The following is a 57,671-nucleotide window of genomic DNA, read 5'->3' on the forward strand; positions in this document are numbered from 1 at the left end:
AACCCACTACGACGAACATAAAGCCTGGGCACACCGTCAAAACACCCCCGACACCCAAGCCGCTTGACAACTTACGAACCTGGGATGTCTAGCTGGATTCGCCGTAGATGCTGCTGAGCCAGATGTGGGTGAGGGTGTCGACGACCCGCTCCGCTTGGACAGCGGGTGTCTCGGCGGATAGTGCCGCCATCATTGTGCGTTCGTTCATCTGGTTGAGCGAGGTCGCCAGGTCGGCGGCCGGAATGGTGTTCGGCGCGGCGCCGCGCTCTCGCTCTGCGGTGATCATGGCGGCGGTCTGATCGATCCATTTCTGCATGAATCCCGACCACAACGCCCGCAGCTCGGCGCTGGTCGCCATTGCCTCCGTCGCGGTGCGCGCCACGGCACGGTGGGTGCTGAATTCGGTGAAGAAGGCCTTGATGCCGTTGCGCCACACCCGGCGCGGGTCCTTCGGCAGCCGCATCACGGCACCGTCGAACTCGGAGTCGGCCCGTGCGATCACCGGCTCGAGCAGCGAGAGCAGCACGGCCTCTTTCGACTTGAAATAGAAGTAGAACGTCGGGCGCGAGATTCCGGCACCTTTTGCCAGATCGTCGACCGAGATGTCGGCGAGTGAACGCTCCTCGAGCAGCCGCTCGGCGGTCGCGAGGATGGCCTGCTCGCGGTCGTCGCCGGAGGGGCGCATCGAGCGGCGGCCGCGCAGGGCGCGGGTCTGGCCGGCGGTTGTCACGCCCGCTACTTTACACATGGTTGATGATTTCGACAGTGTGTTGACTAGCTCGACACTGCGTTGATAACGTGGCCCTCATGACTGAGCACCTGGACGTCGTCATCGTGGGCGCCGGCATCTCCGGCGTGAGCGCGGCCTGGCACCTACAGGACCGCTGCCCGACCAAGAGCTACGCGATCCTGGAACGCCGCGACGACCTGGGCGGCACCTGGGACTTGTTCAAATATCCGGGCATCCGGTCCGACTCCGACATGTTCACGCTCGGGTTCCGGTTCAAGCCGTGGCGTTCGGCGAAGTCGATCGCCGACGGTGCCGACATCAAGGCCTACATCAAGGAAGCCGCGGTCGAGAACGGCATCGAACGACACATCCGCTACCGCCACCGCGTGGTGGCCGCCGATTGGTCCGACGCCGACAACCAATGGACCCTCACCGTCGAGAACGACGGCCAGCGGCGCGACATCACCTGTTCCTTCGTGTTCGCGTGTACCGGCTACTACAACTACGACGAGGGATATTCGCCGACGTTCCCGGGCGCCGAAGACTTCGGCGGCACGATCGTCCACCCACAGCACTGGCCCGAGGACCTCGACTACGCGGGCAAGAAGATCGTCGTGATCGGCTCGGGTGCTACCGCGATCACTTTGATTCCCGCCCTGGTGAATTCGGGCTCCGGCTTTGTGACGATGCTGCAGCGCTCACCGACCTACATCGGCTCGCTGCCCGGGACCGACCCGTTCGCGGTGCGGTTCAACCGATGGCTTCCGGCTCGGCTGGCGCACCTCGCGAATCGCTGGAAAGCCATCGCGTTCAGCACCTTCCAGTATCAGCTGGCCCGCAAGCGGCCAGCCTACATGCGAAAGACGCTGATGACGATGGCCCAGCGGCGGTTGCCGAAAGACTACGACGTCGAGAAGCACTTCGGTCCCAGCTACAACGTGTGGGACCAACGGCTGTGCCTGGCGCCCGACGGTGATTTCTTCCGGGCCATCCGGCACGGCAAGGCCGACGTCGTCACCGACACCATCGACCGGTTCACCAAGACCGGAATCAAGCTCACCTCGGGTGTGGAGCTGCAGGCCGACATCATCGTCACCGCAACGGGATTGAACATGCAATTGCTCGGTGGGCTGCAGCCGACCCGCAATGGCGAACCGTTCGACCTCACCTCGCTGATGACCTATAAGGGCTGCATGTTCTCCGGAGTTCCGAACTTCGTCATCACCTTCGGCTACACCAATGCATCCTGGACGCTGAAGGCCGATCTGGTGTCGGAGTTCTTCTGCCGTGTCCTGAACTACATGGACGACAACGGGTTTGACAACGTAGAGCCGGAGCATCCCGGCACCGACGTCGACGAACTGCCTTTCATGGACTTCAGTCCCGGCTACTTCCAGCGGTCCATGCATTTGCTGCCCAAGTCGGGATCGCGGGCACCGTGGCGTCTCAAGCAGAACTACCTGTTCGACATGCGCACGATCCGGCGCGGCAAGGTCAACGACGAGAGCCTGCGGTTCACCAAAAAGCGTGCACCGGTAGCGGTTTAGCCGCTAACGACGACGATGCCGTCGTCGTCGCTGTAGGCGATCTCGCCGGGCACGAACGTCACACCGCCGAGGCTGACCTCGACGTCGCGCTCACCGACACCACTCTTGCTGCTCTTGCGGGGATTGGTGCCCAGCGCCTTGATGCCGATGTCGATGCCGCGCAACGCGGCGGCGTCGCGCACCGCGCCGTTGATGACCAGTCCCGCCCAGCCGTTGGAACGGGCCAGTTCGGCGATCAGGTCTCCGACCAGCGCGCTGTGCAGCGAGCCGGCGCCGTCGATCACCAGCACCCCGCCCGCACCCGGTTGTGAAAGTACGGATTTCAGCATTGCGTTGTCCTCGAAGCAGCGCACAGTGCTGATCGGTCCGGCGAATTCGGTGCGGCCGCCGAACTGGCGGAACTGAAGATCGCAGCTGCGCACGTCGGGCCCGATTCGGTCGACGAGGTCGGCTGTGGCCTCGAATGAGACGCTCATCAGCGCCGCCGCAGTTGCCGGATCAGCAGGATCGCGAGCAGACTCAGAGCTACGGCGACCACGAGTGGCAACGTCGACGAGCCCGGTACCGACGGTGCAACGTTGACCGATACTGGGTTGTTGGCGCCCTCCACCGTGGATTTCGCCTGTGCGGCAGCATCTTTGGCGGCAGCGACGATTTCACCATCGGGCGGGGGTGGATCCTGCTGTGCCGCGGGCGGTTTCGGTGGCGTGGGAGCTGGGCTCTGGGCCGGCGCTTTCTTCGGGGGCGCCTTCTTGGCCGGAGCCTTCTTTGCGACGGCCTTCTTCGCGGGCGCCTTCTTGGCCGGCGCTTTCTTCGCGGGTGCCTTCTTCGCGGCCTTGGCGGGAGGCGTCTGCTCCGGCGGCGGCGCTGCGCCGTTGGCCTCGCTGTTGGGTTGATCTTGAGGGTCTGCCATGCGGCCGCTCCTTCGCAGCTTTCTCTCGGCCATTCCTAGCCCCGCCAAAAGTTACTCGGACCCCATCATGCCAGCACGGGCGATCGCGCCCCGCCGACCAGGTCGATCAGGGCTTGCGGCGCAGGGTCAACAACAGGCCCGCACCGACGATCGCCACGGCCACCGCGACGAACGGCCAGACGGGGATGCCGTGGCCGGCGTCACTGCTCGTGGCGGCGGGTCCCGGCGTGCCGGTACCGGGCACCGTCAGCCGGAACGACCACGACCCCGACACCACATGACCATCGGCGGACGTTACCCGGTAATTCACCGTGTAGGAGCCCGTCGGTCCCAGTGGGCGCAGCGCGATGCCGACGATCGCGCCCTGCACGGTGGTGTCCCCGGTGGACCAGACATTGCCGTCCGGTCCGACGACGGTCATGGCCGCGAACGTGGTCTGCAATCGCTCGTTGAAGGTGGCACTGACCCGGCTCGGACCGGTGGCGAGAACCGCATCATCGGCGGGGTCGGCGGACACCCGGGTGGCGTGTGCCGACGCGACCTGTGCGGTCAGCGTCGCGGTAGACAGCAAGGCGGCCAGCAGCAGGCTCACCCATGCGACGGCGGCCGCCCGCCTCATGTCCTAGGGCGGCGGACCAGCACCAGGGCGATGCCCACTGCGGCCACGACCAGGGCCGCTCCGCCCAGCACCCGCGCGATGTTGTCCCCCGACGTCGACTCGTCGCCGTGGTCGGCGGGCATGCCCGAATGGTGGTGCTCATGCGGGGCGCCCGACCCGGCGCCGAGGGTCAGCGTGGGCACCGGGTGCTCGGGCTCACCACCACCGGCCGTCGGCTGCTGATCCCACTTGACGACCGTCCCGTCGGCGTAGGTCTGGGTGGCCGGGAAGTTGACGGTATCGGTGTCGGGCAGTTTCACCGAGATCCGAAACAGCGCGAACTGGTCAACTCCGATGCCGCCGCCCGGTGCCGCCGTCCAGGTCACCGAGTGCACGACGCCGGATGCCGTGTCGCGGTCGAGCTTGGCCGTCCACCCGGGCATCGCTTCGGTGCGTGCGGATGCGACGTCGGGAAGCACGACGCTCAGCGCAGTGGTCGCGGCGCCCTTGTCGGATTCGTTGGGGACCGCAAAGGTCACGATCGCCATGGCGCCCCGGACAGCGGTGTCGGCACTGGCGTGGACGTGCGCCCACGCGGTGGCGCTCCCGGAGCCGACGAAGAGCGCGGCGGCGGCCGAGACGACAACAAAGACGCGCAACATCCACCTGTCGCGAAATGCCATGTCAGAACACTACTTTCAGGTCAGTCCGAGCCGAGCCATCAGATCTGCTTCGATGCCGTCGAGTTGCGAGGAGATCGCCGAGTGCGCGGCGCGCCGGCGCGCGGCCGGCATGTTCTCCGCGGCGGTGACGGCCGCCGACAAATCGGTGAGCCGCTCGGAGATGGCGGCCACGAACTGCTTGGTCTCGGCGTCCTTGGGCTTTTTCTCCTGCACCATTGCCAGTGACTTTTCCGAGCCGGCGATCCGCGCCGACAGCTGGGCGCCGTGCCCGGAGAACTGGCCGATCTGCGCCAGCGGGATCCCGAGTTGGTCAGCGCGACGCTGGTCGATCATCGCCCGGGCGGCCATCGCCGCCCGGTAGATCACCGGCGTCAGGATCGGTGCCAGCAGCCGCGAGACCGTCAGCACCCGACGGATCCGCGTCGGCGACAACACCTTGCCCTCCCGTGCCGCCTTGAGCTCGGTCTCGGCGACTTTCAATGCCGCGCGGTCGCTGTCGCGTTGCGACTTGATCTGCGCGTTCAGCGCCCTCTCGGCCGCCCGTCGATCGGCCTTCAATCGGCGCGCCTGGTTCTTGGCGTCGAGCTTGGCTTCCAGCTTGGCGCGGGCCTTGATCGCACGGGCTTCGGCACGACGCGTGGCGCGAGTCTTTCGCTTGCGAAACAGGCCCATTCCCGGCCGCCTCCCGGTGTCTCGTGGACTATCGCTGTCGTGTGTACGCGATCCGAGAGCAACCCTAATCGGAACAGGTCGACGGCAGCCGTTCAGGTCGGCTGCCCAAGCAACCGGCTAGGCGTCGAGGTGTTCGGCGCGGCGCAATTCGTCGACGCGCTCGACGATGTCCTGCTGCGCCTGGGGAGACAACCCGGCGGCGCGCAGCGCGATGCGACGCACACCGTCGTCGCGCATGGTGGACATCCAGACCAGCTCCTTGTCGAGCTTTTCGTAGTACTCGTCGTCGGTGAAGTAGGCCGACTTGATCCGGAAGAAGTTGGCCAGGGCGGCCATCGTCGCCGACGACGGGTTCGTGCGATTGCCGGAGCGTAGCTGCGACAGGTAGGGAGCCGACATCGTGATGCCCTCCGCCTTGAGTGCCGCGATCACCTCCGCTGAGGTGTGCGGTCCGCGCCCGGGTGGATACACCGTGTCGAACAAGCGGTTCAGGCGGGCGGAAAACGTCGTGCTCATCGATATGACCTCCACTGGGCTGTAGAAGTGAAACTGTTACCTAAGTGTATTTGCTGACCATGGTAGCGAGAGTTTGTGTCCGCAACCAGGTGCAAAGGGCGCCGGGTTCGCTGGTGACGGCCCGAGGGTTCGCTGCATCCACACGTGACGAGCGTCCAACTAAATGACGGCAGTGTCCATAAAGCGAACAAAACTCACAGGTTATCCGCAGAAAGCAAGTCTGGTAGCCGGACGCTTCGGCGCGCGGCCGAGAGGTAGCGCGGCGGCCGGCGCAACGGTGTCGGCCGGATATCTCGCAACGGACTGGTAGCTAAAACCTATTGAAAGCATACTTTGCTGTCCGGTCTGATTTTTGTCGCCCCAAGAGGGGACGGGTGCAGCAAACAGTCCTCAGAGATACCTCTGGAGGCAACTGCCGGGCTCGGTCGGCTTGCGCGTGCGAGCGGCGTTGCGCCTTAGCCGGTCTCCGGTGACCTCCCCGCATACCACGCCTCGGTGCGACGGCGTCGCAATGTTTGCGCCGTTGCCGATGAAACGGGGGTCAGCGCCGCCGCCACGGTCGTCGGGATGGCCTCCGACCGCCAGCTCAGCGCGCCGTCGAACACTATCCACGGGCCGAACTCGAGGAACAAGACGGCGGCCCACATGTGCAGCGCGTCGGCGAGGGCGAACGACGACACTATGGTCGGCAATACGAAGCGGGTACGGGCCCATGGGACCGTCGTCGGCGCCGCCCTCGCGCCAGGGGCATCACCGAACGCGGTCGCGGACCCAACGGCCATCGGGCGTGCCGGCAGCGTGGCGCCGGGGAATTGGCCGATCGTCACCGAGACCGTGGGGGCAAGCATTCGGGGAGCTTTCGACGCGTCGTTGACGACCGCTGCGGTCATCGAACACCGCTGGAAGGTCTCGTCCACCGATCCGTTGGGACCGGTTCGCCGGCCGGGCTATTCGCCAGTATGTCGACGCGACGATTCGGGGCTACCCCCTTCGCTATCGGTCTCAGGCCAGCGGGCAAACCGTGGGTGCGCCAGGACGGCGTCGAAGTTCGGATACCCGTATCCGTCGGATTCGGGCTATGAACTAAAGCGTTTGAATTCCCTTATGCCGCAAGCAGCATGGCCAGGATCGCGGTGTCGGGATGGCTGATGGGGTCGACACCGACACGGCTGACCATCGACGTGATGGTGCCGTCGGCTTCCGCTTCGACCCACGCCGCCCGGTGCTCCAGTCCCAAATAGGGCAACCCCGGCAACAACACGCATCCCGACGCCGCTCCGGTGCATTCCGGCAACGACGGCGTGGTTTCCGACGGGGGGTGCAACATCAGCAGCGCCGGCGGCTGATGATCCGCGAAATACCCTGGCTGAATTGCGGATTCACCAAATACCGTGCCCTCGGCGAGCACCAGGCCGACGGTGTCGGGCTCGGGCTCGTCGGGCAGTTCCTCACGGGCGCCGAATACCGTTGTGGTGGAAAGCAATCCGGGCAACGATGCGACCCGCACCGCAACCATCAACAACTGCGCCCACTCCTTGGTCGAGTCGGGCCAACGGCCGGAGATGACAAACCCTTTCAAGGCACCACGAGCATGAAAGGGGGCTACCCCTATCGGTTGGCCTGAACCAGTTTCCATCTCGACCTCCGCACGACATCGTCGTCCGAAATAACCACGCTGGTAGCTCGAATAGTTAAGAATGCCTGCGGTTTAGGCGCGTTGCAACTCGACACGGCCACGCGCCGTTACCTTTCCTGAAGCGAGCCGTCCCGGCGGGATAAAGCAGAGGGCGCCACGCGATATCGCGTGACGCCCTGTGCTCTACGAGATAAAAATCAGCCGAAAATAAGGCCCTGGGTCTTCGAAGTTGCGGCCGCGTAACGCGACTGCACATCTGCCCAATTGACCACGTTCCAGAACGCCTTGACGTAGTCGGCCTTGACGTTCTTGTACTGCAGGTAGAAGGCGTGTTCCCACATGTCGACCTGCAGCAGCGGGATGATGCCCAGCGGCACGTTGGCCTGCTGGTCGTAAAGCTGGAAGGTCAGCAACCGGTCGCCGAGGGTGTCGTAGCCGAGCACCGCCCAGCCCGAACCCTGCAGGCCGTTGGCCGCCGCACTGAACTGAGCGCGGAATTTGTCGAACGATCCGAACTGCTCGTCGATCGCGGCCGCCAGGTCGCCGGTCGGCTTGTCGCCACCGTTCGGAGACAGGTTCTTCCACCAGATCGAGTGATTGACGTGGCCACCCAGGTGGAACGCCAAGTTCTTCTCGTTCAGGAAGATCGCGGCGTGGTCGTCATTGGCGCGGGCCTCTTCGAGTTTGGCAATGGCGTCGTTCAAACCCTTGACGTAGGTCGCATGGTGCTTGCTGTGGTGGATCTCGTTGATCTGACCTGAGATGTGTGGTTCCAGCGCTGCGTAGTCCCAGTCCAAATCGGGCAGGGTGTATTCAGCCACGGCATTCCTTTCCTCGATGATCGTCTTAACGCGCATTCGCACGGAGTCCGCCACGCGACAGGCTCAGCGTAATCAACCCTGCTCCATGACAGCACGCGCCGCAAGGACTGCCCCAATGGGCCGGTGGGCCGAGTACCCCCTCGGCGTGGTTTCAAGAGGAAGTAATCAAGACAAAACGATGAGCGCGAGAACCGCGAGCAATGCCAGCGCGATCAGGCCGGCACGCAAGGCGGCGATGCTGTAACTGTGGTTCCAGGCAGGCGATCCGGAATACGAGTTCGACGCGGCCGGGCTACCCGAACCCCACGAATGCAGCGCCATCGATCGCCTTTCACCGTTCGCCCACCTCAGTGGAGTGAGGTGAGTCACAACATTTTTCGTGATGGCGATCATAACTCTTTGCGATGGGCTTGGAAAATGTCCCTAACCACAACACGCTGAGCTGCGGATTCGTGTTGTCCGATGGCGACCGTCCGAGTCTGGGTTGCAGGTCAGCGTGGATTTCGCGGGGGCAACTGCGATCGCTGTGCAAAGGGGGCGGTCCATTCGCTCGGCTGCTCGTCGGGCCTGTCGATGGCGTGCCAAAAGTAGCCAGCGTTATCCACAGTTGGGGCCAGGGTTAACCGCTCGTTGCTGATTGATTGCGTCTATACCCCACACCCCATGTGGATAAACCTGTGGAAACTGTGGATAGCCACGAAGTAGCTGTGACCGGCGTAACAGGCGCGCGCTGGTGACGCCGGAGGCGAATGCCGCAGCGTACCGACGCCCCCTGGTGAGGTGGGCCGTGCTTTCCGCTACCGCCGGGAGGATCGGTGCATTTCAGCGGGTCGCGCTCGGCGGTGGGGACGGTCGCGTTGCAGCAGCCCGCATCGTCGCCAGGGCTACGCTGGTCCGGTGATCCAGGTGTGCTCTCAGTGCAGCACTCGGTGGAACGTGCGTGACCGCCGCCGCGAGTGGTGCCCGCGCTGCCGCGGTGCGCTGCTCGCACCATTGCCGGACACCGCTGCGGCCGACCCTCGCTGGGGCACGCACGCTAGCCCGCCGGCGCCGGCTCGGCCGGTCGCGCCGCAACGCACCCCGCCGCGGTTGCCGCCGGGCTTCCGCTGGATCGCGGTGCGTCCGGGCGCCGCACCGCCCGCGCGGCGAGGACGACGCGTGCTCGGGCCGACGCCCCGCTACGCGGTGATCCCGCGCTGGGGCTTGACCGACCGCGTCGAGCAGGCCGCGGCGGGCCCCGAAGGTTCGACGCCCTCCGCGCCGCCGTCCGCGGTGGTGCGTCTCGTGCTGTTCATCAGCGTGCTCACGCTCGGCGCTGCCGCGCTGGTGTACGTCGCCCGGTATGTGTTGTTGGTCTACAACCGAAAGACCTTGCTGAACTCGATCGTGGCGACCGCGGCGGACTGGCTGGGGGATCTGGCCAGCGTGGCGGCGCTCATCGCGTTGATCACCTCCGGCGTGTTTCTGGTCCTGTGGCTGATCGCACGGCGGGCAGCGGTGTTCGCGCATTACGGCCTGGCCGATCATCGTTCGGTCGCGGCGCTGTGGGCCGGCTGTGCCGTGCCGCTGATCAACCTGCTGTGGGCGCCGGTCTACGTCATCGAGCTGGCCGCTCTCGAAGATCATCTCGCTCGGGTGCGCCGGCCCATCGTGGAGTGGTGGATCGCGTGGGTCTTCAGTTACGCGGTGTCGATCTGGGCCATCGTCACCAGCTTCGCCACCGATCCTCAGGGCATCGCGAACAACACCGTTCTGATGGTGTTCGGGTACCTGTTCGCGGCCGCGACGCTGGCCGCCGCGGCCCGCATTTACGAGGGGTTCGAACGCAAACCCGTCGCTCGGCCTACGCATCGCTGGGTTGTGGTAACCCCGGATCTCCCGGCTCCGCCCGGCGCGTCCGACGCCGCTCCGGTTGAGTTGAAGGGGGAGGAACCGGCAGCATAGGGGTATGACGTGGGCCCACGAGGTGGTCGCCGGGCACCCCTTTGTCGTTGCTCACCGCGGCGCATCGGCGGCTCGCCCCGAACACACGCTGGCCGCCTACGACCTCGCGCTCAAAGAGGGTGCCGACGGTGTGGAATGCGACGTGCGGCTGACCCGGGACGGTCACCTGGTCTGCGTGCACGACCGCCGGCTGGACCGGACCTCGACCGGTGCCGGTCTGGTCAGCACCATGACGCTTGCCCAGTTGCGTGAGCTGGAATTCGGTGCCTGGCACGACAGTTGGCGTCCCGATGGCACCCACGGGGATACCAGCCTGCTGACGCTGGATGCCCTGGTATCGCTGGTGCTCGACTGGAACCGGCCGGTGAAGCTTTTCATCGAGACCAAGCACCCGGTTCGGTACGGCTCGCTGGTCGAGAGCAAGCTGCTGGCGCTGCTGCACCGCTACGGCATCGCCTCGCCGGCGTCGGCCGACCGGTCGCGCGCGGTGGTGATGTCCTTCTCGGCTGCGGCCGTATGGCGAATCCGGCGAGCAGCACCGCTGCTGCCCACGGTGTTGCTCGGCCGCAATGCCCGTTACCTGACCAGCAGCGCGGCCACGGCCGTCGGTGCCACCGCCGTCGGGCCTTCGGTCGTCGCACTGAAGGACTATCCGCAACTGGTGGATCGCGCCGCCGCCCAGGGTCGGGCGGTGTACTGCTGGACCGTGGACGGGCACGACGACATCGACTTCTGCCGGGACGTCGGGGTGGCCTGGATCGCTACCAATTACCCCGGCCGCACGAAAACCTGGCTGGAACAGGCGCGGACCCTCGACGGCAGGGGCTAGACCGGCGAGACCAGATGGCCGCCCGCGGCCGGCGGGGCGCTCGCGCTGATGCCCTGCGTCGCCACCTCGCGGGCGACGAAGTACTCCAGGTCGAACAGGTTGGCTCCGGCGCGCTCGGACACCGTCACCAGCGTTTTCATCACCGCGACCTCTTCTACCTGCTCTTGCAGGAACCACTGCATGAACTGCTCGCCGAGGTAATCACCCTCGTCGCGGGCCACTCGGGCCAGCTGGGTGATCTGTTCGGTGACGATCTTTTCCTGCTCGAGAGCCAGGACCAGCGCGTCGCGCGGCTGGTCGAATTGATTGCGCACCGCGTCGACGCCCGCGATCTCGACCTGGACGTCCCGGTCGAGCAGATGCTGCACCAACATCATCGCGTGATTGCGTTCCTCAAGCGCGCGGCCGTAAAAATGCTTCGCCAATTGTGGCAGTTCGCCGGCGCTGAAATAAACGGCAATCGCAACGTATTGTTGAGAGCTCGTGAATTCGTGGGAAATCTGTTCCTGGAGTAATGAGTGGAACTTGGACTTGGGGGCGTCGGCTTCGGCCATGTCAGCAGCTTATCGCAGGTAGAAGGGTGCCGCAACGAGTGCAGGACCGATTCGGAAAGTTCTCAGAACGCTATAAGTGCATTTGTCTAGGTCATATTTACTAACCATAGGAAATTCACATTACTCAATCTGGAATTGCGACTCGTACTAACGTCACGAAATCACTGTGACTGCCCTTCGAGTGCGGCGTCGGGCACGACGGAGTCGGCGGCCAGCGCTTCGAACAGCTTGGCCGCGACCTCGTGATTCCATACCACTACCGAGCCGGCGCTGTTACTGGTGAACTCCCCGATCGGGACGGTCAGCGTGGTGGTAGGCCCGTGCAGCGCCCAGCCCAGCCGGGCCAGGTCCCAGACGTGATCGCCGTCGTCGACCGTGAGCGCGTCGGCCGCGGCGTGCGGCACCGCATACCAGCGCCACGGGTTGAGCCATACCGTCGGGCTGGCCGCGCGGTGCAGCAGCGCCGAGACGAACTGCCGCTGGTTGACCATCCGGTCTAGATCCGCGCGGGGGGTGTCGCGGGTGCGCACGTATCCGAGCGCGTTGCGGCCGTCCAGCTTCTGGCAGCCGGCGGGCAGGTCGATACCGGCCAGCGGGTCGTTGATCGGCGCGGTGGGGCAGACGGTGATGCCGCCGAGGGCGTCCACCACGGCCGCGAACCCGCTGAACCCGATCTCGGCGTAGTGGTCGAGCCGCAGTCCGGTGGCCTGCTCGACCGTCTGGACCAGCAGCGGGGCCCCGCCGATCGCAAAGGCGGAGTTGATCTTGTCCTTGTCGTGTCCGGGAATCGGCACGAACGAGTCGCGCGGCAGCGACACCATCGTCGCCGGATTGCTCGACCCCAGCGCGGGGATGTGGATCAGCAGAATCGTGTCGGTGCGACTGCTACCGACGTCGCCGCCGGTGGCCAGATTCTCCTGCTGTTCCGCCGAGAGGCCTTGGCGACTGTCCGACCCGACGAGCAACCAGTTGGTGCCGCGGCTGGATGCCGGCCGATCGGGGTAATTGGTCAGCACGGCCTTGCGATGCAGCGTTGTGTCCAACCACAAGCCGCCGCCCAGGACAACCGCGGCCGCCAGCAGCAACCCGATCAGCAGCGTCGACGCGATCACCCGACCCCAGCGGCGCTTTCTGGGCTTGCGGTGCGCGCCCGGCAGATCCGACGTCGGCGCGGACCGATCGCGTGGCCGTACGCGCGATCGCGGCTTGTCCCCTGGCGCCCCCGGGCCGGGGGCTGCCGTGCCGGTGGAGACCGACGGTGAGATGCGGGGAAGCGGCACCGTCGGGTCGGTGGCAGACGGCGGCGGATGGTCGTGGCGACGCAGCATCGGCGGTGGCTCGGGACGCGACGGCGGCGGGACCGGTCGGCCACGGCGTGCGCCGTGCGCTGATCGATCGCCGTTCACCCGGCTAACTTACGTGCCCCGCCCGATCTGGCCGGCGGGTGGCGCGCCCGGTCAGGGACGGGCGCGCAAGCCGTTGATGAACGGGCAACCCATCAGCACGCGAATGGCCTGGCCCAGCCCGGTCATGTCATCCACCGGCTTGTGAAACGGCAGCCGGATGTCGTGGTCGTCGCCGTCGCCGCCTTCGACGCGGAAACGCACTCCGTACCGGTCCAGCCCCAGCGGGCGGACGTGTCCGCGCCGCAACGGCGCCGGCAGCCGGGATACCAGGCGGGCGACGACGTCGCCGTGAGCTTTGTCCAGGTGCCACAGCAGGCTCGACTCGATCTCGCAGAATGGGTCGGGCCTCGCCGCGAGCAGATCCCCGATGTCGACGGGTTCGGCGCCGGTAGCGTCGGTAACCACGACGGACGCAACCTCGAGCCGCAGCAAGGTGTAGCGATCTTCGCCCGGGCAGGCCGGCATGCACTTCGGCGTATCGACCTGCAGCAGCGCGGGATGCGGGCACTCGCTGGCGATCACATCGAGGGTTGGGTTGATCTCGCTGGGCGGGACCTGGTGCAGGTGGCCCCGAACCCACACCAGCGAACGCACCGGCTCCCGCAGCGGAAGCGGCGCGTAGTCGGTCAGCTCGAGCAGCGCTTGGGAGCCGCCGATCCGGCCATCGGCCGTGCTGTCACTGGGAAGTGCGACCGCGAAGGATCCGTCGTGCAGAAGGTGGTGCACCGGCGTGGGCACCGGGTCCTCACGCTCGACCGCGAGCAGGGCGCCACCGGCCCGGGCACAGGCGCTGCGGATGCGTTCGGCAGTCGTCGGCGCGGCGCTGGTCACCGGTAACATCGCTCTCCTCGATCGTTAGGTAAGCCTAAGTTAACTTAGATCGCAGACCGAAGCAAGGCCGCTTTTTGATTGAGGCCACTAGGGTTGTCACCGTGGTCGGCATCACTTACCTCGGTCCCGAAGGGACCTTCACCGAGGCGGCGCTTTTGCAGATGATGTCGGCCGGCCTGGTCCCTGACCAACAGCTGGGCCCGGTCCGGCGGACACCGATCGAAAGCACGCCAGCGGCGCTGGAGGCAGTCCGTAACGGGGAGACCGACTACGCGTGCGTGCCGATCGAGAACTCGATCGACGGCACGGTGGTGCCGACGTTGGACAGCCTCGCAAACGGCTCGCCGATGCAGATCTTCGCCGAGACGACGCTGGACGTGGCGTTCAGCATCGTCGTCCAACCGGGTCGCAACGCCGGCGACGTCAAGACGCTGGCGGCCTTTCCGGTGGCTGCCGCCCAGGTGCGCCGCTGGCTCGCCGCCAATCTACCCGCCGCCGAACTGCGCCCGGCGTACTCGAACGCCGACGCCGCGCGGCAGGTGGCCAAGGGCGACGCCGACGCCGCGGTGACCTCACCGCTGGCCGCTACGCACTGGAAGCTCGAGTCCCTTGCCGAAGGCGTGGTCGACGAACCCAACGCCCGGACTCGCTTCGTGTTGGTGGGCCGGCCCGGGCCGCCGCCGGTGCGCACCGGCGCCGATCGCACCTCGGTGGTGTTGCGCATCGAGAACGCGCCGGGCGCGCTGCTCGCCGCGCTGGGCGAGTTCGGCATTCGCGACATCGACCTGACCCGCATCGAATCCCGGCCGACCCGGACCGAACTCGGTACCTATCAGTTCTTCGCCGACTGCGCGGGCCACATCGACGACGACGCCGTCGCCGAGGCACTCAAGGCGCTGCACCGTCGTTGTGTGGATGTGCGGTATTTGGGTTCCTGGCCGACGGGTTCGGCGACGGGCATCGGGCCGCCACCACCGGATGAGGCGTCGCGCTGGCTGGCGCGGCTGCGGGAGGGCAAACCTGAGCAGGCCGATGCTTCCGGCGGGGGGATGTAAACGATGAGTGGTCGGTTGGTGCTGCTTCGGCACGGCCAATCCTTCGGCAATGTCGAGCGGCGGCTGGACACCCGGCCGCCCGGGACGGATCTGACCCCGACCGGGCGCGACCAGGCCCGGGCGTTCGCGCTCGAGGCCGGGCGGCCGGCGCTGCTCGCGCACTCGGTGGCCAACCGGGCGTCGCAGACGGCCGCGGTGATCGGAACCCAGGTCGACGTCGCTCCGCGCGAATTCGCCGGGATCCACGAGGTACAGGTCGGCGAACTGGAGAACCGCAACGACGACGAGGCAGTCGCGGAGTTCAACGCCATCTACGAGCGCTGGCAGCACGGCGAACTCGACGTGCCGCTACCCGGCGGCGAAACCGCCAACGAGGTGCTGGACCGCTACGTCCCGGTGCTGACCGACCTGCGGATGCGCTACCTCGACGACCACGCGTGGACGGGTGACATCGTCGTCGTCAGCCATGGCGCGGCGATCCGGCTGGTATCGGCCGTGCTCGCCGGAGTAGACGCCGGCTTCGCGCTGGACAATCATCTGGGCAATGCCGAGTCGGTGGTGCTGGCCCCGATCACCGATGGGCGGTGGAGCTGTGTGCGGTGGGGAACCCTGACGCCGCCGTTCTATCCCGAACCCGAGGCGACGCCCGTCGCCGACGCGGTGCACTCGGGCACCGATCCAATGGGCTGATCAGACCGCCAGCGCCACCAATTCGGTGCAGGTGCAGCCGACGGCGTCGCAGTCGATGACGAACGTGTGCGCCAGCAGCTCGGGGCTGACGCAGTCCGGCTCGGTGCACTCCGAACGGCGCAGCGAGTGGCGAATAATGGTGCCGTGGCAGTGTTCCAGGCCTGCCCGGCAGTCGCGGCATTCTGCGCTCATAAGCCGTTCCTAGCACCAGGGGACGACAAATCCGCGCTGCCGCGCGGAGAAGATCGGCGGATTTGCGGGAATCGTCAACCCCACCCCAGTTCTTCCAGCCGGTCGTCGTCGATGCCGAAATGGTGGGCGATTTCGTGGATCACGGTGATTGCCACTTCCTCGACGACGTGGTCTTCGGAGTCGCAGATGTCCAGCAGTGCCTCGCGGTAGATCGTGATGGCGTCCGGTAGCGATCCGCCGTAGTCGGAGTCGCGCTCGGTCAACGCCACTCCTTCGTAGAGCCCCAGCAGTTCGGGCTCCTCGGGGTGGCGATCCTCGACGAGGATGACGACGTTGTCCATCGCGGCGGCCAGCTGGGCGGGAATCAGATCGAGCGCGTCGGAGACCAGTTCGTCGAACCGTTGCGGATCCATCCGCACGGTCATCCGGCTAACCCGCCGGCGCTGGCTCGGCTGGCGCGGGCGGTGCGCCCGGTGGGGGTGCGTCCGGCATGGGCGGTGGCGCTTGGTTACCGGCCGGCGGTGCACCGTTGTCGGCCGGAGGTGCCGGAACATCTTGCGGCGCTTGGCTGGCCGGGGCCTGGGTGGTCGCCCGGGGCGGCGTCACGACCGGCTGCTGCTGCGGCAGGTGCTGATTGCCCGGCGGCATCTCCGGCGCAGAGTTGGACTGCTGCGGCGGGCTCGCCGGCGTCTGGACCGGAATCTGCGGCATCTGCGGCATCGTGAGGCGCTCTTCGGGAATGTCGGGCGGCGGCACCGGGGCCATACCGTTGATCAGCAGTTGACCCTTGGCGCTGTTGACCAGGGTGGCCCAGCCCCCGTTACCCAGGGTGGCGCCGATGCTGCAGGCGACCTCACGACTACCCGCCGACCAGCTCGGCAGCGCCACGGTGGGGTAGATCAGCGTCAGCGTGGTGGTGCGCAATTTGATCGGCGTGAGATAGGCGTCGGTCATCTTGGTGCAGGCGTCCTTGATGTAGCCGTCCTGCTCGGGCTCGGCCGGCAGCGGCCCGGTGAACTTCTCGGCCAGGTTCACCGTGCCGGTGACCTCCATCGCGTGCGGCGCCTTGCAGTCGACCGGGACGTCGATGGGCTGGTTGGCGGTCGAGTCGATGCCCAGGCAGGTGCCGGCGGGCCACACCTTGGACTGGTCGACGTCGGCGACCTTGCCCTTGAAAGAGGCCTGTTCGTTGTTCGCACCGGGCATCTGCAGGCCGCACAGCATGCGGCGTTCCCCGGACTGACGCCACGCCCGGTCACCGGCCCACAACAGGCTGACGCTGAATTTGCTGTTGGGATCGTACTTGGGCCCGAGGTAGCGGCGCACCGCGGCCTCGCACTGCTCCTGGCTGATCTGCTGGATGCGAGCCGGCGACGGCGGCGCGGCGTTGGGGCCGTATTCCGAACCGGGGAAGGTGCGCATGTCGATGGATTCGGCGACCTCGAACTTGTGGTCGTCGGTGCACTTGACGATGCTCGCGGACTCCGGCGTGACGTCCGGCCACATCAGGCAGTCGCCGGTCTTGGCGCGGTTGAAGGCGGCGTCGGTCTTAGCTCCGGTGCTGGGTACCGGGTTGCTGTCGAGGTAGCCGGCAAGCCTGCCCTGCCCCGCCCCGCCGACCGGCAGCGCGGTTACCAGGCCGGCGATCAACAGCCCGCCGAGCGCGAACAGGAGCAGCGCCCGTCGGGTCGCGGTCGCCTGCAGGGTTCGCGGCAACTGGAAGCCGGCCGGCGGCTGCTCCGCCTCAGCGGTGGGCGGGCCGGGTGCGGCGACTTCCGTCTCGAGGGTGTCCGACATCGCCTCCCATTCTGACAGGACGCTCGGGCGAACGTGACAAACGTTACACATGTGAGTCCTGGGGTTAGCTCTGTCGGGTGCTCCCGCGCGACGGGTGCCGAGCCGAAAGTAATCTTGCGGCCGTGATCGACCTCAAGCTGCTCCGGGAAGACCCCGACGCCGTGCGCCGCTCCCAACTCAGCCGCGGTGAGGATCCGGCGCTGGTCGATGCGCTGCTGACGGCCGACGCGGCCCGCCGGGCCGCGATCTCGACGGCCGACACGCTGCGCGCCGACCAGAAGGCCGCCAGCAAGAGCGTGGGCAAGGCGTCGCCCGAGGAGCGACCGGCGCTGTTGGCGCGCGCCAAGGAGCTCGCCGATGAGGTGAAGGCCGCCGAGACCGCCCAGGCCGACGCGGAGGCCGCGTTCACCGCCGCGCACATGGCGATCTCGAACGTCGTCATCGACGGGGTGCCCGCGGGCGGGGAGGCCGATTTCGCGGTTCTCGACGTCGTCGGTGAGCCGCCGGCGATCGAGAACCCGAAGGATCACCTGGAGCTGGGTGAGTCGCTGGGCCTGATCGACATGGCGCGCGGCGCCAAGGTGTCCGGCTCGAGGTTCTACTTCCTGACCGGCAAGGGTGCGCTGTTGCAGCTCGGCCTGCTGCAGCTGGCGCTGCGGCTGGCCGTGGAGAACGGATTCGTCCCGATGATCCCGCCGGTGCTGGTGCGGCCCGAGGTGATGGCGGGCACCGGATTCCTGGGCGCCCACGCCGATGAGATCTACCGGGTCGAGGCCGACGACCTCTACCTGGTCGGTACCTCGGAGGTGCCGTTGGCGGGCTATCACTCCGACGAGATCCTGGACCTGTCCGGCGGTCCGCTGCGGTACGCGGGCTGGTCGTCGTGTTTCCGCCGGGAAGCGGGCAGCTACGGCAAGGACACCCGCGGCATCATCCGGGTGCATCAGTTCGACAAGGTCGAAGGTTTCGTCTACTGCACGCCCGGCGAGGCCGAGGCCGAACACCAGCGGCTGCTGGGCTGGCAGCGTGAGATGCTGGCGCGCATCGAGGTGCCGTACCGGGTAATCGACGTGGCCGCGGGCGATCTCGGGTCGTCGGCCGCTCGCAAGTTCGACTGTGAGGCGTGGGTGCCCACCCAGCAGACCTACCGCGAGCTGACGTCGACGTCGAACTGCACCACGTTCCAGGCGCGCCGGCTGGCCACCCGCTACCGCGACGCGGGAGGCAAGCCGCAGATCGCCGCGACGCTCAACGGGACACTCGGCACCACCCGCTGGCTGGTGTCCATCCTGGAGAACCACCAGCGGCCCGACGGCAGCGTGCGGGTGCCCGCCGCCCTGGTGCCGTTCGTCGGGACCGAGGTGTTGGAGCCCTAGGCGTTGACCGTCGCGCGCTCTTGTTCGTGGCGGCGCTGCCGTTCCATCGTCGCGAAGTAGAACGCGAACGCGAACGCGAAGCTGGTGAACAGGCTGGACACGAAGTACAGCCAGGGACGCTTATACCCGCGGCGATAGCCGTCCACAATGGTAAAGATCGGCAGCAGAACGACATTGGCGATCGTGTAGTCCTGGCTGGCCGAGCTGGCCGCGGGGTTGGTGAACATCAGCTTGATGTATTCGGCCCAGCTCCCGTGTTCGCCCCACAGCGGGTTGGTGGATCCGTGCGAGTACTCCGCCACGTAGGTGATGTTGAAGTACCAGCCGAGCGCGACCGACGCGATCCCGACGACGTAGTAGACGATTTCCATCGGAGAGAAGAATCCGCCGGTGGCGGGCCGGGCGAAGACCGTCGAGTTCGACCGGACGATCCAGATGATGACCGCGAGTCCGAGTACCGCGTGGGTGATGAGGGAGACCATGGGCGCAGTCTCGCCCCCGCCGCGAAGTTTTGTCAATAATGACACAACATTTCTTGGTACCTTACTGAAATGGTTCGGCCCGCCCAGACGGCACGCAGCGAGCGCACCCGCGATGCGTTGCGGCAGGCTGCGGTGGTGCGATTCCTGGCCCAGGGCGTGGAAGACACGTCGGCCGAACAAATTGCCGCCGACGCCGGGGTATCGCTGCGCACGTTCTATCGGCACTTCACGTCCAAGCACGACTTGCTCTTCGCGGACTACACCGGGCTGCACTGGTTTCGCGCGGCCCTGGATGCCCGGCCGGCGGGCGAGGCGATCATCGATTCGGTGCAGTCGGCCGTTTTCGCGTTCCCCTATGACGTCGACGCGGTGACCAAAATCGCCGCCCTGCGCCACGACGAACTCGACCCCGGCCGCATCGTTCGCCACATCCGTGAGGTCCAGGCCGACTTCGCCGATGCCATTGGCGCGCAACTAAACCGGCGCAGCGGCGGGACCAACGGCACCGCGCATCTGACGGTGGACGAACAGGTACGCACCGCGGTGACCGCGCGGTGCATCGCGGCCGCGGTGTTCGGCGCGATGGAAGTCTGGATGGACAGCGACGACCGGTCATTGGGTGAACTCGCGCGGCTGTGTCATGGCGCGCTCGAGTCGCTGCGTGCGGGAATCACCGACTCGTGGAGCTCGGCCGCTGCGCGGCGAGTTTCGTCATAATTGACAAAACTTTGCGCCCGTGCGAGCCTCCTTTCCGGAGGGCAGGCATATGACTGACTATGACGCGATCGTTATCGGTGCAGGGCACAACGGGCTCACCGCGGCCGTGCTGCTGCAAAAGGCGGGACTGCGCACGCTGTGCCTGGACCCCAAGCTCTACGCGGGCGGCATGGCGTCCACCGTAGAGCTGTTCGACGGGTACCAGTTCGAGATCGCCGGCTCGGTGCTGTTCCCGACGTCGTCCGAGGTGGTCCGCGAGCTGGGCCTGGACGCCATGCCGACGATCGACCTGGACGTCATGTCGGTGGCCGTGCGTGGTGTCGGCGACGATCCGCTGATCCAGTACAGCGATCCGATCAAGCTGTTCACCCACCTCAACGAGGTGCACGGGGCGGAGGCCGTCAACGGGATGGCGGGGCTGATGGGATGGGCTCAAGCGCCGTGCCGCGCGTTGGGCCGATTCGAAGCCGGGACGCCGCCCAAGAGCATCGACGAGATGTATGCCTGTGCCACAAACGAATTCGAGCGCTCAGCGATCGACGACATACTGTTCGGATCGGTCACCGACGTGTTGGACCGGTACCTGCCCGACCGCGAGAAGTTCGGTGCGATCCGCGGCTCGATGACCGTGCTGGCCGTCAACACGCTCTACCGCGGGCCGTCCACGCCGGGAAGTGCTGCCGCGCTTGCCTTCGGACTCGGCGTTCCCGAAGGCGACACCATGCAGATGAAGAAGCTGTGCGGGGGCATCGGCGCACTGACCGCTCATCTGCGCGAGGTGTTCGAGAGCCACGGCGGCGAAGTTCGGTTGCGCACCAAGGTGACCGACATTCTGGTCGCCGACGGACAAGTCACCGGAGTCCGCACCGAGGCGGGCGAGACATTCAACGCCCCGATCGTGGTGTCGGGCGTCGCGCCGGACGTCACACTCAACGAGATGGTCGATCCCGCCGAGTTGCCCGCCGATATCCGGGAACGCTATGCGCGCATCGATCACCGCGGCAGCTACTTGCAGATGCACTTCGCACTGGACGATGCGCCCGAATTCGCGGCACCCTACGAGATGCTCAACGACCGGGCCATGCAGGCCTCCATCGGGCTGTTCTGCACGCCGGAAGAAGTCCAGCAGCAGTGGGAGGACGCCCGCCGCGGCATCGTTCCGGCCGACCCGACGGTGGTGCTGCAGATCCCGTCGCAGAACGACCCGGACCTGGCGCCGGACGGCAAGCACGCCGCTTCGGCATTCGCGCTGTTCTTCCCGATCGAGGGCGATGTTGATTACGGGCAGGCGAAAATCGAGATGGGTCAGCGGGTCATCGACAAGATCACCCGGCTCGCACCGAATTTCGAACGCAGCATCATCCGGCACACCACCTTCACGCCCAAGCACATGGGGGTGATGTTCGGTGCCCCCGGCGGCGACTACTGCCACGGCCTGTTGAACGCGAACCAGATCGGTCCCAATCGGCCGGGTCCGAGAGGCTTTCTCGGCCAACCGATCCCGATCAAGGGACTGTACCTGGGCAGTGCGGGTTGTCACGGCGGACCCGGGATCACCTTCACCCCTGGCTACAACGCCGCGCATGCGGCGCTGGAAGACCGCTAGCCGAGCCGGGCCAGCAACTCGTCGAGCAGGGCGATGAATTCGGCCGGGCGCGCCGGGGTGAACGCCGGGTTCGGCCGGGCGCGGATGTCCAGGGTGATCAGCGTCGACCGCAGTGGTCGTTGCACGTCCAGCGGCAGCCAATAGCGCGGGTCGGTACCGCCCCACAGGGTGAACCGGGCCGTGAACCAGCCCAGCGGCTGGGATTTGTATGCGCGGATCGAGCCCAGTGCGATGATCTTCGACGTGCCGTCAGGAAAGTGGTAGCGCCGCAACGTGATCGCCGCCCGGTCCAGCTGTACCAGGCCGTCGTCGTAGGTATCGGTCATACCCGGCGGCTCCGCAGCTCGTGACCGCGGGTGGTCAGGCAGCGGCCGTTGTCGAGCCGCCACTGCCAGCCATGCAGATTACAGGTGAGGGTGTCACCCTCGATCACACCGAATTTCGACAGATCGGCCTTGAGGTGGGGGCAGCGGCGCGCAATCTCCCAGCCGTCCATGGTGATCGACGCGGAGTCGTCATGCGTTTCGGCGAACCAGCCGTCGGCGTAGGCGATGCGTTCGTCGGTCAGGCACTTGAAGAAGGTGTACAGGTATTCGTTGTAGCCGCCGACCCGCCACGCCCGGAAACGCGTGGACAAGAAGATGGTGTTGACCCAGTCCGGTTCCCGATCGCGCAGCACGGTGCGCACCAACTCGGGGGCGATCGCAAAGCCGTAGCGGAACTTCTCATGCGCAATGCGTTCGCGGACAATCCTTTTCGGGAAGTCGAGGACCACCGTCTCAGAGCCGATCACCAGCTCGACCGGGTAGCCGATGCCGTCGCAGATCTCGTCGCTCTGCAGCATGATCGGCTCGAACAATGCGCGCAGCGGTTCCAGCAGCGGCTCGCCGGCCGCGGGTGCCCAGCCGGCCCGTTCGGCGGCCAACACCGGGGCCATCCGTTCGGCATAGTCGGCGATATAGGCCGCCTTGCCCGTGGTGAAGATGGCCTCCACGTCTTCGTCGGGTAATGGATGCCGTAGCGAATTCAGCGACCTGCCAGTGAAATCCGCGACGGATCCCGGAATCATCAGCAGGCCGCGTTCGTGCCCGTGGCGGCGCATTTGGTCCAAGAACACCAGTTGGTCCGGGAAGATGTTGGCCGGATCACCGTGGTCGTCGTTGAGGTGGCGCAACTCTGGGTCCAAAAAGCATGGCGGTCCCGCCGACGGCACCACCCAAGTCGCACCCACCTGCGCGATGTACTGGCGGGCGCGATCCATTTGGCGCTGCCGCTTCTGGGTACCGAACGCCGCCTTGGCCCGGGCCGGCATGTCGTAGACCATCGGATACCAGATCGCCCCGGAATACTGCAGCAGGTGGACGTCGATATGCCCGAACTCGGTCGCCAGCATGTCCAGATCGACTGGGCGGGCGTCGTTCATGTTGAAAAGCGTTGTCTCGCCGTCGGACACGACGAGGGCCGAGTCGCCGATCGGGCCGTCGGCGGGTGCCCGCAGTGCGACGACCATGACGTCCAGGTCACCCTTGGGTCCGCTGACGTGGTGCGTGACCGAGTCGCTGGTCTCGAAGAACCGGTGAAAACCTATTTCCTGCAGTTCATTTCGAAGGTCCGGCACGGGGAAGTCGGGCAGTAGCACCACCGCGTCCTTGTTGACGTGATCGCGCAGCAGGTTCGCGTCGAAGTGGTCCTTGTGCAGATGTGAGACATACAGGTATTCGCAGTTGCCGAGGCTGTCCCAGTCCAGCGCGGTGTTGTCGGGGAACGGGAACCATGACGCGAAGTAGGCCGGATTGACCCAGGGATCGCACAGAATGCTGCCCGCCCGGGTTTGGATCAGAAATCCGGCGTGGCCGACGCTCGTGACCTGCACAAATGCCTTTCGAAGGGTTCTGTCGAATCCCTTTGAGCTTAGCGTGAGGTGCTGTCCGAGGTGATATCTCGGGTTGGTTCTAGGCCTGCCACAGTCGCCGGTAGTAGTCGATGCGCACGGGGTCTGGCTCGACGCCATAGGCGGTGAAGAACTCCGACTCCCAATTCCGGCCGGGATAGTTCCAGCCCAGCGAGAGCGTCGCGACTGCCAGATCGGCCCATCGATCCGCCACCCCGAGGTCGCCGACGTCGACGTGACCGCAACAACGGCCGCCGTCATCGATCAGGGTGTTGGGTGCACACGCGTCACCGTGGCAGACCACCAGCCGATCGACCGGCGGCGGTTCGCCGACGCGGCTGCGGACGGCGCGGGGCAGGGCGGCCAGCCGGCCGGCCGGCGACCATTCGAAAGGGTATGTGGCCGTCGGCAATCCGTCGTGCAGGTCACGCAGCCCGGCACCGATCGCACGCACCGCCATCTCCGGGGCCGCCAGCCACCGTGGGTGCACCGCGGACAGTCCCGCCAGCCCGCGGGTGTGCAGCCAGGCGCGGTCGTCGTCGACCCCGAATCCGAGCACCTGCGGCACCGCCACATGCCGGGCCGCCCAGCGCAGCCGCCGCGCTTCGGCGGCGAAGTCGGTGCCGCGTGCGTTAGCTGTCTTGACGAATTCCGGGCCGGAACCGGCCTGGCCGAGCCGGAAGGTCACCCCGCTTTCCTCGTTGACCCAGACCGCGCGAACGGGCCGGCCGGCGGCGAGGTTCTCGACGATCGCGGGTACCGCCGGCGGCGACGAAGGAAAGCTCACGGGTCACCTCTTTTCACCACTTCAGGCGGCTCACAGTCGGGCGCACTAGGCTGACAACCTGTGGAACCGGTATACGGGACGGTCATTGCGCTTGCTCGCCTGGTCTGGCGTCTCCAGGGCCTGAAGATCACTGTCTCCGGCGTCGAGAATCTACCGACCAGTGGCGGCGCGGTGATCGCGATCAACCACACCGGCTACCTCGACTTCACGTTCGCTGGGCTGCCGGCGTATGAGCAGGGCCTCGGCCGCAAAGTGCGGTTCATGGCCAAGCAAGAGGTGTTCGACGACAAGATCACCGGTCCCATCATGCGCAGCCTGCGCCACATTCCGGTGGATCGGCAGGACGGGGCCGCGTCCTACGAGGCGGCCGTGCGCAACCTCAAGGACGGCGAGCTGGTCGGCGTCTACCCCGAAGCGACGATCAGCCGCAGTTTCGAGATCAAGGAATGCAAGAGCGGTGCCGCGCGGATGGCCGTGGAGGCCGGGGTGCCGATCGTTCCGCACATCGTCTGGGGTGCGCAGCGGATCTGGACCAAGGGCCACCCGAAGAAGCTCCTTCGCCCGAAGGTACCGATCACGGTGCTGGTCGGCGAGCCGATCGAACCCACGCTGGGTGTGCCGGAGCTGCGGGGGCTGCTGCACTCGCGGATGCAGCATTTGCTGGAACGAGCGCAGGAGCAGTACGGACCGCACCCGGCCGGCGAATTCTGGGTGCCGCGCCGGTTGGGCGGTGGCGCCCCATCCCTGGCTGAAGCCGCTCGGATGGACGCCGAGGAGGCGGCCGCGCGGGCAGCGCGGCGGGCCCAAGCCGCGGGGGCGCCGGAGTAGCCGCCGATGGTGGAGCCGACCTATCGCACGTTGGAGATCCTGTCCCGGCTGGGAGTCTTCGCCTCGGGCACCAGGATCAGCTACGGCGGGGTCGAGAACATCCCCGATCGCGGGGGTGCGGTGGTCGCGATCAACCACACCAGCTACGTCGACTGGCTGCCGGCCGGGCTGGCCATGCGCCGGCGCCGGCGTCGGCTGCGGTTCATGATCAAGGCCGAGATGCAGCAGGTGAAGGTGGTCAACTTTCTGATCAAGCGCACCCACACCATTCCGGTGGACCGCAACGCCGGCTCGGGCGCCTACGCGGTGGCCGTGCAGCGGCTTCGCGAGGGGGAGCTGGTCGGGGTATATCCCGAGGCCACCATCAGCCGCAGTTTCGAACTCAAGGAGTTCAAGACGGGTGCGGCCCGGATGGCCCGCGAAGCCAACGTCCCGATCGTCCCCGTCATCGTCTGGGGTGCGCACCGGATCTGGACCAAGGACCATCCCCGCAGCATCGGCCGGAATAAGGTGCCGATCACCGTACGGGTGGGACCGCCGCTGCACGCCGACGACGACATCGCCCAGACCGACGACGCGCTGCGCGAGGCGATGACCAAGCTGCTCTACGAGGCGCAGCAGCAGTATCCGCACCCGGTCGGGGAATTCTGGGTCCCGCACCGGCTGGGCGGTGGGGCGCCGACGATGGCCGAGGCGGCGCAGATCGAGGCGGACGAGGCCGCGGCGCGTGCGGCGAACCGCACGCCGCGCCAGTAGCCTTACTGCGGAGGAGAAGACATGGCAGAGGGGTTTTACCGGTTCGGCGAATTGATCGTTCCCCCGCTCGTCGCGATGAACGGGACCAAGTTCACGTTCCACGGGCTGGAGAACATTCCGCAGCGCGGCCCGGCGCTGAGCGCGCAGAACCACACCAGCTACCTGGACTGGCTCCCGTCGTTGTTCGCCGCGCGGGAACGGGGCCGGCGGATGTACTTCATGATCAAGGCCGAAATGGCCGACGTGAAGGCCGTCGACTACGTGATCAAGCACGCCAGGCTCATTCCGGTGGACCGGCGCAACGGGCATGACGCCTTCGCGACGGCGGTACAGCGACTGCGGGCTGGCGAACTGATCGGGATGCACCCCGAGGCCACCATCAGCCGCAGTTTCGAACTGCGGGAATTCAAGTCCGGTGCCGCGCGCATGGCGTTGGACGCGCAGGTGCCGATCGTCCCGCTGATTGTCTGGGGCGCACACCGGATTTGGCCGAAGGATCATCCAAAGAAGGTGTTCCGCAATAAGATTCCGATCACGGTGTCCGCCGGGCGCCCGATTGCTCCGCACGGTTCCGTCGAGCAACTCAACGCGACGCTGCGCGGGGCGTTGAACGAGTTGCTCTACCGGGTGCAGGAGGAGTATCCGCATCCGCCGGGCGAGTTCTGGGTGCCGCAGCGCCTGGGCGGTGGCGCACCGAACCGCGATGACTCCCAGCAGATCCGGCTGGTCGAACTGCAGCAGCGGGCCCTGAAGTACGGGACCGACGGAGTCACCCGGCCGGGCGAGAAGCAAAGCGGACGGCATTGACGAGGGCGACCGGCCCGGCGGGCGGATCGCCTGAGTGACGGCTCAATGACGGCGCCGACTTCGCGGCCGGCGCTTATCGCCTGCGACGTCGACGGCACCCTATTCGACGACGACGAAACCATCACCCCGCGTACTCGGGCGGCGGTGCGCGCCGCCGTGGCCGCCGGCGCCAAATTCATTGTGGCGACTGGTCGCCCGCCACGCTGGATTCGTCCCATCGTCGACGAGCTGGGCTTCGCGCCGATGGCCGTGTGCGCCAACGGCGCCGTCATCTACGACCCCGCCACCGACCACGTGGTGTCGACGCGCACGCTGCCCGTCGACACCCTGGCCGAATTGGCCGAGCTGGCGACCCGCGTGATACCGGGGGCCGGTCTGGCGGTGGAGCGGATCGGCCACAGTGCCCACGACACGGCGACCCCGCAGTTCGTCAGCTCGCCGGGCTATGAGCACGCATGGCTGAATCCCGACAACACCGAGGTGTCGATCGAAGACCTGCTCAGCGCGCCGGCCATCAAACTGTTGATCCGCAAGGCCGGTGCCCGCAGTGCGGACATGGCCGCCGAGCTGGCCAAGCACGTCGGCGTGGAGGGCGACATCACCTACTCCACCAATAACGGCCTGGTGGAGGTGGTGCCGCTGGGAATCAGCAAGGCCACCGGCATCGAGGAGATCGCCCGGCCGCTGGAGATCGTCAGCGACGAAGTGGTGGCGTTCGGGGACATGCCCAACGACCTGCCGATGCTGCGGTGGGCCGGTCACGGTGTGGCCATGGGCAATGCCCACCCCGATGTGCTTGCCGCCGCCAACGAGATCACCGCGCGCAACAGCGACGACGGCGTCGGACGCGTTCTGGAACGGTGGTGGGGCTAGCCCGGCCGCGCCGGTGCTGATCTCTGCCGAAGCCTCAGCAAATGTGGCAGACTGCCCGCGTGCCCGCCTTCCGGCCCGTCGCCCCTCGTCAGGTGTTCTAGTGGGGTCGCAAGACGAGCCGCCGAAGGGTGGTGAGCCCATCGACGACAAGCCCGACGATGTGGATGCCGAACTCGGCGATAAGCCGGAGGCGGAGCCGGACAAGCTCGCCGGCAGCGACGAGGCCGAGCAACCCGCGCACCAGGACGACTCCGGACGCTTCCCGTCCGGCGGCAGCATGGAGTTCCAGGACGCGGCGACGACGAAGCCACGCCCGCCCACACCGGCTGAACAGCGGGCCCGGGCCAAGTACGAAAAGCAGCAGAAGGAGCTGGAAGAGGCGCGGCTAGCCGCCGAGGAGAAGCGCCGCCACCAGCGCCGGGTGTTGATGGGCGCCGCGGCCGCCGTGGGCGTGGTGGGCCTGGTGGCCGGCCTCGGATACTGGATGTTGTCGGAGCCGGCGACCGTCACCGCCCAGTGCGTCCAGGACGATCCGAGCGGTCAGCCGGTGATCGTGCCGGACAGTTACTGCACCGGCCACACCGAGGGACTCAACGGCTTCTTCTTCTACGGCGGGCACCAATACCGTTACTACTACGGCAGTTCGGGCTCGGTGGGTTCGCGACCGAGCGGTGGGACGACGACCGCCCCCAAGGGCGCCAACATCACCACCAAGTCGGGGAGCAGCATTTCGCGCGGCGGCCTGGGCGGCTCGTCGCCCGGGAAGAGCAGCGGATCGTGAAGCGCGCCAGACAGCGGCCGCGGCCGAACTGGCAGACGATCGTCGAATCGCAAGGCCTGGTGTATGGAACGCCCGCGCGTGACGCCAGGGGCCGCGACCGCCCGTACTGGGACGAATCGGTGTATTACGAGTTCGAGATGGACGAGATCCTGGCGCTGGAAGCCGATGTCGAACTGCTGCACTCGATGTGCCTGAACGCCGTCGAGCAGGTAGTGCTGATGGAGCGCTACGCGGAATTCGGTCTGCCGGAGTGGAGTTGGCAGCCGATTGCCGAGTCGTGGCGGCGGTCGGACCCACACGTGTACGGCCGCTTCGATTTACGCTACGACGGCCGGCGACCGGCGGTGCTGCTCGAGTACAACGCCGATACGCCGACGACACTACTGGAAGCCGCTATCCTGCAATGGTATTGGCTCAAGGACTGCTTCCCCGGCGACGACCAGTGGAACTCCTTGCACGAACAGCTGGTCGACCGGTGGAAGCAGCTGCGCGATCTGTTGCCCAACGACGAGCTCCACCTGAGTTGGTCGGGCATGGAGGCCACCGGCGAGGACCAGATCACGACCACCTACATGCAGGAAACCGCCGCGGAGGCGGGCTTTGCGACCGTCGGCCTGACGATCGAGGACATCGGCTGGGACTCCGCGCTGAAACGCTTCGTCGACCTGGAAGAGTCACCGATCCACTCGGTCTTCAAGCTCTACCCGTGGGAGTGGGTGCTCGACGACGAGTTCGGCAAGAACGTGGTGTCCAGCCTGCCGCAGACGGCGTGGATCGAACCGCTGTGGAAGACGTTGTTGTCCAACAAGGCGATTCTCGGCATCTTGTGGGAGATGTATCCGGGCCACCCGAACCTGTTGCCCGCCTACATCGACGATCCGCACGAGCTGACCGAATACGTCCGTAAACCCAAGCTGGGGCGTGAAGGCGCGAACATCACCGTCGTCGGCGCCGGCATGCAAACCGCGACGGGCGGTGTCTACGGCGAAGAGGGATACGTCTATCAGCTGCTGGACCCGCTACCGGAATTCGACGATATGCGGCCCGCGTTGGGCGCGTGGATCGTCGGCGATACCGCCGCCGGCCTCGGCATCCGCGAGACCGCGGGCCTGATCACCGACGACGGCGCAGCCTTTGTCCCACACCGGATCCCCCAGAAGTGAACTTCTGAGCAAGTGAACGGAGTTGATCGTCGATGACAAACATCGTGGCGCTGAATTCGGGCTATTGGGACCACGGTTATTGGGCGGTGCTCGGCCGTGGCGCCGGCGCCATCATCTTGTACGCGATCGTCGGGCTGATCCTGATGCTGGTCGGGTTCTACGCCATCGACCTCACCACGCCGGGCCCGCTGCGCAGGATGGTCAACGCGGGAAAGCCGAACGCGATCATCGTGTCCGCGGCGGGCATGGTCAGCATGGCGTTGATCGTGGTGCTGGCGATCTACTCGTCGTCTGGAAAGCTGGCCGAAGGCTTGGTGGGATCGGCGGTCTTCGGACTGGTGGGCATCGTCGCCCAGGTGGTGATGATGCGGATCGCGACCATGGTGATCGGCATCGACATGGATGTGTTGTTCAACTCCGACGAGTTCAATTATGAGGCGCTGATGGTGGCCGCCGCACAGGTGGCGCTGGGCATCGTGGTGGCGGTCGCGATCCTCTGACGGCAACCGCCTAGCGGGAGGCGCTGTCCCGCAGGCTCTTTGGTGGCACTGTGGATGCGGTGAGGGCGTCCGCATCGATGGTCTGAGGTCGGTACGGCAGCGTCGGCAAGCGCGCCGACATCGCTGCGACGGGGTGGTCACAGGCCTCGGTCAGCCCGCAAAGAAACGCCCATTCATGTTCGTCGCTACCGAAATAAACGACGGTTGGGAAGGTTTCGCGAAATCGCTGCCACGACGCGCGCAGCGATTCGTTGCGCCACAAGGTAGGACAGCCGGCCTGGGCGGCGATCACCCTGCCGATACTCGCGCAGCGTCGCAGGAACTCGGTGCCGTAAAGCCGATTGTGCTGGGCCGCCTCGGTGCGTTCGTCGGGAAGATCGATCACCACGACGTCGTATTGCGTGGTGACGCGCTCGACGAATTCCCAACCGTCGCAATAGTGCATGGCAACCGGACCGGAACCTGTTTCCGCCCTGCGTAGTTCGTCCACCGTGTAGCCGTAGGGCAGGTGTCGCGCGCACAGCCGCACCGCCTCGCGATCGATGTCGACGTGATCGACGTGGACGGCGCCCGCGGACACGGCTTGCTGGCAGACCACGCCCTCGCCCGAGCCGATGACGAGCACGCGCTCGATCCGGCCGGCCAACAGCAGCGCCGGTACCAGCAGTGCCTCGTGGTAGACCAGCTGACTGAATTCGGTGCTCTGACGTTCGCCGTCGCTGAACAACGACACGCCCTGCCGGGTGCGGCCGATCACCAGGTTCTGGAATTGGGTGTCGACGTCGCAGATGACCTCGGCGAGGTCCCAGACCCGGGTCAGCCCCGGCGCCAGCGGTTCGGCGACCTCCCACCGGTTGTCGGAGGGATCGTCGAAATATGTTGGCAGCGAGGGAAACCCATTGAACTGGACGGAGGAATAGCTCGCCGTGTACGCGCCGGCATCGGCGATCTCGATGCGGTCGCCGGGGCTCAGGGTGACCGGAAGCGGATAGCTCTGATACAGCACATCGTCGCCGTCGCAGGTAGGACCCGCGATTACCGCGTCGCCGATGGGATCGCCATCGCGGCCGGTGCGCAGGCGGTACCGGATGTACTCGTTTTCGGTCTCGGCGAGGCCGCCGTAGCGGCCGATGTCGAGATACACCCAGCGCCGGGTATCGGTGCCCGTGCGCACCGCCACCACCTCGCAGCTGATCGTGCCTGCCGAACCCGCGATCGCCCGCCCGGGTTCGATAGCCAGCTGCGGCGGGTTCGCGCCGAAGTGGCGGGCCAGTGCCGTGTGGGCGGCCTCGGCGATGACGTCGAGGTCCGGTGCGCCGACCGCGTACGCCAACGGGTAACCGCCCCCGATGTTGATCGTTCCGATTTCACCTATTTCGTCGAAGATGGCAGCGGCACAACGTATTCCGAGCTCCCACGCCGAGGGGTCCAGTTGCTGTGACCCGACGTGAAAACACACGCCCTCGGGGCGAAGTCCCAGTCGCGCGGCCCGGTTCAGCAATTCGGCGGCGGCATCCGGGGTGCAGCCGAACTTGTGGCCGAATGGGGTCACCGACGACGGAAAGTCGGGCGCGATACGGCATTCCACCGCCGCGGCCGGCGCGTGTTCGGCGATGGCGTCGAGTCCTTGTTCGGTATCGAACGCGAACCGCCGCACGCCGCGCGCGTGTGCCCGGGCGATGTCGGCGGGCTTCTTGACGGGGTTCCCGAACGTCAGCAGGCTGCCGTCGATTCCGGCGGAGCCGCACGTGTCGATCTCACCGACCGATGCGACGTCGAAAGCGCAGCCCTGAGCGGCCAGCAGGCGCAGGATCGGTTCGGCGGGGTTCGCCTTGACCGCGTAACGGACCTGCGCCTGGGGAAACGCGGCGCGCATCGCCTGGAAGTTCTTGCGCACGCGACCCAGATCGATGCTCAGATACGGCGTCTCGGGCACAGGTCGCAGACTAGTACTCGCGTCGGCGCCGGGTGCGGGGCCCGCGGTCAGGCGTCCGGATGTGTCGGCAGCGAGAAGTGTTCCGGCGGGACGGCCGGGGCACTGGGGGCTTGTCCTGAAAGCTGTGTGGTGATCCCGTCGAGGACCTGGTTGACGTCGCCGGTGAGGCGGTTGTAGTTCAGCGTGCCATGCTGGAAATTCTGCGTGATCCGAAGCGGCTCTTGGATTTCGGCGCTGGTCGGCAAGCCGAGCGGGCCGCGCTCGTAACTCTGTGCGGCCCAGGCGTCATAGATCGCGCCGGTGACGGGTTGTGCTCCGGTCGCCGGCGACCAGTACATCGCGCCCCTGGCGAAGGTGGAGTAGCGGGCACCGCCTTCGGCGTTGTCCTCCGGCGACGTGGGCGAGCCCAGCACGCTGTTCATCCCGCCCAGCTCCAGCCAGTGCTGGTAGATCGCGCCGCCCTGCAGCGCCTTGATCAATTCCTCGGGCGGGTCGTTGAAATGAGATGCGATATCCCGGATTTCGTCCATCAGCGCATAGGCGGCGTTACCGGGGCAGTCGGTGTTGCCGACGTCGCGGTGGGTGAAGATGGTCGGCAGCGTCGCAACAGCGCCGGCCGGGTAGGTGGTGTAGTGGCTGCCCGCGGACTCCAATGTCACCGTTCCCTTGGGGTCCACGCCGTCCAACCCGAGGCGCCAGCCCAGCAGCCGGCCGACCGAGCGAAGCTGCAGCGGCGTCGGCGGCACGTCGTCGAAGTTGCCGATCATCGCGACACCCCAGGTGTTGCGGTTGAAGCCGCCGGTGTGGAAGCCCTCGACGGCCTTGGTGAGACCGCCGGCGCTGCCTTCGAACACCTGGCCGTACTTATCGACCAGCGCGTTGTAGGCGATGTCGCACCAGCCCAACGTCTTGCTGTGGTAGGTGTAAATGGCCTTGACGATGCCCGCCGATTCCAGCGGCGAGTAGTCGTTGCTGCCCGCGGTGTGATGGATGACGGCCGCGCGAATCCCGTTGTCGTACTGCGGACTACCGCAGCGCAGTGACTCGTCGGCGCCCCATTCCTCCCGGCTGATGATGGGCGGTGCCTGGCCGGGCATCACGACTCCGGCCGGCGGCGTCCACTGTGTCGTGACGGGCGCCTGCGGCGGGGAGATGAGGATCGCCGAGATGTTCTGCCCGAACGGCTGTTCCCGCGAGGCGGGGCGGTAGCCCAGATCGTTGACCGGTGCGGCGGCTGGGGCCGCTACGGTTGCCGCGGCGTCGAGCGGCCGGGTGACCGCGATCTGCACGGTCGTCGTGGTGCCGACGAACACCGGATCGGTGCTGCGGGGTCCCTCGGTCGGTCCCGGCGGTGGGGCCGATTCGCCGGCTGGTGGGCCGTTGTCCGGCGCCGCGGTCTCGTACTCGGTCTGGTACCAGGGCCCCCACGAACCGTCCGGGTGCTTAGCCCGCACCCGGGTGGAGGTGCCGGCCAGGTCGCCGGTGAGCGCGACCAGAGAAAACGGCGTCTCCTGGGTCACTTCGCGAACCGTGACGCCGCCACCGAGCCCGACCAGCGGCTGCTCGGCGAGCTTGGTGTCGTGGGTCGGCCGAGCGGCGGGCGGGGCGCCGTGGTCGCGGGTCAGGTCCGCGACCGCCGAGACCAGGACAACCGTCGCCGCGATGGCGGTAAGCAACATCGTGGGCGGACGGTGACGAGACAACACCAGCTGATGTTACGTGTGTTTCTGGTGTTATTAATGAGGCGACACGTTTTTCCGCGTGTCAAAATCGGTCCTCAACCTGTTCGACGGCACCGCAGAGGATTGGTAACTCTGCGGTGCCGTCAGGTGAGGGGACCCCCGAAGTTCTAGACGGGAGGCAACGCCGGCGGAAGGGCCGCAGCCGCGCCCGGCAGGGCGCCAACCGCACCCGGCAGCGCACCCGCGGCACCCGGCAGCGCACCCGCGGCACCCGGCAGAGCACCCGCGGCACCCGGCAGAGCGGCAGCCGCACCCGGCAGGGCACCAGCGGCACCCGGCAGGGCACCCGCGGCACCCGGCAGCGCACCTGCCGCGCCGCCCTGAGCCTGCATGATGGCCGGCATCACCAAGCCCTTGAGCAGGTCGATGGCCTGACCGGCGCCAAGCTGGTTGGCGGCTTGCATCACGTCGTTGACGAGGCCGCCACCGCCGCTGCTGCCGGTGCTGGCACCGCCGATCGGCGAGCCGCCACCCAGCGTCGAGGGGTCACCGAGGATCGGGTAAGTGCCGTCGGCACCCGGGTCCATCGGCGCGCTGATCGGCACCTCGCTGGGAGCGCCTAGGCCACCGGGAGTCAGTCCGGCCGGGCTGGTCAGCCCGGGGTTGGCCAGCGCCGGGTTCAGTCCGGCACCAGGCATCGTCGGCATACCGGGTGTGGTCGGCGTACCGGGCACACCGGGCGTCAGCGCACCGGGCGCGGCGCCGGGCGTCAGACCCGGGCTGGTGAGACCGGGGGTCAGGCCGGGGCTGGTCAACCCCGGACTAGTCAGGCCCGGACTAGTCAGACCCGGACTCGTCAGGCCGGGAGTGCCCAGGCCAGGGCTGGTGAGGCCCGGGCTGGTCAGACCGGTGGTCCCGAGGCCCGGAGTGCCCAGACCCGGGCTGGTCAGCCCAGTCGTCCCGAGGCCCGTCGTCCCGGTGCCGGCACCGCCCAGGGCGGGTATCGGCGGCAGGTTGACCCCGAACTGGGACAGACCCTGGGTCAGCGCGCCCACCAACTCGCCGGGCAGGTCCGTCATGACCGCGGCCTGCTTGAAGTCGTGGTGCTCGACCGGCTTACCGCTGGCGGTCGATTCGTAAACAAGGAAGTAAGCGCATGGACTCGCCACTGCCAGGGCGGCGACCGCGCTCATGGCTGTCGAGAGCTTGCGACGGCGTCGGTTCGGCACGGAAGTCTCCTCAATTCATCGGTTGTGTCGGAAGATCCCGCCGGTCCGTATCCGGTGGGAACCACACAGAGTCGATGGTACGAGTGGGAAAGCTGTTACTAGAGTGGTGATATTGAATCGTGAGGTATTTGCGACCCTGGGCGTTACGTGCGATTCGGGTCACTGCAAACCAGTCTTCACGTGCTCGAATCCCACCGCGCCAGCCTCGCCAACTGGGGTAGCCCCCGTGGGGTCGGATACCCTAAGCAACCGATGACCGCTCGTTTTGACCTCCTCGTCGTCGGATCCGGATTCTTCGGCCTCACCATCGCCGAACGTGTGGCCACCCAACTCGGAAAGCGTGTGCTCGTCGTCGAGAGACGTCCGCACATCGGTGGCAACGCCTACTCCGAAGCGGAGCCGCAGACAGGCATCGAGGTCCACAAGTACGGTGCCCACCTGTTCCACACCTCGAACAAGAGGGTGTGGGATTACGTGCGCCAGTTCACCGAATTCACCAACTACCAGCACCGGGTCTTCGCGATGCACAACGGGCAGGCCTACCAGTTCCCGATGGGGCTGGGGCTGGTGTCGCAGTTCTTCGGCAAGTACTTCACTCCCGAGCAGGCCCGGCAACTGATCGCCGAGCAGGCCGCCGAGATCGACACCGCCGATGCGCAGAACCTCGAGGAAAAGGCCATCTCGCTGATCGGTCGGCCGCTCTATGAGGCGTTCGTCAAGGGCTATACGGCCAAACAGTGGCAGACCGACCCGAGGGAACTGCCCGCGGCCAACATCACCCGGCTGCCGGTGCGCTACACCTTCGACAACCGCTACTTCAACGACACCTACGAGGGCCTGCCGCTGGGCGGTTACACCGCATGGCTGGAGAACATGGCCGCCGACGAACGCATCGAGGTCCGGTTGAACACCGACTGGTTCGACGTCCGCGACCAACTGCGTGCCGAGAGCCCCGATGCCCCGGTCGTCTACACCGGCCCGCTGGATCGCTACTTCGACTACGCCGAGGGGCGGCTCGGCTGGCGCACCCTGGACTTCGAGCTCGAGGTCTTACCCGTCGGCGACTTTCAGGGCACCCCGGTGATGAACTACAACGATCCCGACATCCCGTACACCCGCATCCACGAGTTCCGTCACTTCCACGTCGAGCGCGACTACCCGACCGACAAGACGGTCATCATGCGCGAGTACTCCCGGTTCGCCGCCGACGACGACGAGCCCTACTATCCGATTAATACCGAGGCCGACCGCGCCCTGTTGGCCGCCTACCGGGGGAGGGCGAAGTCCGAGACGGCCTCGTCGAAGGTACTTTTCGGCGGGCGGCTGGGCACCTATCAGTATCTGGATATGCACATGGCGATTGCCAGCGCACTGAACATGTACGACAACACCCTCGCGCCGCACCTGCGCGACGGAACCCCGTTGACCGAAGAGGAAGGCGCGCGCGAATGACCGCCGTGAGCTTGCTGTCCCGAATCATCCTGCCGCGTCCGGGGGAACCGCTCGATGTGCGCAAGCTGTACCTCGAGGAGTCGACCACCAACGCCCGGCGGGCGCACGCGACCAGCCGCACCTCGCTGGAGATCGGCAAGGAGTCCGAGGTCTCTTTCGCCACCTATTTCAACGCCTTCCCGGCGAGCTACTGGCGCCGCTGGTCCATCTGCACGTCGGTGGTGCTGCGGGTCGAGCTGACCGGAACCGGCCGCGTCGACGTGTACCGCACCAAGGCCACTGGGGTGCGGATCTCGGTGGAGGGCCGCCAATTCGTCGGGACCGATGAGCAGCCGGCCGTCGTCGAGATCGAGGTGCCGCTCAAGTCGTTCGAGGACGGCGGCTGGATCTGGTTCGACATCACCACCGACACCGCGGTCAACTTGGTCAGCGGCGGTTGGTATGCGACCCAACCCGCTCCGGGCACGGCCAACATCGCCGTGGGCATCCCGACCTTCAACCGACCCGCCGATTGCGTCAACGCGCTCGCCGATCTCACCGCAGACCCGTTGGTGGACAAGGTAATCGGCGCGGTGATCGTCCCGGACCAGGGCACCCGCAAGGTGCGCGACCACCCGGATTTCGCGGCGGCCGCCGCGGGTCTGGGCAGCCGGCTCTCGATCCACGACCAGCCCAACCTCGGCGGGTCCGGTGGCTATAGCCGGGTGATGTACGAGGCGCTGAAAAACACTGACTGCCAACAGATCCTGTTCATGGACGACGACATCCGCATAGAGCCGGACACGATCTTGCGGGTGCTGGCGATGAACCGCTTCGCCAAGACGCCGATGCTGATCGGCGGTCAGATGCTCAACCTGCAGGAGCCGTCGCACCTGCACATCATGGGCGAGGTGGTCAACCAGTCGAACTTCATGTGGACCGCCGCGCCGCACGCCGAGTACGACCACAACTTCGCCGAATTCCCGTTGAACGACCAGAACGATCGCAGCGCGCTGCTGCACCGGCGCATCGACGTCGACTTCAACGGGTGGTGGACGTGCATGATCCCGCGGCAGGTCGCCGAGGAGCTGGGCCAGCCGCTACCGCTGTTCATCAAATGGGACGACGCGGAGTACGGCTTACGCGCCGGCGAGCACGGCTACCCGACCGTCACGCTGCCCGGCGCCGCGATCTGGCACATGGCCTGGAGCGACAAGGACGACGCGATCGACTGGCAGGCCTACTTCCATCTGCGCAACCGCCTGGTCGTCGCGGCGCTGCACTGGGACGGCGAGGTCCGCGGCCTGGTGCGCAGTCACCTCAAGGCAACGTTGAAACATCTTGCCTGCCTTGAATATTCGACTGTCGTGATCCAGAACCGGGCCATCGACGACTTCCTCGCCGGCCCGGAGCACATCTTCTCGATCCTGGAATCGGGGTTGCCCGAAGTTCATCGGCTGCGCAAAGAGTATCCGGACGCGGTCGTGCTGCCGGCCGCCAGCGAACTGCCTGCGCCGCAGCACAAGACCAAGGCGATGAAGCCGCCGGTGAACCCGGTGTCGATCAGCTACCGGCTGGCCCGCGGGATTGTGCACAACCTCAAGACAGCCGACCCGGAAAGCCACCGGCGCCCGGAGTTCAACGTGCCGACCCAGGACGCGCGCTGGTTTCGGCTGTGCACCGTCGACGGTGTCACGGTCACCACGGCCGACGGCTGCGGTGTGGTCTACCGCCAGCGCGATCGGCGCAAGATGTTCACCCTGCTGCTGCAATCGCTGCGCCGCCAGCGCCAGCTGCTGAGCCGATTCGACGAGATGCGCCGGGTGTACCGCGACGCGCTGCCGGTGCTGTCCAGCAAGCAGAAGTGGGAAACCGTTCTGCTTTCGGAAACAAGCCATGCCTGAACCGGCGCCGCGCGGCGAAGTGGCCGCGATGGTAGCCGTTCAGTCGGCACTGGCTGACCGCCCCGGGGTGTTGGCCACGGCGCGCGGAATGTCGCACTTTGGGGAGCACAGCGCCGGGTGGTTGGTCGTCGAACTGCTAGGCGCCCTGTTGTGGGAGCGCCGCCGCCGGCAGTGGCTGGTAGCCGCGGCCGGCACGTTCGCCGCGCACGCCGCCGCGGTGCTGATCAAGCGGGTGGTGCGCCGCAAGCGTCCGCATCACCCGGCCGTCGCGGTCAATGTCGGTACGCCCAGCCAGCTGAGTTTCCCGTCCGCCCACGCCACTTCCACGACGACCGCGGCCATCCTGATGGGCCGGGCCACCGGACTGCCGCTGCCGGTGGTGCTGGTTCCGCCGATGGCGGTGTCGCGGATACTGCTGGGCGTGCACTATCCCAGCGACGTGGCTTTCGGCGTGGCGCTCGGCGCCGTGGTCGCTCGCCTTGCACTCTGGCTCGATAGAAAGTCGAGATAGGTGTGGCCGAAATGAGCGAAGCCGAAATGGGCGGAGAAGTGGTGACCGGACGACCTCCGGCCAACTTGATCACCGGGGTGATCAAGGCCATGCGCCCGCGCCAATGGGTGAAGAACGTACTGGTGGTGGCGGCGCCGGTGGCGGCGGCCGGCCGCGGCGTGCGGTACGACTATGCGGAGGTGGCGTCTAAGGTCGGCGTGGCGTTCGTGGTGTTCTGCCTGGCGGCCTCGGCGATCTACCTGATCAACGACGTCCGCGACGTCGAGGCAGACCGGGAGCACCCCACCAAGCGATTCCGGCCGATCGCCGCCGGCGTGGTACCCGAATGGCTGGCGTACACGCTGGCGGTGGTGCTCGGCGCGGCCTCACTGGGTATTTCCTGGTGGCTTACGCCGAACCTCGCGGTGGTGATGGGCATCTACCTCGCGATGCAGCTGGCCTACTGCTTCGGCCTGAAACACCAAGCGGTGATGGACATTTGCATCGTGTCGTCGGCGTATCTGCTGCGAGCCATCGCCGGCGGTGCGGCTACCGATATCCCGTTGTCGCAGTGGTTCTTGCTGACGGCGGCGTTCGCTTCGCTGTTCATGGTGGCGGGCAAGCGGTACGCGGAATTGCAGTTGGCCGAGCGAACCGGAGCGGCGATCCGCAAATCGCTGGAAAGCTACACCAGCACCTACCTGCGATTCGTCTGGACGCTGTCGGCGACGTCGGTGGTGTTGTGCTACGGGATGTGGGCGTTCGAGCGGGACCGTTATTCGGGTTCCTGGTTCGCGGTCTCGATGGTCCCGTTCACGATCGCGATCCTGCGTTATGCGGTCGACGTCGACGGCGGACTGGCCGGCGAGCCCGAAGACATTGCGCTGCGTGACCGGGTGTTGCAGTTGCTGTTCCTCGCGTGGATCGCAACAGTTGGTGCCGCCGTTGCCTTCGGCTAGCCCGGGTCTGGAGGCCATCAAGCGCTTCAACGGCACTGTGCTGCGCCGCCGGTCCGGGGCCGGCCGCGGACGCCGATCGCCGTTCCCCTACGACACCTCGGTTCGGGTGAGCCTGGGGGTGAGCGTGGCGGTGGTCGCCGTGCTGTTCGGCTGGGGAGCCTGGGAGCGACGCTGGATCGCCGATGACGGACTGATCGTGTTGCGCACGGTACGCAACCTGCTGGCCGGTAACGGTCCGGTTTTCAACCAGGGTGAGCGGGTCGAGGCGAACACCTCCACGGCGTGGACCTACCTGATGTACGTCGGAAGCTGGGTCGGCGGTCCGGTGCGGATGGAGTACGTCGCGCTGGCGCTGGCGCTGGTGCTGTCCGTGTCGGGCGTGGTGCTGCTGATGCTGGGCGCCGGTCGTCTCTACGCCCCCAGCCTGCGGGGACGCCGGGCGATCATGCTGCCCGCCGGGGCGCTGGTCTACATCGCGTTGCCCCCGGCGCGGGACTTCGCCACTTCAGGGCTGGAGAGCGGGCTGACGCTGGCCTACCTGGGATTGCTGTGGTGGATGATGGTCCGCTGGGCGCAGCCGTTGCGGAACCGGCCGGATAACGACGTGTTCCTCGGGGTGCTGGCCTTCGTCGCCGGGTTCAGCGTGCTGGTGCGTCCGGAGCTGGCGCTGATGGGCGGCCTGGCTCTGATCATGATGCTGATTTCGGCCCGGACCTGGCGCCGCCGGACGCTGATCGTCGTCGCCGGCGGGCTCCTTCCGGTGGCCTACCAGATCTTCCGGATGGGCTACTACGGCCTGCTGGTTCCCGGGACGGCACTGGCCAAGGACGCCGCTGGTGACAAGTGGTCCCAGGGCATGATCTACCTGTCGAATTTCAGCTCGCCCTACGCCGTGTGGCTGCCGGTGCTGCTGCTGGTGCCGCTGGGGCTACTGCTGGCGATGGTGCGGCGGCGGCCGTCGTTCTTGCGCCCGATGCTCGCGCCCAACTACGGCCGGGTGGCGAGGGCTGTGCAAAGCCCGCCGGCGGTGGTGGCCTTCGTCCTCGTGAGCGGGCTGCTGCAGGCCCTCTACTGGACGCGGCAGGGCGGCGATTTCATGCACGCGCGAGTGCTGCTGGCACCGCTATTTTGTTTGCTGGCCCCAGTCGCCGTGATCCCCGTGCTGATCCCCGACGGGCAGGACTATTCGCGCGAAACCGGCTACTGGCTGGCCGGTGCCGCCAGCATGCTGTGGCTGGGTATCGCGGGCTGGTCGCTATGGGCAGCAAACTCGCCGGGGATGGGTTACGACGCCACCCACGTCACCTACAGCGGCATCGTCGACGAGCGCCGCTTCTATGCCCAGGCGACCGGGCACGCGCACCCGCTGACCGCCGCCGATTACCTCGATTACCCGAGGATGGCGGCGGTGCTGGCGGCCCTGGACAACACCCCGGACGGGGCGCTGTTGCTGCCGTCCGGCAACTACATCCAGTGGGACATCGTTCCCCAGCTGCCGGCACCCCCGCCGGCCCCGGGAAGTCCCCCCGACAGCAAACCGCCGCAAAAGCCGCAACACGCAGTGTTTTTCACCAACCTGGGGATGCTGGGCATGAACGTCGGGCTCGACGTCCGGGTCATCGACCAGATCGGATTGGCGAACCCGCTCGCGCAACACACCCAGCGCCTGACGCACGGCCGGATCGGACACGACAAAAACCTGTTCCCGGACTGGGTGATCGCCGACGGCCCCTGGGTGAAGGTGTACCCGGGCATTCCTGGCTATCTGGACGCGAACTGGGTTGCCCAGGCGGTGGCGGCGCTGCAGTGCCCGGAGACCAAGGCGGTGCTGGCGTCGGTGCGCGCCCCGATGTCGCTGCACCGGTTCGTCTCAAACTTCTTGCACTCCTTCGAATTCACCGCCTACCGAATCGACCGGGTCCCGCTCTACGAACTCGCCAGGTGCGGCCTGCCGGTGCCCGAGCCGAGTCCGCCGCCGCCCCGCGAGTGAATATTGCGTGGACAAATCTCACAGATCGCGAACCCATCACAATTTCTCGGACCCGCACACGTACAGCAAATTCACATTTGCACCGTCACCAGTGGTCGCTCACCGTCGGGCACATGCGGAAATGCCGAATTCGGCCGTCCGATGCCGCGCGAAAACCCCACGAAATCGGCCTGGAATGACGGTTTGCCCAGCGTCCTCGATGAGAGCCCCTGGGGGTTCGTGTGGTTCACTAAGCCAGTACTGCCGCGCCCGTTGCGCATGCAGTGCGAACCAATCACCGACGCGCCCTGATGACGGATGCGCCGAAAAGATGAGGAAGCAAGAATGACGCTTGTTGACAGGTTTCGCGGCGCCGTGGCTCGGATGCCACGTCGGCTCGTGGTGGGTGCCGCGGGGGCGGCTCTACTCTCGGGTCTGATCGGCGTCGTGGGGGGCCCGGCCACTGCGGGGGCGTTCTCGCGCCCCGGTCTGCCGGTGGAGTACCTGCAGGTCCCGTCGGCCGCGATGGGCCGCGACATCAAGGTTCAGTTCCAGAGCGGTGGCGCCAACGCGCCGGCGCTGTACCTGCTGGACGGTATGCGCGCTCAGGACGACTTCAACGGCTGGGATATCAACACCCCCGCGTTCGAGTGGTACAACCAGTCCGGCATCGCGACCGTGATGCCCGTCGGTGGCCAGTCCAGCTTCTACTCCGACTGGTATGCGCCCGCCTGCGGTAAGGCCGGCTGCACCACCTACAAGTGGGAGACCTTCCTGACCAGCGAGTTGCCGCAGTACCTGTCGGCCAACAAGCAGGTCAAGCCGACCGGCAGCGCGGCCGTCGGTCTGTCGATGGCCGGTTCGTCGGCGCTGATCCTGGCGGCCTACCACCCCGACCAGTTCGTCTACGCCGGTTCGCTGTCGGCGCTGTTGGACCCGTCCCAGGGCATGGGGCCCACCCTGATCGGCCTGGCCATGGGTGACGCCGGCGGCTACAAGACCAAGGACATGTGGGGACCGTCCAGCGACCCGGCCTGGCAGCGCAATGACCCGTCGCTGCAGGTCGCCAAGCTGGTCAGCAACAACACCCGGATCTGGGTGTACTGCGGTAACGGCAAGCCGTCCGACCTCGGTGGCGACAACCTGCCCGCCAAGTTCCTGGAGGGCTTCGTGCGGACTTCCAACCTGAAGTTCCAGGAGGCCTACAACGCGGCCGGCGGTCACAACGCGGTCTGGAACTTCGACGCCAACGGCACCCACGACTGGCCCTACTGGGGCGCGCAGCTGCAGGCGATGAAGCCTGACCTGCAATCGGTTCTGGGCGCCACCCCGGGCGCCGGTCCGGCCACGGCCGCACCTGCAACCGCGCCGAGCCAGGGCACCTAAAGCCGGTAAAGCACGCGATTGACGGCGGGAACCTTCGGGTTCCCGCCGTTAGTCGTTGTGCGGTGTGACTTGTTTCACTACCCTGCGGGTCGGCTGCACTTCGGCCCTGGTTACTGTGCACACACAGCGACTACACGATGGAGGGCGGACATGGGTAGCGTGCGGGGTCTGGCGATGCTGCTGCGGGTGCTGTGCGTTGCCGCGCTGACACTCGGATTCGGCGGTCTGGCGGCGGGAATCACGGGCAAGGCCAAAGCGGCGCCTTACGAGACGCTGATGGTGCCGTCCGGCGCCATGGGCCGGGATATCCCGGTCGCCTTCCTCGGTGGTGGTCCGCACGCCGTGTATCTGCTGGACGCCTTCAACGCTGCGCCCGACGTCAGCAACTGGGTGACCGCGGGCAACGCGATGGGCACCCTGGCCGGCAAGGGGATCTCCGTGGTCGCACCCGCCGGCGGCGCCTGGAGTATGTACACCAACTGGGAGCAGGACGGCAGCAAGCAGTGGGACACCTTCCTGTCCTCCGAGCTACCCGACTGGCTGGCCGCCAACAAGGGCCTGGCACCCGGCGGCCACGCCGCCGTGGGCGCATCCCAGGGTGGGTATGCCGCGTTCGCACTGGCGGCCTTCCACCCCGACCGCTTTGGCTTCGCCGGCTCGCTGTCCGGATTCCTGTACCCGTCGAACACCACCACGAACGGTTCGATCCTGGCCGGCCTGCAGCAATTCGGCGGCGTGGACGGCAACGGCATGTGGGGCGCTCCGCAGCTGGGCCGGTGGAAGTGGCACGACCCCTACGTGCACGCCGCGCTACTGGCACAGAACAACACCCGGGTGTGGGTCTGGAGTCCGACCAACATGGGCGGCGATGCGCCCGCGATGATCGGGCAGGCCGGCGAGGCGATGGGTAACAGCCGCATGTTCTATCAGCAGTACCGCAGCGTCGGCGGTCACAACGGCCACTTCGACTTCCCGGGCGGCGGCGACAACGGCTGGGGCTCGTGGGCCGGGCAGCTGGGCGCCATGTCGGGCGACATCGTGGGAGCCATCCGCTAGCCACGCGGGCCCGCTGGCAGGACGGACGGCGCCGTGCGCCGAGCCGGTACCGTGTATTGAGCAGCAGAGGGCGGGGCGGCCGCTTGCCTGGTAACAAGCTGCGACCTACCGACTCTGCTAGCAGGAGAACATGACCTCGAATGCCCAGCGGCTGCGCAAGCGCCGCCGAATTCTCGCCTGGGTGGCCGCGCTGTCCATGGCCGGCGTCGTGCTGCTGGTCATCGTGGCCGTGGTGACGATGCTGCGCAGTACCGAAGCGCCGCCCAGCGCTGTCCCGCCGGGCATTCTGCCGCCTTCCTCGACGACGACACATCCGCACAAGCCGCGGCCGGCCTCCCAGGACGCCTCCTGCCCGGACGTGCAAATGATCATCGTTCCCGGCACCTGGGAGTCGTCGCCGACCGACGATCCGCTCAACCCGATGCAGTTCCCGAATGCGTTGTTGCACCCAGACACCCTGGCGATCGCCCAGCAGTTCCCGTCGTCGCGGTTGCAGACGTTCACCGTCCCCTATACGGCGCAATTCAACAATCCGCTGGGCGGCGTCAAGCAGATGTCGTACAACGACAGCCGGGCCGAAGGCACCCGCGCGACGATCCAAGCGCTGACCGATATGAACAACAAATGCCCGCTGACCAGCTACGTGCTGGTCGGCTTCTCGCAGGGCGCGGTGATCGCCGGTGATATCGCCAGCGATATCGGCAATGGGCGCGGACCCGTCGACGACGACCTGGTGTTGGGTGTGACGTTGATCGCCGACGGCCGTCGCCAGCAGGGGGTGGGCAACGACATCGGGCCGAACCCGCCGGGCCAGGGCGCGGAGGTCACCCTGCACGAGGTGCCGGTGCTGTCCGGGCTGGGTCTGACCATGACTGGCCCGCGGCCCGGTGGCTTCGGCGACCTCAACAGCAAGACCAACGAGATCTGCGCGGCCGGCGACCTGATCTGCGCGGCTCCGGACGAGGCGTTCAACGTCGCGAACCTGCCGAATACGCTCAACACGCTGGCCGGCGGGGCGGGCCAGCCGGTCCACGCGATGTACGCCACCCCCCAGTTCTGGAATCTGGACGGCGCCACCTCCACGGATTGGACATTGAACTGGGCGCGTAATCTCATCGCAAACGCGCCACACCCCAAGCACGGGTAGCCGCCCGGGTCGCCTTGCACATTGCCAAGACAGAGCCGGCGAGCTGGGCACGGGGACACAGCAGTTAGGTAGGCGGTGCCGAGGGCAATCGGCGGTACCTTGAGATTTGGTCTGCCGCGCGCTGCCGCCTAACATTAAGAGAAAACTAAGAGCGATAAGAGTTTGGTGGTTCCCGACCGGGTGAAGCTCGGCCGGACCGGCGCAAGTTTGCGCCGCGTACGAGGCCGGCCCGCGCGCAGAGAACATTGTCGGCAACGCCGACACCAGAACCGCCGGAGTAACTGACCGGCGAGTGTGTAACAGGAGAGGGCGGCATGGCGTACCACAACCCGTTCATCGTGAACGGTCGAATCAAGTTCCCGGATAACACGAACTTGGTCAAGCATGTTGAGAAGTGGGCGAAGGTGCGCGGCGAGAGGCTGGCTTACCGCTTCGTCGACTACTCCACCGAACGCGACGGTGTCTACCGCGACATCGTGTGGCGCGACTTCAGCGCCCGCAACCGCGCCGTGGGCGCCCGGCTGCAGCAGGTCACCGAGCCCGGTGACCGCATCGCGATCCTCTGCCCGCAGAACCTGAACTACCTCATCGCCTTCTTCGGCGCGCTGTATGCCGGCCGGATCGCGGTGCCGCTGTTCGATCCCAGCGAGCCGGGCCACGTCGGCCGGTTGCACGCCGTGCTCGACGACTGCACGCCCTCGACAATCCTGACCACCACCGAGGCCGCCGAAGGCGTCCGCAAGTTCATCCGGGCCCGGGCGGCCAAGGAGCGGCCGCGCGTCATCGCCGTCGACGCGGTGCCCGACGAGGTAGCCGCCACCTGGATCGAGCCGGAAGCGGACGAGAATACGATCGCCTACCTGCAGTACACCTCCGGGTCCACCCGCACCCCGACCGGCGTGCAGATCACCCACTTGAACCTGCCCACCAACGTGCTGCAGGTGCTCAACGGCCTGGAAGGCAAGGACGGCGACCGCGGCCTGTCCTGGCTGCCGTTCTTCCACGACATGGGTCTGATCACCGCGCTGTTGTCACCGGTGCTCGGCCACCACTTCACGTTCATGACCCCGGCCGCCTTCGTGCGCCGGCCCGGCCGCTGGATCCGGGAGATGGCACGCAAGCCCGAGGATGGGCCGGACTGTGAGGTCTTCACCGTGGCGCCGAACTTCGCGTTCGAGCACGCCGCCGTGCGCGGTGTCCCCAAGGAAGGTGAGCCGCCGCTGGACCTGAGCAACGTCAAGGGCATCCTCAATGGCAGCGAACCGGTGTCCCCGGCGTCGATGCGCAAGTTCTACGAGGCGTTCGAGCCGTACGGTCTGCGCAAGACCGCGATCAAGCCGTCCTACGGTCTGGCCGAGGCGACGTTGTTCGTGTCCACCACGCCGATGGACGAGGCGCCCACCGTCATCCACGTCGACCGTGACGAGCTGAACAAGCAGCGCTTCGTCGAGGTGGCCGCGGACTCGCCGAACGCCGTCGCACAGGTATCGGCCGGCGTCATCGGCGTCGACGAGTGGGCCGTCATCGTCGATCCCGACACCGCCAGCGAGCTGCCGGACGGCCAGATCGGCGAGATCTGGCTACACGGCAAGAACCTGGGCACCGGCTACTGGGGTAAGGAAGCCGAGAGCACCGAGGTCTTCCGCAACATCCTCAAGTCGCGGATCAGCGAGTCCCACGCCGAGGGTGCCGAGGATGATGGGCTGTGGGTGCGCACCGGCGACTACGGCACCTACTTCAACGGCCACCTTTATATAGCGGGCCGCATCAAGGACCTGGTCATCATCGACGGCCGCAACCACTACCCGCAGGACCTCGAGTACTCGGCGCAGGAGGCCAGCAAGGCGCTGCGCACCGGATACGTCGCCGCGTTCTCGGTGCCGGCCAACCAACTGCCGCAGGAAGTTTTCGACAACCCGCACACCGGGCTCAAGTACGACCCCGACGACACCTCCGAGCAGCTGGTGATCGTGGCGGAGCGCGCCGCGGGCTCCCACAAGCTCGACTACCAGCCCATCGCCGACGACATCCGGGCGGCCATTGCCGTCCGGCACGGGGTCACCGTCCGTGACTTGCTGCTGGTGCAGTCGGGGACGATTCCCCGCACCTCCAGCGGCAAGATCGGACACCGTGCCTGCCGCGCCGCCTACCTCGACGGCAGCCTGCGCAGCGGCATCGGATCCCCAGACGCTTTTGCCAGTGCTACAGACTGAAATCAGGAACCATGGCTGACACCGAACCTGACCTGCCCGACAACTCCGACCACGCGGCCGCCGACGGTCCGGGCGGGGACGTACCCGCCAAGAAGACCATGACGGTCCCCGAGATGCGCGAATGGCTGCGCAACTGGGTGGGCCGGGCCGTCGGGCAGTCACCCGACGCGATCGACGAGTCGATCCCGATGGTGGAACTGGGCCTGTCCTCGCGCGACGCGGTGGCGATGGCCGCCGACATCGAGGACATGACCGGTGTCACGCTGTCGGTCGCGGTGGCCTTCCAGCATCCGACCATCGAGTCGCTGGCCACCCGCATCATCGAGGGCGAACCCGAACGCCCCGACGACGCCGGCGAAGTTGACTGGACCCGCACCGGTCCGGCCGAACGTGTCGACATCGCGATCGTCGGGCTGTCCACCCGGCTGCCCGGCGACATGAACAGCCCCGAGGAAACCTGGCAGGCCCTGATGGAGGGCCGCGACGCGATCACCGATCTGCCCGAGGGCCGCTGGTCGGAGTTCCTCGAAGAGCCGCGTATCGCCGCACTGGTCGCCAAGGCCCGCACCCGCGGCGGTTACCTCAAGGACGTCAAGGGATTCGACTCGGAGTTTTTCGCCATCGCCAAGACCGAGGCCGACAACATCGACCCGCAGCAGCGGCTGGCGCTCGAGCTGACCTGGGAGGCCCTCGAGCACGCCCGCATCCCGGCGTCCAGCCTGCGCGGCGAGGCTGTCGGCGTATATGTCGGTTTCTCCAACCACGACTACCAGTTCCTGGCGGTGTCCGACCCGACGGTCGCGCACCCGTATGCGATTACCGGTACCGCGAACTCGATCATCGCCAACCGGGTGTCCTACTTCTATGACTTCCGCGGCCCCTCGGTCGCGCTGGACACCGCCTGCTCGAGCTCGCTGGTGGCCACCCATCAGGCGGTGCAGGCGCTGCGCAACGGCGAATGCGACGTGGCGCTGGCCGGTGGTGTCAACGCACTGCTCACGCCGCTGGCGACGCTGGGTTTCGACGAGATCGGCGCGGTGTTGTCGCCCGATGGCCGGATCAAGTCGTTCTCCGCCGACGCCGACGGATACACCCGCTCCGAGGGCGGCGGCATGTTCGTGCTCAAGCGGGTCGCTGACGCCCGTCGTGACGGCGACCAGATTCTGGCCGTCATCGCCGGCAGCGCGGTCAACCACGACGGCCGGTCCAACGGCCTGATCGCCCCCAACCAGGATGCCCAGGCCGAGGTGCTGCGCCGGGCGTACAAGGACGCCGGGATCGATCCGCGCAACGTCGACTACATCGAGGCGCACGGCACCGGCACCGTCCTGGGTGACCCGATCGAGGCCGAAGCACTGGGCCGGGTGGTCGGCCGCGGCCGGACCGCCGACCGCCCCGCGCTGCTGGGTGCGATCAAAACCAATGTGGGACACCTGGAGTCGGCCGCCGGTGCGGCCAGTCTGGCCAAGGTCGTGTTGTCGTTGCAGCACAACAAGCTGCCGCCGTCGATCAACTTCGCCGGGCCCAGCCCGTACATCGACTTCGAGGGCACTCACCTGAAATTCGTTGACAGCGCGACCGATTGGCCGCGCTACGGCGGCTATGCGCTGGCCGGTGTGTCGAGCTTCGGCTTCGGTGGCGCCAACTCGCACGTGGTGGTTCGCGAGCTGTTGCCCCGCGACCTCAAAGAGCCCGAGGCCCGGGCGCAGGTCATCGCACCGGCCGCGCCCGGTGCCGACCCGACCGAGGCGCCCACGCAGGAATCGCACTCGCTGCGGTTCGACGACTTCGGCAACATCATCACCGACGAGTACGAGATCCCCGATTTCGAGCCCGAGCTGCCGGGCGTCACCGACGAGGCGCTGGAGCTCAAAGCGGCTGCGCTGGAAGAGCTTGCGGCGCAACAGGAGTCAGAGCCCACCAAGCCGCTGATCCCGCTTGCGGTGTCGGCGTTTTTGACCTCGCGCAAGAAGGCCGCCGCGGCCGAACTGGCGGACTGGATGGAAAGCCCCGAGGGGCAGGCGGCGTCCCTGGAGTCGATCGGCCGATCGCTGTCGCGGCGCAACCACGGCCGCTCGCGGGCGGTGGTGCTGGCCCACGACCACGAGGAAGCCATCAAGGGCTTGCGCGCGGTCGCCGAGGGCAAGCAACGGCCCAACGTGTTCAGTGTGGACGGCCCGGTAACCAACGGCCCGGTGTGGGTGCTCGCCGGATTCGGTGCCCAGCACCGCAAGATGGGCAAAAACCTGTACCTGCGCAACCCGGTGTTCGCCGAGTGGATCGAGAAGGTCGACGCCCTGGTGCAGGACGAGCTCGGCTATTCGGTGCTCGAGCTGATCCTGGACGACTCGCAGGACTACGGCATCGAGACCACGCAGGTCACCATCTTCGCGATCCAGATCGCGCTGGGTGAGCTGCTCAAGCATCACGGTGCCAAACCCGCTGCGGTAGTGGGACAGTCGCTGGGTGAGGCCGCGTCGGCCTACTTCGCCGGCGGCTTGTCGCTGCGCGACGCGACCCGGGCGATCTGCTCGCGTTCGCACCTGATGGGCGAGGGCGAGTCGATGCTGTTCGGCGAGTTCATCCGGCTGATGGCGCTGGTGGAGTACTCCGCCGACGAGATCAAGACGGTGTTCTCCGACTTTCCGGACCTGGAGGTGTGCGTCTACGCCGCGCCGACCCAGACCGTCATCGGCGGACCGCCCGAGCAAGTGGACGCGATCATCGCCCGCGCGGAATCCGAGGGCAAGTTCGCCCGCAAGTTCCAGACCAAGGGCGCCAGCCACACCTCGCAGATGGACCCGCTGCTCGGCGAGCTGGCCGCGGAGCTGCAGGGCATCAAGCCGATGAGCCCCACGGCCGGGATCTACTCGACCGTGCACGAGGGCAGCTACATCAAGCCCGGCTCGGAGCCGATCCACGACGTCGACTATTGGAAGAAGGGGCTGCGGCACAGCGTCTACTTCACCCACGGCATCCGCAACGCCGTCGACAGCGGGCACACCACGTTCCTGGAGTTGGCGCCCAACCCGGTGGCGCTGATGCAGGTGGGTCTGACCACGGCATCGGCCGGATTGCATGACGCCCAGCTGATTCCGACGCTGGCCCGCAAGCAGGACGAGGTCGAGTCGATCACGTCGACCTTGGCGCAGCTCTACGTCTACGGACACGACCTGGACATCCGGACGATGTTCACCCCCGCCAAGGGGCCCTGGGACTACGCCAACATTCCGCCGACCCGGTTCAAGCGCAAAGAACACTGGCTGGACGCGCACTTCAGCGGAGACGGCTCGATCATCATGCCCGGCACGCACGTCGCATTGCCGGATGGCCGCCACGTTTGGGAGTTCGCACCCCGGGGCGAGACGGCAGACCTGGCCGCGTTGGTGAGAGCCGCTGCCGCTCAAGTGATTCCGGACGCGCAGATGACGGCGGCCGAGCAGCGCGCGGTGCCGGGCGAGGGTGCCCGGCTGGTGACGACGATGACGCGGCATCCCGGCGGCGCCTCGGTGCAGGTGCATGCCCGCATCGACGAGTCGTTCACGTTGGTCTACGACGCGCTGGTCGCGCGGGCGGGTGCGGCCGTGGGCGCATTGCCCACCGCGGTGGGCGCGGGTGCCGCGATTGCACCAGTGGCCGAATCGGGATTGACGCAGGCACCGGTCGCGGCGCCTGTCGAAGAGGCCGTCGACGCGGAGACGCTGTCGGACAGCCTGACCAACCGCTACATGCCGTCCGACTTCGTCAAGTGGTCACCGGATTCCGGTGAGACCATCGCCGATCGCCTGGGCGCGATCGTCGGCGCCGCGATGGGTTACGAGCCCGAGGACCTGCCGTGGGAGGTCCCGCTGATCGAGCTGGGGCTGGACTCGTTGATGGCGGTGCGGATCAAGAACCGCGTCGAGTACGACTTCGACCTGCCGCCAATCCAATTGACGGCGGTGCGTGACGCCAACCTCTACAACGTCGAGAAGCTGATCGAGTACGCGATCGAGCACCGCGACGAGGTCGAGCAGCTGCACGAGCACCAGAAGACCCAGACGGCCGAGGAGATCGCGCGGGTGCAGGCCGGGTTGCTCAGCGGCGCAACGCCGGAATCGCTGGCCGCTCCCGCGCCGGATCCGCAGGCTGAGCCGCAGACCCAGCCGGCTGCGCCGCCGTCGGATGTGGCGATTCCGCCGGCGCCGACCGATCCGTCCGGCCCGACGGGCAACGGAGTCGCCAACGGCGCCAAGCCGAACCTGGCCGGCGCGGCCGAAGCGCTCAACTCCGAGGCGGTCGCCAAGGCGCTGAACTCCGATGTGCCGCCGCGCGATGCCGCCGAGCGGGTCACCTTCGCCACCTGGGCGATCGTCACCGGCAAGTCCCCGGGTGGCATCTTCAACCCGCTGCCCAAACTGGACGACGCCAGTGCCGCCAAGCTGGCCGAACGGCTTTCCGAGCGCGCCGAAGGGCCGATCACCGCCGAGGACGTGGTGAGCTCGCAGAACATCGAGGCGCTGGCCGAGAAGGTGCGCCAGTACTTGGAGGCCGGCACCGTCGACGGGTTCGTGCGCACGCTGCGGGCGCCGGTCGAGGGCTCGACCAAGCCACCGGTGTTCGTCTTCCACCCCGCCGGCGGATCGACGGTGGTGTACGAGCCGCTGCTCAACCGGTTGCCCGCGGACACTCCGATGTATGGGCTGGAGCGCGTCGAGGGCACGATCGAAGAACGTGCGGCGCAATACGTTCCGAAGCTGATCGAGATGCAGGGCGACGGGCCCTACATCCTGGCCGGCTGGTCGCTGGGCGGGGTGCTGGCCTACGCCTGCGCGATCGGACTCAAGAAGATGGGCAAGGACGTCGCCTGGGTGGGCCTGATCGACGCGGTGCGCGCCGGCGAAGACGTCCCGCAGACCAAGGAAGAGGTCCGCGCTCGCTGGGACCGCTACGCCCGCTTCGCCGAGAAGACCTTCCAGGTCACCATCCCGGCGATCCCGTACGAGCAGCTCGAGGAGCTCGACGACGAGGGTCAGATCCGGTTCGTGCTGGAGGCCGTCAGCCAGAGCGGGGTGCAGATCCCGGCCGGGATCATCGAGCACCAGCGCACGTCGTACCTGGACAACCGGGCCATCGACACCGCCGAGATCCAGCCTTACGACGGGCATGTGACCCTCTATATGGCCGATCGCTACCATGACGACGCGATCATGTTCGAGCCGCGATACGCCGTTCGGCAGCCGGACGGCGGTTGGGGCGAGTATGTCGCCGACCTTGAGGTCGTGCCGATCGGTGGTGAGCACATTCAGGCCATCGACGAGCCGATCATCGCCAAGGTGGGTGCGCATATGACCCAGGCGCTGAACAAGGTCGAGGCAGACCACCGCCGGACAAGTGAGGTAGGCAAGTAGTGACGGATGTAGCGCCTGGGCCGGCTCCTGTCGTCCACACCACGGCCGAGAAGCTGGCCGAGCTCAACGCTCGTCTGGAACTGGCCAAGGAGCCCGGCGGCGAGAAGGCCGCCGCCAAGCGCGACGCGAAGGGCATCCCCAGCGCCCGGTCCCGCATCCACGCACTGGTCGACCCGGGCACCTTCCTGGAGGTCGGGGCGCTGGCTAAGACCCCGAACGACCCCAACGCGCTCTACGGCGACGGCTGCATCACCGGCCACGCCATGATCGACGGGCGGCCGGTCGGGGTGTTCTCCCACGACCAGACCGTCTTCCAGGGCACCGTCGGCGAGATGTTCGGCCGCAAGGTGGCCCGGCTGATGGAGTGGTGCGCGATGGTCGGCTGCCCCATCATCGGCATCCAGGACTCCGGTGGTGCCCGCATCCAGGACGCGGTCACCTCGCTGGCGTGGTACGCCGAGCTGGGCCGCCGTCACGAAGCGCTGTCCGGGATCGTGCCCCAGATCTCCCTCATCTTCGGCAAATGCGCCGGGGGAGCGGTGTATTCGCCGATCCAGGACGATCTCCTCGTCGCGGTGCGCGACCAGGGCTACTTCTTCGTCACCGGGCCCGACGTGATCAAGGAAGTCACCGGCGAGGAGATCACGCTCGACGAGCTCGGTGGCGCCGATGTCCAGGCCCGCTACGGCAACATTCATCACGTTGTCGACACCGAGGCCGAGGCGTTTCAGTACGTCCGTGAATTCCTGTCATTCCTGCCGTCCAACGTCTTCGACAAACCGCCGGTCGTCAATCCTGGGCTGGAGCCCGAGATCACTGCGACCGATCTGGAACTCGACGCGATCATCCCGGACTCCGACAACGCCGCGTACGACATGCACGAGATCCTGCTGCGGATCTTCGACGACGGCGATGTTCTCGAAGTCGCCTCGCAGCAGGGGCCGGCGATCATCACCGCGTTCGCCCGGGTCGACGGGCGTCCGGTCGGAGTGATCGCCAACCAGCCCATGTTCCTGGCCGGGTCGATCGACAACGAAGCCTCGGACAAGGCAACACGTTTCATCCGGTTCTGCGACATCTTCGAGCTCCCGCTCATCTTCGTCGTCGATACTCCCGGCTTCTTGCCGGGGGCCGAGCAGGAGCGCAACGGCATCATCAAACGCGGCGGCCGGTTCCTGTCCGCTGTCGTGGAGGCCGACGTACCCAAGGTCACGATCACGATCCGCAAGTCCTACGGCGGCGCCTATGCCGTGATGGGATCCCGGCAGCTGACCGCCGACTTCAACTTCGCCTGGCCCACCGCGCGCATCGCGGTGATCGGCGCCGAGGGCGCTGCCCAGCTGCTGATGAAGCGGTTCCCCGACCCGACGACGCCCGAGGCGCAGCAGATCAAGAAGGACTTCATCGAGGGCTACAACCTCAACATGGCGATCCCGTGGACGGCGGCCGAGCGCGGCTTCATCGATGCGGTCATCGATCCGCACCAGACCCGGCTGTTGATCCGTAAGTCGCTACATCTGTTGCGAGACAAGCAGATCTGGTTCCGCGTCGGTCGCAAGCACAGTCTGCTTCCGCTCTAGCCGGCGGACGTCGGGCCTGCGAGAGGGGGAGCGCATGTCCGAGAGCCCAGGGGACGCAACCGATCCCGTCACGGGAGCTCTGCAGACGTGGCAGTCGGCGCATACCGCGCTGGGGCCGCAGCATGAATCCACGTTGGTTGCGCTGCTGGCGTTGGCCGAGGCCCGCCATGCCACCGGAGACACTCTCGGTGCTGTTCGTGATGCCGGCGCACTCCTGGATATCCGTCGCGAAGTACTCGGAGCCGAACACCCGGACACTCTCGCGGTGGCCGGCGCGGTGGCGCGGTGGCGGTTCCTGCTTGGTGACGCCGGCGCGATTGACCTCCTACGAGAACTGGTTCCGGCCATGGTCCGCGTGCTGGGCGCTGAGCACCCCGAGACGCTCCGGTCGAGTCATGTCTTGGCCTACGTCGAGTATCCCAGCGACGAACCCGGGAGCAGGTTGGCGCGTTGGGTCCGGTTGTGCGGTGCCGAGACTCGCGCGTTCGGTGTCGAGCATGAAGTCACGCTTTCAGCGATCTACATGGTGGCGCAGGCCCGCTACGATCTCGGCGACCCTTTCGGCGCCAGTTCGGATGCGATGCGGGTGGTCATGTACCGCCGCAAGCACCTGGGAGAGCATCATCCCGAGACGCTCGCCGCCCAACTGGCGCGGCTGGGGTGGCTCGGCGAAGCCACCGGCGCAACCAGTTTCGTTCTCAAGAGCCTGGACGAATTGATTACGACGGCCGAGAACGCGCTCGGCCACGATCACGAAACCACCCTGAGGGCGCGTTACGTTCGGGCGTTCTGGTCGCCGACAACCGCAGCTAACGACGTCGACCGTATCTCCGAGTGGGAGCCACTCACCGAGGATCTTGCGCGCGTCCTTGGCGCGGAGCACCCGCTGAGCGTGGGTGCCCGCGAACAAGGTGCAAAAGCGCGCACCGAATGGGAGCAGGACCTCGACGAGGTGCGCGCTCTCGCCTTCGATCTGTACGTGGACATGGAATCCGAGGATCGCGACATCGACCAGGAGCCGGGCCGAGACTGGATGGATCCGGGCAACCTCGATGCCGACGCGGTCGACAAGGTGACCGAAGACGCCGACGAACAGCGCTGCGAGCGCGCCGATTTGATGGAAAACATTGTGGCTGCGAAGAAGGCGTTGTCCCGAAGTCCTCGTGAGCTCGGCAATGACGCCTACGAGACCCTGCTGTGGCGGTATTTCCTGGCCTGGCGATTCTGGGAGGGGCACGAATTCGAGACGGCCGGGCAGCGAACCCGGCGCCTGATCGACGATTGCACGCGGCTGCTCCGCGAAGACCACGAACTCACGGAAGCGTCGCGGACAATGCTGCGCTTCGTCGACACCCGCACCTGGACCGGTTTGCCCTTGTTTTGGGATGGCAGCGCACTGGTGTAGCCCGCTCCCCCGCTCACTTGTCGGAGCGACAACTCGAACGATCGGCACCCGTTGTCGCTGCGAGGCGGGCAAAACGTCAATTGGGTCCGGCGGGCGGCGACCACTAGATCCGCAGCGCCCCGTCCACCAACTCGTCGAAGCGATCCAATGCCACCTCGGATTCGTCATCGATACCGCGCAGCGGTCCGCGATCGGCCAGATACCGTTGCGCGTAAAGCTGGGCCACCAGCGCCTTGCGCTCACCGCCGCGGGTCTCCCGCTCCCAGGCCGCCTGTTCGATCAGCAGCGCCCCCGCGTACACGTCACCCATGAATTGGGCCAGCGGGTACAGTCGCGCCTCGGCGACGGTGCTGTCGAGTTTGGTCCAGGCCGTGATCGCCGCGTCGAGATCCTCGATCCGGCGGGCGACCAGGCAGGTGGTCTCGTCGTCGTCGGAGACCGACACCGCGTCGTGCAGCCGCGCCAACAACGCCTCGTGCGCCTGGGTCTGCTGGATGCCGCGGCGCACATCCAGACACAGGATATTGTCGGGCCCTTCCCAAATCGTGTTCACTTGCGCGTCGCGCAACAGCCTTGCCACCGGCCAGGTCTCGATATAGCCGTTGCCGCCGTGGATCTCGATCGCGTCCGAGGCCGCCGTGATCCCCAACCGGCACACCTTGAGCTTGGTCACGGGCACCGCGACGCGCTGGCGCACGCTGCGCGGCTGGCGATGGTTGGCCGCGCCGGTGCCGTCGAAAACCATTGCCTGCGCGGCCTCGACGTCGACGATCAGCTCGGCCAGTTTGCGTCGCATCAGCGGCTTGTCGATCAACGCGCCGCCGAACGCGTGCCGCTGTCGCGCATAGCACAGCGACTCGACCAGGGCGCGGCGCGCATTGCCCAGCCCGAACAACGCGATGCCCAGCCGCGCGGCGTTGGTCAACTCCATCATCCGGGCCAGGCCCTTGCCATCGGAGGGGCCCGCCTGAGCATCCGGGCCACTCGGTTCGCCGGACAACAGGAACGCCTCGGCGTCGACGAACTCGACCTCGCCGGACGCCACCGAGCGGGTGCCGAGCTTGTCCTTCAGCCGCCGCACCCGCACGCCGTTGCGCGAACCGTCACGGCGGGTGCGCAGCACCAGGAAGTTGGCGATGCCGCGGGTGGAGTCGGGCGCGCCCTCCGGTTTGGCCATCACCACGAATGCCTCGCCAGCGCAGTTGGAGGCAAACCACTTGAATCCGTTGAGCAACCACGAGTCACCGCTACGCCGTGCCGTCGTCTCCAGCATCCCCAGATCGGAGCCGCCGGTGCGTTCGGTCAGCAGCTGCGCGGTCTCGCCGGCCCATTCACCGGAGGCGAACTTGGCCTGCACATGCTCGGCCACGTCGGCCGGCGCGTAGGCGGCCACCAGCGACTGGACCATGCCGCCGCCGGTGCCCAGCGCGCAGCCCATCCCGATGTCGGCCTGGTTGAGCAGATAGTTGGACGCGAACAGCGCCAGCCCGGAGCTCACCTTCGCGGCCCGTGCGTCGGTGCGCAGTGCCTGCTGAGCCTCCAATACCGCGCGCTTGGACTGGGTGAACGACGTCGGCATGACGACCTGGCTGACGTCGTGTCCCCACCGGTCGTAGCGCTCCAGCCGCGGCGGGTTGCGGTCCGTTTCCTCCGCCCAGCGGGCGACCGGGCCGCCCATCAGTTCGCCGATACTGGTCAAATGTGGCTCTACGACGGCTAATTCATCGGGCCGCAGATAGTAGGCCATCGTGAACTGCAGCGTGGGGTCGGTCCGGTACCAGTTCAGGCCGACCGCTCCGGTGTAGTTGTCCGTCTGGTAGCGCCGCGACTTTTCCTCGGTCCAGAAGGGCAGCCGGTCCACGGCCTCAACGTCGTAGTCGCTCATCCCGCGACGGTATTACAGCCCGGACTCC

General features: G+C 66.9%; 51 protein-coding genes and 1 pseudogene. 27 read left to right on the plus strand and 25 right to left on the minus strand.

Features of this window, described 5'->3' with window-relative positions; all coding sequences use genetic code 11:
* Positions 1-88: 88 nt before the first annotated feature.
* The gene (locus tag AAHS21_RS28505; protein WP_342930790.1) at positions 89-730 is read right to left on the minus strand and encodes a TetR/AcrR family transcriptional regulator; all 642 of its coding nucleotides are present in this window, start codon (positions 728-730) and stop codon (positions 89-91) included.
* Between the two features lie 77 nt (positions 731-807).
* On the opposite strand from AAHS21_RS28505, the gene AAHS21_RS28510 reads away from it, so the two are divergent.
* Positions 808-2,277, plus strand: coding sequence for an NAD(P)/FAD-dependent oxidoreductase (locus tag AAHS21_RS28510; RefSeq protein WP_342930791.1), 1,470 nt, complete (start codon positions 808-810; stop codon positions 2,275-2,277).
* Here AAHS21_RS28510 and rraA read toward each other — a convergent pair.
* From rraA to AAHS21_RS28560, 10 genes are all read right to left on the minus strand, one after another.
* Complete coding sequence (gene rraA / locus AAHS21_RS28515; RefSeq protein WP_342930792.1) at positions 2,274-2,753, minus strand: ribonuclease E activity regulator RraA; 480 nt, start codon at positions 2,751-2,753, stop codon at positions 2,274-2,276. The genes AAHS21_RS28510 and rraA overlap by 4 nt on opposite strands.
* Positions 2,753-3,190, minus strand: a complete 438-nt coding sequence (locus tag AAHS21_RS28520; protein ID WP_342930793.1) for a nucleoid-structuring protein H-NS — start codon at positions 3,188-3,190, stop codon at positions 2,753-2,755. Before AAHS21_RS28520 ends, rraA begins: the two co-directional genes overlap by 1 nt.
* 106 nt (positions 3,191-3,296) lie before the next feature.
* Positions 3,297-3,809, minus strand: coding sequence for a copper resistance CopC family protein (locus tag AAHS21_RS28525; protein ID WP_342930794.1), 513 nt, complete (start codon positions 3,807-3,809; stop codon positions 3,297-3,299).
* The gene (locus tag AAHS21_RS28530; protein WP_342930795.1) at positions 3,806-4,471 is read right to left on the minus strand and encodes a YcnI family protein; all 666 of its coding nucleotides are present in this window, start codon (positions 4,469-4,471) and stop codon (positions 3,806-3,808) included. Before AAHS21_RS28530 ends, AAHS21_RS28525 begins: the two co-directional genes overlap by 4 nt.
* Before the next feature lie 15 nt (positions 4,472-4,486).
* Positions 4,487-5,143 carry a DUF6474 family protein gene (locus AAHS21_RS28535; RefSeq protein ID WP_342930796.1) on the minus strand — a complete coding sequence of 219 codons (657 nt, stop codon included), beginning with the start codon at positions 5,141-5,143 and terminating at the stop codon, positions 4,487-4,489.
* A gap of 117 nt (positions 5,144-5,260) precedes the next feature.
* Positions 5,261-5,659: a hypothetical protein gene (locus AAHS21_RS28540; protein ID WP_036471913.1), complete on the minus strand. Its 399-nt coding sequence runs from the start codon at positions 5,657-5,659 to the stop codon at positions 5,261-5,263.
* Positions 5,660-6,114: 455 nt separating this feature from the next.
* Entirely contained in the window at positions 6,115-6,549 is a 435-nt protein-coding gene (locus AAHS21_RS28545; protein WP_342930797.1) for a hypothetical protein, read from the minus strand.
* Positions 6,550-6,761: 212 nt separating this feature from the next.
* Positions 6,762-7,295 carry a peptidase gene (locus tag AAHS21_RS28550; protein WP_090597853.1) on the minus strand — a complete coding sequence of 178 codons (534 nt, stop codon included), beginning with the start codon at positions 7,293-7,295 and terminating at the stop codon, positions 6,762-6,764.
* 197 nt (positions 7,296-7,492) lie between these two features.
* Positions 7,493-8,116 carry a superoxide dismutase gene (locus AAHS21_RS28555; RefSeq protein WP_090608247.1) on the minus strand — a complete coding sequence of 208 codons (624 nt, stop codon included), beginning with the start codon at positions 8,114-8,116 and terminating at the stop codon, positions 7,493-7,495.
* 165 nt (positions 8,117-8,281) lie between these two features.
* Positions 8,282-8,437 carry a hypothetical protein gene (locus AAHS21_RS28560; protein ID WP_342930798.1) on the minus strand — a complete coding sequence of 52 codons (156 nt, stop codon included), beginning with the start codon at positions 8,435-8,437 and terminating at the stop codon, positions 8,282-8,284.
* A gap of 576 nt (positions 8,438-9,013) precedes the next feature.
* Between AAHS21_RS28560 and AAHS21_RS28565 the strand changes: the two genes are divergently transcribed.
* Both AAHS21_RS28565 and AAHS21_RS28570 read left to right on the plus strand, forming a co-directional pair.
* On the plus strand, positions 9,014-10,060 hold the full coding sequence (locus tag AAHS21_RS28565) for a DUF4328 domain-containing protein (RefSeq protein WP_342930799.1): 1,047 nt from the start codon (positions 9,014-9,016) through the stop codon (positions 10,058-10,060).
* 4 nt (positions 10,061-10,064) lie between these two features.
* Positions 10,065-10,889, plus strand: a complete 825-nt coding sequence (locus tag AAHS21_RS28570) for a glycerophosphodiester phosphodiesterase (protein WP_342930800.1) — start codon at positions 10,065-10,067, stop codon at positions 10,887-10,889.
* On the opposite strand, the gene AAHS21_RS28575 is transcribed toward AAHS21_RS28570, so the two are convergent.
* The 3 genes from AAHS21_RS28575 to AAHS21_RS28585 form a co-directional block, all read right to left on the minus strand.
* Complete coding sequence (locus tag AAHS21_RS28575) at positions 10,886-11,443, minus strand: ferritin-like domain-containing protein (RefSeq protein WP_342930801.1); 558 nt, start codon at positions 11,441-11,443, stop codon at positions 10,886-10,888. The genes AAHS21_RS28570 and AAHS21_RS28575 overlap by 4 nt on opposite strands.
* Before the next feature lie 161 nt (positions 11,444-11,604).
* Complete coding sequence (locus tag AAHS21_RS28580) at positions 11,605-12,849, minus strand: LCP family protein (RefSeq protein WP_342930802.1); 1,245 nt, start codon at positions 12,847-12,849, stop codon at positions 11,605-11,607.
* Between the two features lie 51 nt (positions 12,850-12,900).
* Complete coding sequence (locus AAHS21_RS28585; RefSeq protein WP_342930803.1) at positions 12,901-13,689, minus strand: DUF2470 domain-containing protein; 789 nt, start codon at positions 13,687-13,689, stop codon at positions 12,901-12,903.
* 92 nt (positions 13,690-13,781) lie between these two features.
* Here AAHS21_RS28585 and pheA point away from each other — a divergent pair, with 92 nt between their 5' ends.
* Together pheA and AAHS21_RS28595 are read left to right on the plus strand one after the other, a co-directional pair.
* Positions 13,782-14,735, plus strand: coding sequence for a prephenate dehydratase (gene pheA, locus AAHS21_RS28590; RefSeq protein WP_342930804.1), 954 nt, complete (start codon positions 13,782-13,784; stop codon positions 14,733-14,735).
* A gap of 3 nt (positions 14,736-14,738) precedes the next feature.
* Positions 14,739-15,425, plus strand: a complete 687-nt coding sequence (locus AAHS21_RS28595; protein WP_342930805.1) for a histidine phosphatase family protein — start codon at positions 14,739-14,741, stop codon at positions 15,423-15,425.
* On the opposite strand, the gene AAHS21_RS28600 is transcribed toward AAHS21_RS28595, so the two are convergent.
* From AAHS21_RS28600 to AAHS21_RS28610, 3 genes and pseudogenes are all read right to left on the minus strand, one after another.
* Positions 15,426-15,617: a hypothetical protein gene (locus AAHS21_RS28600; protein ID WP_090597839.1), complete on the minus strand. Its 192-nt coding sequence runs from the start codon at positions 15,615-15,617 to the stop codon at positions 15,426-15,428. It abuts the gene before it with no gap.
* A pseudogene (locus AAHS21_RS28605) lies at positions 15,614-16,042 on the minus strand (metallopeptidase family protein). The gene AAHS21_RS28600 and the pseudogene AAHS21_RS28605 overlap by 4 nt, the downstream one beginning before the upstream one ends.
* Before the next feature lie 4 nt (positions 16,043-16,046).
* A complete protein-coding gene (locus tag AAHS21_RS28610) occupies positions 16,047-17,414 on the minus strand; it encodes a septum formation family protein (RefSeq protein ID WP_342930806.1) in 1,368 nt (455 codons plus the stop codon).
* A 122-nt stretch (positions 17,415-17,536) separates the two neighbouring features.
* Here AAHS21_RS28610 and serS point away from each other — a divergent pair, with 122 nt between their 5' ends.
* Complete coding sequence (gene serS / locus AAHS21_RS28615; RefSeq protein WP_342930807.1) at positions 17,537-18,790, plus strand: serine--tRNA ligase; 1,254 nt, start codon at positions 17,537-17,539, stop codon at positions 18,788-18,790.
* On the opposite strand, the gene AAHS21_RS28620 is transcribed toward serS, so the two are convergent.
* The gene (locus AAHS21_RS28620; protein ID WP_096290617.1) at positions 18,787-19,272 is read right to left on the minus strand and encodes a DUF2834 domain-containing protein; all 486 of its coding nucleotides are present in this window, start codon (positions 19,270-19,272) and stop codon (positions 18,787-18,789) included. The genes serS and AAHS21_RS28620 overlap by 4 nt on opposite strands.
* Before the next feature lie 69 nt (positions 19,273-19,341).
* Here AAHS21_RS28620 and AAHS21_RS28625 point away from each other — a divergent pair, with 69 nt between their 5' ends.
* Positions 19,342-19,989: a TetR/AcrR family transcriptional regulator gene (locus AAHS21_RS28625; protein WP_342930808.1), complete on the plus strand. Its 648-nt coding sequence runs from the start codon at positions 19,342-19,344 to the stop codon at positions 19,987-19,989.
* Positions 19,990-20,038: 49 nt separating this feature from the next.
* A complete protein-coding gene (locus tag AAHS21_RS28630) occupies positions 20,039-21,595 on the plus strand; it encodes an NAD(P)/FAD-dependent oxidoreductase (RefSeq protein WP_342930809.1) in 1,557 nt (518 codons plus the stop codon).
* Here AAHS21_RS28630 and AAHS21_RS28635 read toward each other — a convergent pair.
* The 3 genes from AAHS21_RS28635 to AAHS21_RS28645 form a co-directional block, all read right to left on the minus strand.
* Entirely contained in the window at positions 21,592-21,921 is a 330-nt protein-coding gene (locus AAHS21_RS28635) for a hypothetical protein (RefSeq protein ID WP_342930810.1), read from the minus strand. The genes AAHS21_RS28630 and AAHS21_RS28635 overlap by 4 nt on opposite strands.
* Positions 21,918-23,468, minus strand: coding sequence for an MBL fold metallo-hydrolase (locus AAHS21_RS28640; RefSeq protein WP_342930811.1), 1,551 nt, complete (start codon positions 23,466-23,468; stop codon positions 21,918-21,920). Before AAHS21_RS28640 ends, AAHS21_RS28635 begins: the two co-directional genes overlap by 4 nt.
* Before the next feature lie 79 nt (positions 23,469-23,547).
* Positions 23,548-24,273, minus strand: a complete 726-nt coding sequence (locus AAHS21_RS28645; protein ID WP_342930812.1) for a phosphotransferase — start codon at positions 24,271-24,273, stop codon at positions 23,548-23,550.
* A gap of 60 nt (positions 24,274-24,333) precedes the next feature.
* On the opposite strand from AAHS21_RS28645, the gene AAHS21_RS28650 reads away from it, so the two are divergent.
* The 7 genes from AAHS21_RS28650 to AAHS21_RS28680 all read left to right on the plus strand — a co-directional run bounded on the left by AAHS21_RS28650 (position 24,334) and on the right by AAHS21_RS28680 (position 29,981).
* A complete protein-coding gene (locus AAHS21_RS28650) occupies positions 24,334-25,101 on the plus strand; it encodes a 1-acyl-sn-glycerol-3-phosphate acyltransferase (RefSeq protein WP_342930813.1) in 768 nt (255 codons plus the stop codon).
* A gap of 6 nt (positions 25,102-25,107) precedes the next feature.
* Complete coding sequence (locus AAHS21_RS28655) at positions 25,108-25,857, plus strand: 1-acyl-sn-glycerol-3-phosphate acyltransferase (protein WP_342930814.1); 750 nt, start codon at positions 25,108-25,110, stop codon at positions 25,855-25,857.
* A 21-nt stretch (positions 25,858-25,878) separates the two neighbouring features.
* Positions 25,879-26,664 carry a lysophospholipid acyltransferase family protein gene (locus AAHS21_RS28660; RefSeq protein WP_342930815.1) on the plus strand — a complete coding sequence of 262 codons (786 nt, stop codon included), beginning with the start codon at positions 25,879-25,881 and terminating at the stop codon, positions 26,662-26,664.
* Between the two features lie 45 nt (positions 26,665-26,709).
* Positions 26,710-27,537 (plus strand): HAD family hydrolase, encoded by an 828-nt coding sequence (locus tag AAHS21_RS28665; RefSeq protein WP_342930816.1) that lies wholly within the window; start codon positions 26,710-26,712, stop codon positions 27,535-27,537.
* 100 nt (positions 27,538-27,637) lie between these two features.
* Entirely contained in the window at positions 27,638-28,318 is a 681-nt protein-coding gene (locus AAHS21_RS28670; RefSeq protein ID WP_342930817.1) for a hypothetical protein, read from the plus strand.
* Positions 28,315-29,481 (plus strand): glutathionylspermidine synthase family protein, encoded by a 1,167-nt coding sequence (locus AAHS21_RS28675; protein ID WP_342930818.1) that lies wholly within the window; start codon positions 28,315-28,317, stop codon positions 29,479-29,481. Before AAHS21_RS28670 ends, AAHS21_RS28675 begins: the two co-directional genes overlap by 4 nt.
* 32 nt (positions 29,482-29,513) lie before the next feature.
* A complete protein-coding gene (locus AAHS21_RS28680; protein WP_342930819.1) occupies positions 29,514-29,981 on the plus strand; it encodes a DUF350 domain-containing protein in 468 nt (155 codons plus the stop codon).
* 10 nt (positions 29,982-29,991) lie between these two features.
* Here AAHS21_RS28680 and AAHS21_RS28685 read toward each other — a convergent pair whose 3' ends face one another.
* The 3 genes from AAHS21_RS28685 to AAHS21_RS28695 all read right to left on the minus strand — a co-directional run bounded on the left by AAHS21_RS28685 (position 29,992) and on the right by AAHS21_RS28695 (position 34,828).
* On the minus strand, positions 29,992-31,917 hold the full coding sequence (locus AAHS21_RS28685) for an alanine racemase (RefSeq protein ID WP_342930820.1): 1,926 nt from the start codon (positions 31,915-31,917) through the stop codon (positions 29,992-29,994).
* A gap of 47 nt (positions 31,918-31,964) precedes the next feature.
* Positions 31,965-33,623: an LGFP repeat-containing protein gene (locus AAHS21_RS28690; protein ID WP_342930821.1), complete on the minus strand. Its 1,659-nt coding sequence runs from the start codon at positions 33,621-33,623 to the stop codon at positions 31,965-31,967.
* 143 nt (positions 33,624-33,766) lie between these two features.
* Positions 33,767-34,828, minus strand: coding sequence for a PirG (locus tag AAHS21_RS28695; protein WP_342930822.1), 1,062 nt, complete (start codon positions 34,826-34,828; stop codon positions 33,767-33,769).
* Between the two features lie 252 nt (positions 34,829-35,080).
* Here AAHS21_RS28695 and glf point away from each other — a divergent pair, with 252 nt between their 5' ends.
* From glf to AAHS21_RS28755, 12 genes are all read left to right on the plus strand, one after another.
* Entirely contained in the window at positions 35,081-36,280 is a 1,200-nt protein-coding gene (glf, locus tag AAHS21_RS28700; RefSeq protein ID WP_342930823.1) for a UDP-galactopyranose mutase, read from the plus strand.
* A complete protein-coding gene (locus tag AAHS21_RS28705; protein ID WP_342930824.1) occupies positions 36,277-38,163 on the plus strand; it encodes a glycosyltransferase in 1,887 nt (628 codons plus the stop codon). The genes glf and AAHS21_RS28705 overlap by 4 nt, the downstream gene beginning before the upstream one ends.
* On the plus strand, positions 38,156-38,674 hold the full coding sequence (locus AAHS21_RS28710; RefSeq protein ID WP_342930825.1) for a phosphatase PAP2 family protein: 519 nt from the start codon (positions 38,156-38,158) through the stop codon (positions 38,672-38,674). Before AAHS21_RS28705 ends, AAHS21_RS28710 begins: the two co-directional genes overlap by 8 nt.
* 26 nt (positions 38,675-38,700) lie before the next feature.
* Complete coding sequence (locus AAHS21_RS28715) at positions 38,701-39,612, plus strand: decaprenyl-phosphate phosphoribosyltransferase (protein ID WP_342930856.1); 912 nt, start codon at positions 38,701-38,703, stop codon at positions 39,610-39,612.
* The gene (gene aftB / locus AAHS21_RS28720; RefSeq protein WP_342930826.1) at positions 39,587-41,602 is read left to right on the plus strand and encodes a terminal beta-(1->2)-arabinofuranosyltransferase; all 2,016 of its coding nucleotides are present in this window, start codon (positions 39,587-39,589) and stop codon (positions 41,600-41,602) included. The genes AAHS21_RS28715 and aftB overlap by 26 nt, the downstream gene beginning before the upstream one ends.
* 324 nt (positions 41,603-41,926) lie before the next feature.
* The gene (ag85A, locus tag AAHS21_RS28725) at positions 41,927-42,967 is read left to right on the plus strand and encodes a diacylglycerol acyltransferase/mycolyltransferase Ag85A (protein ID WP_342930827.1); all 1,041 of its coding nucleotides are present in this window, start codon (positions 41,927-41,929) and stop codon (positions 42,965-42,967) included.
* Between the two features lie 159 nt (positions 42,968-43,126).
* Positions 43,127-44,023 carry an alpha/beta hydrolase family protein gene (locus tag AAHS21_RS28730; RefSeq protein ID WP_096291445.1) on the plus strand — a complete coding sequence of 299 codons (897 nt, stop codon included), beginning with the start codon at positions 43,127-43,129 and terminating at the stop codon, positions 44,021-44,023.
* Between the two features lie 130 nt (positions 44,024-44,153).
* Positions 44,154-45,170: a cutinase family protein gene (locus tag AAHS21_RS28735; protein WP_342930828.1), complete on the plus strand. Its 1,017-nt coding sequence runs from the start codon at positions 44,154-44,156 to the stop codon at positions 45,168-45,170.
* Positions 45,171-45,484: 314 nt separating this feature from the next.
* A complete protein-coding gene (gene fadD32 / locus AAHS21_RS28740) occupies positions 45,485-47,383 on the plus strand; it encodes a long-chain-fatty-acid--AMP ligase FadD32 (protein ID WP_342930829.1) in 1,899 nt (632 codons plus the stop codon).
* A gap of 98 nt (positions 47,384-47,481) precedes the next feature.
* Positions 47,482-52,773: a polyketide synthase Pks13 gene (gene pks13, locus AAHS21_RS28745; RefSeq protein ID WP_342930857.1), complete on the plus strand. Its 5,292-nt coding sequence runs from the start codon at positions 47,482-47,484 to the stop codon at positions 52,771-52,773.
* The gene (locus AAHS21_RS28750; protein ID WP_342930830.1) at positions 52,773-54,353 is read left to right on the plus strand and encodes an acyl-CoA carboxylase subunit beta; all 1,581 of its coding nucleotides are present in this window, start codon (positions 52,773-52,775) and stop codon (positions 54,351-54,353) included. The genes pks13 and AAHS21_RS28750 overlap by 1 nt, the downstream gene beginning before the upstream one ends.
* Positions 54,354-54,387: 34 nt before the next feature.
* Positions 54,388-55,758 (plus strand): tetratricopeptide repeat protein, encoded by a 1,371-nt coding sequence (locus AAHS21_RS28755; protein ID WP_342930831.1) that lies wholly within the window; start codon positions 54,388-54,390, stop codon positions 55,756-55,758.
* A gap of 103 nt (positions 55,759-55,861) precedes the next feature.
* On the opposite strand, the gene AAHS21_RS28760 is transcribed toward AAHS21_RS28755, so the two are convergent.
* Positions 55,862-57,643: an acyl-CoA dehydrogenase family protein gene (locus AAHS21_RS28760; protein ID WP_342930832.1), complete on the minus strand. Its 1,782-nt coding sequence runs from the start codon at positions 57,641-57,643 to the stop codon at positions 55,862-55,864.
* Positions 57,644-57,671 lie beyond the last annotated feature (28 nt).

Source organism: Mycobacterium sp. 050272, assembly GCF_039023525.1.
Classification (GTDB): Bacteria; Actinomycetota; Actinomycetes; order Mycobacteriales; family Mycobacteriaceae; genus Mycobacterium.

Coding starts and splice junctions, on each gene's coding strand:
- pks13 (WP_342930857.1), top strand. CDS start 47,482: ATGACGGTCCCCGAGATGCGCGAATGGCTGCGCAACTGGGTGGGCCGG.
- glf (WP_342930823.1), top strand. CDS start 35,081: ATGACCGCTCGTTTTGACCTCCTCGTCGTCGGATCCGGATTCTTCGGC.
- AAHS21_RS28630 (WP_342930809.1), top strand. CDS start 20,039: ATGACTGACTATGACGCGATCGTTATCGGTGCAGGGCACAACGGGCTC.
- AAHS21_RS28540 (WP_036471913.1), bottom strand. CDS start 5,659: ATGAGCACGACGTTTTCCGCCCGCCTGAACCGCTTGTTCGACACGGTG.
- AAHS21_RS28550 (WP_090597853.1), bottom strand. CDS start 7,295: ATGGAAACTGGTTCAGGCCAACCGATAGGGGTAGCCCCCTTTCATGCT.
- AAHS21_RS28755 (WP_342930831.1), top strand. CDS start 54,388: ATGTCCGAGAGCCCAGGGGACGCAACCGATCCCGTCACGGGAGCTCTG.
- AAHS21_RS28595 (WP_342930805.1), top strand. CDS start 14,739: ATGAGTGGTCGGTTGGTGCTGCTTCGGCACGGCCAATCCTTCGGCAAT.
- AAHS21_RS28680 (WP_342930819.1), top strand. CDS start 29,514: ATGACAAACATCGTGGCGCTGAATTCGGGCTATTGGGACCACGGTTAT.
- AAHS21_RS28575 (WP_342930801.1), bottom strand. CDS start 11,443: ATGGCCGAAGCCGACGCCCCCAAGTCCAAGTTCCACTCATTACTCCAG.
- AAHS21_RS28600 (WP_090597839.1), bottom strand. CDS start 15,617: ATGAGCGCAGAATGCCGCGACTGCCGGGCAGGCCTGGAACACTGCCAC.
- fadD32 (WP_342930829.1), top strand. CDS start 45,485: ATGGCGTACCACAACCCGTTCATCGTGAACGGTCGAATCAAGTTCCCG.
- AAHS21_RS28655 (WP_342930814.1), top strand. CDS start 25,108: ATGGTGGAGCCGACCTATCGCACGTTGGAGATCCTGTCCCGGCTGGGA.
- AAHS21_RS28715 (WP_342930856.1), top strand. CDS start 38,701: ATGGGCGGAGAAGTGGTGACCGGACGACCTCCGGCCAACTTGATCACC.
- AAHS21_RS28510 (WP_342930791.1), top strand. CDS start 808: ATGACTGAGCACCTGGACGTCGTCATCGTGGGCGCCGGCATCTCCGGC.
- AAHS21_RS28585 (WP_342930803.1), bottom strand. CDS start 13,689: ATGTTACCGGTGACCAGCGCCGCGCCGACGACTGCCGAACGCATCCGC.
- AAHS21_RS28560 (WP_342930798.1), bottom strand. CDS start 8,437: ATGGCGCTGCATTCGTGGGGTTCGGGTAGCCCGGCCGCGTCGAACTCG.
- AAHS21_RS28625 (WP_342930808.1), top strand. CDS start 19,342: ATGGTTCGGCCCGCCCAGACGGCACGCAGCGAGCGCACCCGCGATGCG.
- AAHS21_RS28620 (WP_096290617.1), bottom strand. CDS start 19,272: ATGGTCTCCCTCATCACCCACGCGGTACTCGGACTCGCGGTCATCATC.
- AAHS21_RS28660 (WP_342930815.1), top strand. CDS start 25,879: ATGGCAGAGGGGTTTTACCGGTTCGGCGAATTGATCGTTCCCCCGCTC.
- AAHS21_RS28760 (WP_342930832.1), bottom strand. CDS start 57,643: ATGAGCGACTACGACGTTGAGGCCGTGGACCGGCTGCCCTTCTGGACC.
- AAHS21_RS28665 (WP_342930816.1), top strand. CDS start 26,710: ATGACGGCGCCGACTTCGCGGCCGGCGCTTATCGCCTGCGACGTCGAC.
- AAHS21_RS28710 (WP_342930825.1), top strand. CDS start 38,156: ATGCCTGAACCGGCGCCGCGCGGCGAAGTGGCCGCGATGGTAGCCGTT.
- rraA (WP_342930792.1), bottom strand. CDS start 2,753: ATGAGCGTCTCATTCGAGGCCACAGCCGACCTCGTCGACCGAATCGGG.
- AAHS21_RS28610 (WP_342930806.1), bottom strand. CDS start 17,414: ATGTCGGACACCCTCGAGACGGAAGTCGCCGCACCCGGCCCGCCCACC.
- AAHS21_RS28570 (WP_342930800.1), top strand. CDS start 10,065: ATGACGTGGGCCCACGAGGTGGTCGCCGGGCACCCCTTTGTCGTTGCT.
- AAHS21_RS28735 (WP_342930828.1), top strand. CDS start 44,154: ATGACCTCGAATGCCCAGCGGCTGCGCAAGCGCCGCCGAATTCTCGCC.
- AAHS21_RS28535 (WP_342930796.1), bottom strand. CDS start 5,143: ATGGGCCTGTTTCGCAAGCGAAAGACTCGCGCCACGCGTCGTGCCGAA.
- AAHS21_RS28635 (WP_342930810.1), bottom strand. CDS start 21,921: ATGACCGATACCTACGACGACGGCCTGGTACAGCTGGACCGGGCGGCG.
- AAHS21_RS28530 (WP_342930795.1), bottom strand. CDS start 4,471: ATGGCATTTCGCGACAGGTGGATGTTGCGCGTCTTTGTTGTCGTCTCG.
- AAHS21_RS28525 (WP_342930794.1), bottom strand. CDS start 3,809: ATGAGGCGGGCGGCCGCCGTCGCATGGGTGAGCCTGCTGCTGGCCGCC.
- AAHS21_RS28545 (WP_342930797.1), bottom strand. CDS start 6,549: ATGACCGCAGCGGTCGTCAACGACGCGTCGAAAGCTCCCCGAATGCTT.
- AAHS21_RS28520 (WP_342930793.1), bottom strand. CDS start 3,190: ATGGCAGACCCTCAAGATCAACCCAACAGCGAGGCCAACGGCGCAGCG.
- ag85A (WP_342930827.1), top strand. CDS start 41,927: ATGACGCTTGTTGACAGGTTTCGCGGCGCCGTGGCTCGGATGCCACGT.
- AAHS21_RS28705 (WP_342930824.1), top strand. CDS start 36,277: ATGACCGCCGTGAGCTTGCTGTCCCGAATCATCCTGCCGCGTCCGGGG.